We start from the raw sequence: 57,671 nt of genomic DNA, 5'->3' as shown, positions 1-57,671 counted from the left end.
TCCTGCTGATGTGTGTCTCCGCGCTGGGCCGGCACGATCTGATCGGTCCCGTCCGCAGGGCGATGGAGTGCCTGCGCCGGATGCAGCAGCCCGGTCCGCAGGCCGGCTGGGGACTGCAGCATCTGTCCCGGTCCAAGCACGACAGGCCCGCGGGAGCACCCGCGGGCGCCCGCTCCTACGAACCCCGCGCGCTTACGACGCACACCACCCAGACCAACGTTCAGCAGTTGTTCCACTACTTCCGGCTGACCGGAGACCACAGATACCTCGGCCGGGTCCCGGAAGCGCTCGACTGGCTGGAGAGCTGCCGGCTGACGCAGCGCCAGATCGACGAGAACCCGCTGCTGACCGGGCGCACCCACCCGACCTTCGTCGAACTGGGCACCAACCGCGCACGCTTCGTGCATCGCTTCGGATCCAACATCCGCAACGGCGCCTACTACCACGACCACGACCACCACGACACCCTGAGCCACTACTCCGCGGGCCGCTCCATCGACCTCGCCGGACTGCGTGCCGGATACGAGCAGCTGGCGTCCATGTCACCGGCCGAGGTGGCCGCGATGCGCGCCCGGTCCCCGCTCTCCGGCGGTGCGCCGATCCCCCTGCCCCGGTACTTCTCCCTGCGGGACATCCAGCTCTCCGACCTGCTGCGTGACGCACCTCTTCCGATGCCGGTGGTGTCCGACGCCGAGGCGGCCGCCCTGGTCGCCGGACTCGGCGACCGCGACCACTGGCTGACTCCGCTGGACGCGGTGACCAACCCCTACGAAGGGCCGGGCACCCGCAGGCCGTACGACGGAAAGGCGTACATGAGCAAGAACGTCGGCGATCTCCGCGACACCTCGCCGTACAACCCGCAGGATCCGCCCGCGGAGCCCCCGTACCGGCCGCGCGAGGCCCCGCTGGGCATCAGCTCGGCGGCCTACGTCGCCAACATGGCCAAGCTGATCGGCTATGTGACGCGGCCCGCGGGCTGAGGCGGTCGCGCCACCGCGAGACGGAGAAGGAAGAACACCCGCAAAACGTCCACCCCGCCGACGAGCGGGGTGGACGTTTCTGTGCGGAGAAGGCGCCGGGGCGCACCCGTCCGTCGCGACCGGCCCGGTGCCCGCACTCACCTCGGGCCGGGCCCGGACCGGGCGGTGGCCTCGCGCCCCGGGACGGCCCTTACCGCTCGGAGCCGCGCCGGGCACAGCCGTGAACCGCCTCCGGTCGTGGTCTCGCCGTCCCTCTGACAGCGGTACCCCAGCCGTGTCTCACGCCCGCCTGATCTCGAAGCGGTCAAGATCTGGACAGTGGCTGAACGGTCATTGTTCGAAGGCCGTACCTCCGTCCAGAGGTACGAAACATCCGTGGAAGGGAACGTCAGCATGACCAGCGAAGCGCTTCAGCCCGGCTCGGCACCCGCCCGCCGGACCGTCATGGCGGCGGTCGGTGTGACGGGGCTCGCCGCGGCGCTGACCGCGTGCGGTGACTCAGGCAACAGCTCGGCCCCGAGCACGTCGCAGAGTGACAGCACCGCGAGCAGCGGCACCTCGGGCGGGGGCGAGAACGCCGCGGCCGGCACCGACGGCACCGTCCTCGCGAAGACCGCCGACATCCCCGAGGGCGGCGGCAAGGTGTTCGCCGACCAGGGAGTGGTGGTGACACAGCCGGCGGCAGGCACGTTCAAGGCGTTCTCCTCCAAGTGCACCCACCAGGGCTGCGCGGTGAGCGGCATCTCGAACGGCGTGATCGTCTGCCCGTGTCACGGCAGCCACTTCTCGGCGACCGACGGAAGTGTGCAGAAGGGGCCCGCGACCCAGCCGCTGGCCGCCGCGAACATCTCCGTGTCCGGGGACGAGATCAAGCTCACGTGACACCGCCGTCCTCTCCGGCCCGCGACGCACGCCGCCGCGGCCCGAGACAGGCCAGGACCTCGTCGGTGGTCGCGACCGTGGCGACCAGCGCGAGGGTGTTGCGGACCATCGCGGGGGTGTAGTCGTAGGGCACCCCCGCGATGGCGTCCGCGGGCACGACGGCGGTGTAGCCGCGGTTGACGGCGTCGAAGACGGCGTTCGGGATCGCCACATTGGCCGACACCCCGGTGACGACCAGGGTGCGGCAGCCCAGGTTGCGCAGCAGCGAGTCGACCTCGGTGCCCTCGATGGGCGACAGGCCGTGCAGCCGGCGGACGACGAAGTCCTCCTCCCGCACCTCGATGGGCGCCGCCACCCGCACGGCCGTGCTGCCGGAGAGCTGCTGGACCGGAAGCCGTTCTGCCGCGTGGAAGAGGCGTGCGTTGTGATTCGCTCCCCGGCCGTCCGGCCGCCGCTCGGCGACCGCGTGGATCACCTGCACCCCGCCTTCGTGGGCGGCGGCGACCAGCCGGGCCACGTTGACCAGCGCGCCGGAGGAGCGCGCCTGCCGGGCGAGTTCGGGCAGTGCGCTGTCCGGGCCCACGACACCCTGCTGGCACTCCACGGTGAGCAGCACGGTGGTCGGGGGGTCGAGGACCTGGCTGAGCTGTCGGGACACCATGGCTCCCCTTGTCGTCGGCGCTCGGAAGCGGCGAGAGTAGCGATCGCCGCGTGCGGACGGAAGAAGCACCATTGCGGGTGGGCGGAGTACGCCCCATTCTTTTCTGACGTGATGTCAGATGACGTCTCTGGCACGACGTGGGAGAAGAAGAGGGGGACTGCATGACCGACACTCAGCGCCGGGGCCGGAAGATCATGATGACGCCCGGTGAGCTGGACGACTTCCTCACCGCCCAGCGCACCTGCCGGGTGGCGACCGTGTCGGCCGACGGCGCCCCGCACGTGAGCGCCCTGTGGTTCGCCTGGGACGGCACCTCGCTGTGGCTGTACTCCGTGGTGCGCAGCAAGCGCTGGGCCGAACTGCGCCGCGACCCCCGGATCGCCGTCGTGATCGACACCGGTGAGGAGTACGAGCAGCTCAGGGGCGCGGAGCTGTCCGGCGTCGCGGAGTTCGTGGGCGAGATCCCGCGTACCGGGGAGCTGTGTGCCGAGCTCGATGTGCCGGAGACCCTGTTCGCGCGCAAGAACTTCGGCATCGAGGACATGCCGTACGACGGCCGCCATGCGTGGATCCGGCTGACGCCGCAGAAGATCGTCTCCTGGGACTTCCGCAAGCTCGGCCCCGCGTAGCCGGACCGCTGCGGTCCCCGCGGCCGGGCCCCCGGGGCCTTCCCGCGCAGCTCAGCCCGCCGACACGGCCTGCGCCGCGGTCCGCAGCGCCTGCACCGCCGCCCGGATCGAGGGGCGGCGGTCGGCATCGGCCCGCCACACCACGTAGACGTGCCGCCGCACCCGCTGCCGCACCGGCACGGTGACGACCCCGGCCGGCATGGGATCGCGCCCGAGCAGCGGCGCGATGCACACACCGAGCCCGGCGGCGACCAGCCCGAGCTGTGTGTGCGTCTCGGCGGCACGGTGTCCGATGCACGGCTCGACACCCTTGGAGCGCAGGGTGAACATCAGCCACTCGTGGCAGAACTCCCCCTCGCCCCAGGTGATCCACTCGTCGTCGGCGAAATCCTCGAGGTCCACCTCGGTCCGGTCCGCGAGCCGATGGCCCACGGGCATCGCCACGTCGGCCGGATCGTCGAGGATCGCCGCCTTCACCAGTCCGTCGGGGACCGGCATCGGCTTGTTGTACCAGTCGAGGACGACCGCGAGGTCGAGATCACCCCGGACGACGCCTGCCACCCCGGCCTCCGGCTCGAGCTCGCACGAGCGCAGTCGCAGTGCCGGATGGCCGGCCCGCAGCGCGGCCAGCGCCGCCGGGAACAGCCCGCGCGCGGCGGTGGGAAAGGCCGACACGCGCAGTTCGCCGGCCACCTGACCGCGCTGTGCCTCCAGGTCGGCCTGGGCGAGTTCGACCTGGGAGAGGATGCGCGCCGCATGATCGGCGAGCAGTCGGCCCGCGTCCGTGAGCCGCACCCCACGCCCGTTCTTCGCCAGGAGCTGCTGTCCCACCTCCCGCTCGAGCTTGGCGAGCTGCTGAGAGACGGCCGAGGTCGTCACGTGCAGTCCTTCGGCCGCGCCACTGACCGAGCCGTGCCGCGCGAGGGCGTCGAGGGTACGCAGGCGCTCGAGGTTCAACATGTAAGTGATGCTACGAGATGCCTCCAGCAAATTCTCGATTGTGCTACGAGGTACCGTGCGTCAAGGTGACGTCATGAGCATCGCCGCGACCCGACCCGCCGACACCGCGACCACCGTCCCCCCGGGTCGCCGGGCGGCCCTCGACTGGCGCATCCGTTTCGCCGTCCTCTCCTTGATCTGGGGCTTCAGCTTCCTGTTCATCAAGGTCGGCACGCAGGGGTATGCCCCCTTCCAAGTGACGTTCGGCCGACTGCTGTTCGGCACGGCGGTGCTCGCGGCGGCGATGGCCGTCAAACGCGAGCGACTGCCGCGCGGCGCCCGGACCTGGGGCCACCTCACCGTGGCGGCGTTCCTCCTGAACGCGCTGCCGTTCTCGCTCTTCGCCTACGCGGAGCTGACGATCCCGTCGACGCTCGCGGGCATCTGCAACGCGACCTCGCCCCTGTGGGGCATGGTCCTTTCACTGGTCGCGCTCTCCGAGGACCGGCCCACGCGGCGCCGGGTCGCCGGCCTCGGCCTCGGCTTCCTCGGCGTGCTGACGGTGCTCGGCGCCTGGCAGGGCTTCCAGGGGCTGGACGTGACCGGCACGGTGATGGCTCTGCTGGCCTCGCTCAGCTATCCGGTCGGCTGGATCTACGTCCGCCGGACCCTGGCGGGCACCGGCCGCTCCCACCTGTCCTTGACCGGGGCGCAGTTGTTGCTGGCTACCGTCCAACTCGCCGTGGTCACCCCGCTGTTCACTTCGCTTCCGCACCACCTCCCGCTCGTGCCGCTGCTTGCGGTCGCGGCGCTCGGCGCGCTCGGCACCGGGCTCGCGGTGCTCATCCAGTACGGCCTGGTCGCCGAGGTCGGCCCGACGACGGCGCAGATGGTCACGTACTTCATCCCCGTCATCGCGGCCGCGGCAGGGGTCGCGATCCTCGACGAGTCGCTGACCTGGTCGACCCCGGTCGGGGCGATCGTCGTGCTGGCAGGCGCGGCACTGACCCAGGCCCGGCCGAAGTCCGCCGCGCGGGACCGGGCCCGGCCGCGGGCTGCGACGAAGCGGACGACTCCGTAAGGCGCCCGGCCGCGGAAAGACTGCGGCACCGCCCCCGACTACACGTAGCTCCGGACGGGGGCGGGCCCGAGGGCGGCGGCGACGGCGTCCGCGAGGCGCCCGGTCTCCTCCGCGGTGAGCGTCGAGACGGTGATCCTGACACCGGGCGCCGCGCTCATCCGGAAGCGCGCACCCGGGGCGACGGCCCAGCCCGAGTGCAGCAGCCGAGCGACCGCACCCGTCTCGTCAGGGACGGGAACCCACACGTTCATCCCGCTGCGCCCGTGGGCCGCGACACCGCGCCGCGCCAGTGCCTCGATCAGTGCGTCCCGCCGTCCGCCGTACGCCGCCGCCACGGCCCGCGGGTCCACCGAACCGTCGGCCCACAGCCGCGCGACCGCCCGTTGCAGCAGGAGGCTGACCCAGCCGGGCCCCAGCCGCTGCCTTCCCCGGACCCGGTCGACGGTGACGCCGTCCCCGGTGAGCACGGCCAGTCGGAGATCGGGCCCGTACGCCTTGGCGACCGAGCGCACGAACGCCCAGTGCCGGGTGGCTCCGGCGAGGGGGTGAAGGGGGACGTCGACGATCCCATGACCGTGGTCGTCCTCGATGAGCAGGGTCCGCGGATGCTCCCGCAGCACGGACCTCAGGGCACGGGCCCGCCTCGCGCTCACCGCGGCGCCCGTCGGGTTCTGCGCCCGGTCCGTGACGATGACGGCACGCGCGCCGTCCTCCAGGACACCGCGCACATCGTCGGGGAGCGGCCCCTCGTCGTCGACGCCGACCGGAACCGTGCGCAGCCCCAGTGCCGGGACGAGATCGAGGGTCCTGCCCCAACCGGGGTCCTCGACGGCGACGGTGTCCCCGGGCTTGAGATGGGCCGTGAGCACGCGCTCGACGGCGTCGAGCGATCCCGAGACGACGACCGGCGGGCCGTCCGGCACCCCGTCCGCGTCCAGGTCCGCCCGGGCGATGCGCGCGAGCTCCGGATCCACGGCGACGTCACCGTAGAGGACCGGCTCCCGGTCCCCCCGAGCCGCGGCCGCCGCGAACGCCGGCGCCAGCGGCGGCAGCAGCACCGGATCCGGATTGCCGCTGGACACGTCGCGCACGCCCGCGGGCACATCCACACGAATGTGGTCCCGTCCCGTCGTGGCGGGGGCGGACCGCACCCGGCTGCCCCGGCGCCCGGCGGTCTCGATGACCCCCCGCTCGCGCAGGACACGGTACGCGGCCGCGACGGTGTTCGGGTTCACGCCGAGCTCGACGGCCAGCTCTCGCAGTGGTGGCAGGAGCCTGCCGGGCTCCAACTCCCCCGTGCCCACCGCATGCTCGACGCTGGCCGCGATCTCGGCTGCACGCCGACCCTGGATCCGATATCCTCCTAGCACAAAGTAGATTTTGCACTAGTGCAAGAGGGAGCGCAAATGCACGGGACCAACGATCCGGCGTCGTCACGCGCCACCGCCTATGCACCCACGGATCGCACCGTCCCCACGCGCTCCGCGGACCGGGCGTCGTACGACACGGAGCTGGTGCACGCGATACTCGACGAGGGCTATGTGTGCCACCTCGGCTTCGTGCGCGGGGATGCACCGGTGGTCCTGCCCACGCTGTACGGCCGGCTCGGCGAACGCCTCTACGTCCACGGCTCGACCGGCTCGCGGCCCCTGCGGATGACGGGCGAGGCCGACCCGGGGCTCGCCGTGTGCCTGACGGTGACGCATGTCGACGGGCTGGTCCTGGCCCGCTCGGCGTTCCACCACTCGATCAACTACCGGTCCGTGGTGGTGCACGGCATCGCCCACCAGGTCGACGACCCCGAGGAGAAGCGGGTCGCCCTGGACGCGATCGTGGACCACGTCGTGCCCGGCCGCTCGCACGACTCACGGCCCGCCAACAAGAAGGAGCTGGCCGCCACCGCGGTGATCCGCCTGGACCTGGACGAGGTCTCCGCCAAGGTGCGCACCGGCGGCATCAGCGACGAGCCCGAGGACCTCGCACTCCCCCACTGGGCCGGCGTCGTCCCGATCCGCACCGAGTACGGCGCACCGGTTCCCGACCCGGGTCTGGCCCCCGGCACCGGACTTCCGGAGTATCTGGCGGTGCTGTGATGCTGATCCATCCCTGGGACGCGCCGCAGGACGACAGCGAGTGGCAGCGCTGGCTCGTCGGCCGCGACTTCGGGCAGCTCGCCGTGAACGGCCCGCCCGGCGAACCTCCGTACGTCCAGCCGCTGCATTTCGCCTACGACAAGGACCGCGGAGAGGTGGTGGGCCATCTGGCCCGCCCCAACCCGTTGTGGGCCGCCATCGAGGCGAACCCCGAGGTGCTGCTGAGCGTGGTCGACGACTATGTGTTCGTGCCCGGCCCCTGGCAGGCCCCGCCGGACGGCCCGTCCGAGAACGGTGTGCCCACGAGCTTCTACGCCGCGGTCCAACTGCGGTGCACCGCCCGTGTCGTGGACGATCCCGCCGAGAAGGCCGAACTGCTGAACCGCCAGACGCACCACTTCCAGCCGGAAGGCGGGTCCGCCCGGGCGACGGTGGGTGAGGCGCCCTACGGCCGCATGCTGCCCGGCATCCGCGGCCTGCGGCTCGAAGTGACGGGTGTCCGGGCCAAGTTCAAGTACGCCGGGCGGAAGCCCGAAGAGATCCAGGACCGCATCGCGGACGGGCTGGCGACGCGCAACGGTCCACGCGACCGGGTCGCGCGCGAGCATCTGCTGCGCAGGCGCGAGGTGTGAGCGGGGTGCGGGGTCCGCGCCGGACCCCGCACCCTCCCGTCATACGAGGACGGGTTCCTCCCCCGGCGCCCGTGCCCGACGCGCCTCCGCCGTCGCGAGCCCGGCCACCGAGCCGAGCATCAGGGCGGTGCCGACGAGGGTGGCCGCCGTGAGCCGCTCACCCAGCAGGGCGACGGCGAGGACCGCCCCGCTGACCGGCTCGAGGAGCATGATCACGGACACGGTCGCGGACCGTACGACGGACGCGCCCGCGAAGTACAGGGCGTAGGCGAGTGCCGTGGGCACCGCCGCGATGTACCCCACCAGACAGACGAGGGCGCCCGGTTGCGCGGTGTGCGGCACCAGACCCTCGATCAGGGCGAACGGCAGCAGGCACAGGCTGGTCACCGCGAACGCCGAGACGGTCGTGCCAAAGACGTCGACTCCGCCGTCCCGGCCCCACCAGCGGGTCAGCAGCGTCATGGCGGAGTAGCCGGCCGCAGACACGAGCGCGAGCAGCACGCCCCACGGACGTACGGTCGTACCCCCGCCGCCCAGCACCAGCACCCCGAGACCGGCGAGCGCCCCGGCGACGGCGGTCGTCCCGCCGCGGCCGAGCCGCTCCCCCATGGTGAGCCGGGCGCCGAGGGCGATGAGCACGGGACCGGCGCCGAGGGTGACGACGGTCGCGACGGCGAGACCGGTCGCCGAGACGGCCCCGAAGTAGGCGGTCTGGAAGACGGCGAGACCGGCCCCGGTGGCAACGGCCCGCAGTGCCTTGCGGCGCAGCGGTTCGGACCCGGCCGCACGGGTGCGCGGGCGTACCAGGCGGACGGCGGCCAGCAGGACGAGCCCGGTGGCGCAGCGCCAGAAGGAGAGGGCGACCGGCCCCATGTCACTGGTCCGGTAGACCAGCGAGGCGGCAGCGCCCGCGGTGCCCCAGGCGGCACCGGCGACGATCAGATACACAAGGCCTCGCCCGACGGGCAGGCCGGAGGCAGGATGCGACACGAGTTCTCTCCGCAGAGGTGCAGAAGTTCGGGAAGGGACCCCGGAGCGTCGGGGTCCGTGGACTTCTTCTGCGGGCAGCACCGTTCCGCCCGGACGATCCGCCGGGCACGATTCCGGAGAGCCCGCCTCAGGCGGCCGGAGGCGGAAGAACGAGTGCGTCGGAATGCATGACCGGCACCCTATGCGGCCGTTCCGCGCACCGACAACTCCCTTTCGGCGCCGCCTGCGCCCGTCACGTGCTCGGCCGATGCCTTCACGGGCGCGGACGACTGGGCCGTGAACGCGCCGACCAGGACGACCACGCCGCCGATGATCTGCGGTGCCGAGAGGTGCTCGCCGAGCAGCACCCAGGCCAGCACGGTCGCGATGACCGCTTCGAGGCAGGCGACCACACCGGCCACCTGGGGCGAGAGCCGGCGCACGGACACCACCCCGGTGACATACGCGAGGACCGTTGCGATCACGACGATCCACGCCAGCAGCAGCACGGCCGGCACCGAAGTGCCGTTCATGTCCGCCGTGCCCGTCAGGACGGACCAGCGCATGCTCCAGGGACGGGCGACGACGGTGAGCAGGGCGGCCCCGACGATCAGGCCGTATGCGATCACGCCGAGCGGGTCGGGAGCCTCCTCACCGCCCTCGGCGCCCGGGTCGGACAGGACGAAGTAGCCGACCTGGCAGCAGGCGGCGCCCACGGCGAGGAGCAGCCCGAGAAGGTCGAAGCCGAGACCCGACCACACCTCCACGACGCAGGCGAGTCCGCCGACGGCGAGCACCACCCCGACGGCCGCGGCACGCGTCACCGGCCGCCGCTGCACGAAGCGCACCCAGCCGAGGACGAGGGCGGGCGCGAGGTACTCGATGAGCAGGGCGACACCGACGGGTATGCGGGAGAGCGCGGCGAAGTAGCAGGCCTGGACACCGGCCACGGCGAGCAGACCGAACCCGGCGAGCAGCGCGGGACGCGTTCGCACCAGTGCGCGATGGCGCAGGGCGAGGGGCAGCATCACGAGCGCGGCGCCCGTGACCCGCAGCCACACCACGTGGAGCGGGTCGAGCCCCGCCTCGATCAGCGGTTTGGCCGCGACACCCGATCCACCGAAGGCGATCGCCGACACGACGGCGAGTCCGAGCCCGACTCCCCTGCCGCGGCTGCCCTGAGTCCCCTGAGACATATGCACCGGCACATGATGACAGGCGGCGACATGAGCGTCACCCCTGAACGCACCTGTCTCAGCAACTGGACCCGGCCCGCGCGCACGCTCATCCGGGGCCGTCGAACCCGGTTGCGGCGCGGTGACCGGCGTCGCCCTCCTGCGCCCATCGGGCCGCACGCTCGCACACCGCGGCCTCCTCCAGCCGCACCGCCACCGCCCCCGCGTCGACGCCCGCGCGGCCGAGGACTTCCACGGCCCTGGACGTGGGGTCGGCGACGACGGCCGCGAGCAGGTCGACGCCCCGCGCGAGCGGCCGGCCGAGCCGGATCGCTCGACCGTGCGCGGCGTCCAGGGCACCCGCCGCCGCGGGTGACCAGCCGTCCGATTCGGTCAGGAGCGGTACGGCTCCCGAGTCCTCGACGGAGGCCTGCCAGCGCAGGCCGTAGCCGATGGCACGCTGGACGAGATAGCCGAGCAGTCGCGCCACGTGCGGACCGTCGAAGACGGCGCGCACCTCGGGATCGGACTCCAGCAGCGTGTGCAGCAGATGGGCGGTGTCCACCTGCCGGTCCCCGTCCCGCTGCGCCCTTCTGCGCGCGCCCGTCACCACCGCGGCCAGTTCGTCATCGAGCCGTGGATCGTGATCCAGGTGGTGTGCGCCGCGCTCCGCGGCCGGGTGCTGGGACTGAGGCAGTGACACGCCTACCACCTCATCAGCAGCGTCGACTCCGGACATCCCCGGTGGGCAGCATTTGCGCGTCCGACACAGGGTGGGCACCAGTGGGCGGGTTCTCCTCCTTGCGGATGACGTCAGGCCGTTCGCCTCTCAGGGTCGCCGCCGCCGCACGGCTCTCGTCGGCCACGCCTCTCCGGCATTTCTGACGGTTCATCAGTATTGAATGTTCCGGGCCCTGCCGCTACGTTCCGCGACACCGTAGCTGCGCCCGGCGCAGCACCCGACACGAAGGGGTGGCCGCATGGCCGAAGTCAGCGCGGAGGCACGCATCGACGCACCGGCCGACAAGGTGTGGGCCCGGCTCACCGACTGGCCCGCGTACGGAGAGTGGAACGCGACCCACACGAGCTTCCCGAAGGGCGGCCCCGAGGTCCTGGAGGTGGGCGGAACCTTCGAGGAGAACATGAGACTCATGGGCTTCCCCGCCGAGGTCACCTGGACCATCGACGAGTTGCAGCCCGGGCGCGTCCTGGCCATTCGCGGCAAGGGCCCGATGGCCGTGAACGTCGCCACCCGCTACACCCTGACACCGGACGGGGCGACGACCTCCCTCCGCATCGACGGCGAGTTCACCGGCGCGGCCGTCTCCCTCATGGCGGGCAAGCTGAAGGACTCGGCGACCGCCGCACTCGACGAATCGCTCCGCAGACTGGGGTCACTGATGTCCTGACCGTGGTGCGTCCGGACGAGCGGGCGCCCCGCGGCCATGCTGCCGCGGGGCGCCGTATCGGATGAGGAGCCGTTGTCAGTCCTCGTCAGCGAGGATCAGGTACAGCTTCTTGCGGGCGTCGTTGATGACCGACAGGGCCTTGTCGCGCTGGTCCTTGTTGCCGGTCTTCCAGACCTGGCTGAACGCCTCCATCAGACCGAAGCCGGCCTGGCGGATCTCCTGCAGCGCATCCCAGTCGATGCCGCGCGAAGCCTCTTCCCAGGGAGCCTCGGGCCCCTCGTCGGCCGCGGTGCGGCCGGACTCGGTAAGCGAGAACAGCTTCTTGCCGCCCTCCGTCTCACTGGTTATCAACCCCTCGTCCTCCAGGAGCTGCAGGGTCGGATAGACCGAGCCCGGGCTGGGCTTCCATGCCCCTCCACTGCGCTCGCCGATCTCCTGGATCATCTCGTAGCCGTGCATGGGCCGGTCCTTCAGCAGGGCCAGGATCGACGCGCGTACGTCGCCGCGCCGTGCCCTCCCCCTCGGTCCGCCCCTGCCACGCCCACCCCAGGGTCCACCCGGACCGAAGAATCCAGGGCCACCGAAACCCGGGCCGCCGGGCCCACCCGGTCCGAAGGGACCGAAAGCCCCACGCCGGCCGTCGAAGCCGCCCTGAGCGCGATGACCGGGGCCGCCGTGGTGCCCGTGCCGCTCGAATCCGAAGTCCTGTCCACGGGATCGCATAGCAATCACTCCACTCTTTCGTTGATCTGTCGCGATGCGTCAACGATATATCGGCGAAGGGTCACTGACAACCCCCTCCACGCCGCATGAAGGGGCGCGGACGGGCATCCCCGTGCCGCCCCCCACCCCCACCAGCGCCGCAGCACCGCACACGGGGGCTCCGCACGGGGACGGAAAACTTGTCCACCGCCGGGAAACGGCGATACGATCGTGACGTATCACTGATTTTACCGATGTTCAAGGACAAGAGTGAACAAAAGGGCATTCAGTGATGCCGACCGGGGGCTTGTGGAGCCGGACCACCGTTCAGCCCCGAGGACGACAACCGGCCCCGTCGCCATCGCGGCGCGAGCCCCCGGAATGTCGACACATCACCGACGCGTACGGCGCCGACCCGGGCGCCGCGCGTCATCACGGCTCGCCGCGTCACCACGCGGCTCCGCATCCAGGATGCTCGCCCGGCCGTCGTCGCCCCTCGACCCGACTCCGCACCGCCGCGTCGGGCGTCCGGGTCCGCGCGGGGCACGACGTCCTCACGGCAGGAGAATGACCGTGACCCTGAGCAGCGAAAACACTGTGCAGCGACTGCTGATCGACGGCACCTGGCAACAGGCAGCCGACGTACACACCTACGCGGCACACGACCCGTTCACGGGCGAGGTCGCCTCCCGCGCCGCCGCAGCCGTCCCCGCGGAGGTCGTCCGCGCCGTCGAAGCGGCCGAGCGCGCCTTCCCCACCTGGGCTGCGCTGGCGGCCAACGAGCGCAGGCGTGTCCTGTGGACGGTGGGCGAGAGACTCGAGGCACGAGCCGACGAGATGGCCGCGGCGATCACCGCCGAGACGGGCGGCCCCGCAGGCTGGGGCCGACACAACGCCTCGGTTCTCGCCGAGAGGTTCCGCCATGCGGCGAGCGCGGTTCACGAGGCCCTCACCGGGGAGGTCATCCCCTCCGAAATCCCGGGCCGCACCTCCATAGCGATCCGAAAGCCGGTCGGCGTGGTCGCCTGCGTCATCCCGTGGAACGCCCCCGCGCTGCTCGTCGGCAACTCCGTGCCCAACGCACTGGCCGTCGGCAACACCGTGGTGATGAAGGCCTCGGAGCAGACTCCCCGGACCCACGGCCTGATGGCCGAATGCCTCACCGAGGCCGGACTGCCCGCCGGGGTCTACAACCTCGTCACCAACGCACCCGAGAACGCCCCCGAAGTGGTGGACGCGCTGATCGCCCATCCCGCCGTGCGGCGGGTGCACTTCACCGGTTCCACCCTGGTGGGCCGGATCATCGCCGAGAGAACCGCCGCGCTCATGAAGAAGGCGATCCTCGAACTCGGCGGCAAGGCACCCGTGCTGGTTCTCGCCGACGCCGACCTGGACCAGGCCGTCAGCGCATCGGCCTTCGGCGCGTTCACCCACTCCGGCCAGGGCTTCCTTTCGACCGAACGCATCATCGTCGACCGGGCCGTCGCCGACGAGTTCAACCGGCGCCTGGCCCTCCTCGCCACCACTGTCCCTTTCGGCGACCCCCTCGACCCGCACGCCGTGCTCGGTCCCGTCGTCGGATCGGACACCATCTCGCGGCTGTCGGATCTCGTGCGGGAGGCCGTCGCGGCAGGCGCACGGCTCCTGGCCGGCGGAACGCCCGACGGGCCGTGCTTCGCGCCCACCGTGTTGACCGGCATCACCCCGGACATGCGCATCTACCGCGAGGAATCCTTCGGCCCGCTGGTCACCGTCATCACCGTCGACGGACCCGAGGAAGCCCTGCGCGTGGCCAACGACAACGACTACGGGCTCGCCTCGGCCGTCTTCACCCGGAACATCCCTCTCGCCATCGATCTCGCCCAGCGCATCAACGCCGGCAGGTGCCACATCTACGGCACCACCCTCGACGCCGAGCCCCCGACGCCCTTCGGCGGCGCCAGGAACAGCGGCTACGGCAAACCCGGCGGACGCGTCGGCCTTCAGGAGTTCACCCAGCTCCAGTGGATCACCATCGAAGGCCCTCAGCCGCCGCGCCACCCCGACGCCGAGTGACCTCACCCCCACCGGGGCGCGGCACACGACGTCCGGTGGGCGTCCGCGAACATTCCGGGCGGCCGGCCCGCGGCAACCGGCATCCGCACCCGGACACACGGTCGACGACGCGAAGACGGGCCAGACACCCCGGATTGGCCTTGGCACGCGCCGCCGCAGGGCACCTAGCGTCGGATCATGCGGATTCGAATCGTCGACGCCTTCACCGACCGCCCGTTCGCCGGAAACCCGGCGGGGGTCCTGCTCCTCGACTCCTTCCCCGACGACGCATGGCTCCAGAACGTGGCCCGCGAGGTCAACCACGCGGAGACCGCGTTCGCCCACCACCTGCCGGAAGGCGGCGAGGCCGACTGGGCCCTGCGCTGGTTCACGCCCGTCACCGAGGTCGCCCTGTGCGGCCACGCCACCCTGGCCACCGCCCATGTGCTGCGCACCACGGGCACCCACGAGGGCCGCGTACGCTTCGCCACCCGCAGCGGCGTGCTGATCGCCACGCCGCACGAGGACGGCTCCGTCACCCTGGACTTCCCCACCGCGCCGCTGACCCGAGCCGACATCCCGCAGGGCATCGCCGAGGCCCTCGGCGCGCGGCCCCTCACCGCCTTCGACACCGGTCCGAACGTCGGCGACCTGCTCGTCGAACTCGCCGACGAGCAGACGGTCCTGGACCTCGCCCCCGACCACAGGGCGCTGCGCGGACGCTCGGCGCGCGGAATCATCGCCACCGCCGCCGCGGATCCCGGCCGTGGGTACGACTTCGTCTCGCGCTGCTTCTTCCCCGACGTCGGCATCGACGAGGACCCGGTGACGGGCAGCGCACACACCGCCCTGGCGCCCTTCTGGTCCGAACGCCTCGGCCGGCCGGACCTCACCGGACTGCAGGCGTCACCGCGTTCCGGCAGCGTCCGCACCGGACTGCGCGGCGACCGGACCCTGCTCACCGGCCACGCGGTCACCGTCATCGAGGGCGAACTGCTCGTGTGACGGCGGGTCAGGGGTGCGGGGCGCTCACGGCGGCCGTGCACCCCTGCCCGCGCCCTTGCGGGCACTAGGCCGTCGGCAACCACCCCACCTTGCCGGCCAGCAGCGCGTATCCCACGAACGCCCCGATGTCGAGCAGCGAGTGGGCCACGACCAGAGGGCCGACCCTGCCCCAGCGGCGGTACAGGAAGACGAAGACCACACCCATCACCAGGTTGCCGAAGAATCCGCCGATCCCCTGGTAGAGGTGGTAGGAGCCGCGCAGCACCGAGCTGGCCACGAGCGCCGTGCCGGGCGTCCAGCCCAACTGCGCGAGCCGGCGCAGCAGGTAGCCGACGACGATGACCTCCTCGAGGACCGCGTTCTGCACCGCCGACAGCACCAGCACGGGGTACGTCCACCAGACGTCCGGCAGCGCCTCCGGCACCACCGTGAGGTTGGCGCCGAAACCGCGGGCCGCCAGATAGAAGGCGATGCCCGCGGAGCCGATCACGGCCGCGATCGCCGCCCCTCTCCCCAGGTCGGGCCAGGGACGGGCCCGGTCGAAGCCGAGTGTGCGCAGCGAGGTGCCCTCACGCATCAGGAAGTGGGCGACGAGCACCACCGGCACCAGCGCGGTCGCGATCCCGAACAGCTGCCAGGCCAGGTCGAGCCATGGGCGTCCCGGCGCCGCCGAGGCGTTGAGAGTGGCCGCCTGCTCCTTGAGCCCTCCCGGTTTGGTGACCGATCCCACAAAGCTGATCAGCGCGGAGACCCCGCTCGCGCCCAGCGAGAGCGCGAGAACCAGCAGCGTCTCGTCGCGGAGAATCCGTCGCGTCGGCCGCTCCACCATTGAAGTATCGGCCACTGCCCCTGCCTCCACCTGCACTCCCGCCTCCCGTCGAGCGATCCCGCCTCGCCCCATCTTCACCCGGCAAGGGTCTCGCGGGTAGCTGTGAAGATCATGCGCGAGGGGCGTCGAGCGCGAACGGACGCCGAACGCGGGGTCCGGCCTCCTTCGCTCTGTCATACGGGCGCGGCGGGGTCCGGTCTCAGCGGGGGCCCGCGTCGCGGGACACCGCCTGTCCGTGGGTCGCTCCGCGCCGTCCGAGCACGCGCACGCGGCGCCCCGGGCACCGCGGTGCCCGGGGCGGCCGGCGGGGTTCGCGCCGCGGAGGGTCCCTTGATCGGCGGCTCGGGAACACCGCGGCCGTGTCCCACCACGGATCCGCACGGCCGCCGTCGGAACGCCGGCCGAGGCGGGCCCGCCGCGTCGGCCGACGGTTCGCTCACCCCAGCGGCACCGGTTCCGGCAACCCTACGGGCCAGGTGTGCACCGGCTCGCCGACATGCATCAGCGCGCGGTACCGCCTCGTCGTCGCGGCCAGTGCGGCCTGCCGGTCGAGCCCCTGTTCGAGGGCCCGGTGGAAAGTCGCGGCCTGCCAGCTCGCGCCGTTGGCCCGCAGCCGGCACCGTTGCTCGATGACCCCGAGGTAGAGGTCCCGGTCGGCGGGCTCGACGCCCCAGGCCTCCAGACCCGCATGGGCGAGCGGCAGCAACTCGTCGCGTACGAGGTCCACGGCGTCCACCTCGGTGATCCCGCCGTGGCGCCCCCGCCGGGGCCACTGGAGGCGCGCCTCGATGCCGTACCGGCACGCCGTGTCGAAGTTGGCGGCGGCGGCCTCGAACGGCAGCCGTGTCCACACCGGTCGCGGCTCCTCGGCCAGGGCGCGGACGACACCGTAGTAGAAGGCCGTGTTGGCGATGACGTCGATGACGGTGGGTCCGGCGGGCAGCACCCGGTTCTCGACCCGCAGATGCGGAACTCCGTCGGCGATCCCGTACACGGGCCGGTTCCAGCGGTACACGGTGCCGTTGTGCAGGACGAGTTCGGCGAGCGTGGGCGTACCGCCGTCGTCGAGGACGCGCAGTGGGTCCTCGTCGTCGCAGATCGGCAGGAGCGCCGGGAAATAGCGCAGGTTCTCCTCGAACAGCTCGTACGCCGAGGTGATCCAGCGCTCCCCGAACCACGTACGCGGTCGCACTCCCTGCGCCTGCAGTTCGGGCGGCCGGGTGTCGGTGGACTGCTGGAACAACGGCGGCCGGGACTCGCGCCACAGCTCACGCCCGAACAGGAACGGCGAGTTGGCGCCCAGCGCCACCTGGACCGCCGCGACGGCCTGGGCGGCGTTCCAGACGTCCGCGAACCGCCCCGGGGTGACCTGCAGATGCAGCTGGACCGATGTGCAGGCGGCTTCGGGCGCGATCGAGCCCGAGGTGCACTCCAGCCGCTCGACCCCTTCGATGTCGAGCCTGAAGTCCTCGCCGCGCGCGGCCACGATCTGGTCGTTGAGCAGGGTGTAGCGGTCGACCGCGGAAAGGTTGGACGAGACCAGGTCGTCGCGGTCGAGCGTGGGCAGAATACCGATCATCACGATTCCCGCATCGACCTCGTGCGCCTTGCGGTCGGCATATGCGAGAGAAGTGCGCAGCTCCTCGGCGAGCTGATCGAATACACTGCCGCCCAGTCGGTGTGGAGCTATGTTGACTTCCAGGTTGAACATGGCGAGTTCTGTTTGGAAATCGCGGCTCGCAATCCTTTCGAGGACCTGGGCATTCAACATTCTCGGCATGCCGTCGGATCCGATGAGATTCAGTTCGATCTCCAGGCCCATCAGGTTCTTTGGTCGATCGAACCGCTTCTCCTCCAGCAGTCGCGCCAGCCCCGCGAGACACTGCTTGAGCTTGCCGCGGTGGCGCTGCCGATCGGACAGGTCGAACGGCCCCGCCACGACCTTCTCTCCCATCGAAGCGTCCCTCCTGAGATGGGTAGGCCGACGATTCGGCCGCTGCTGTCCATCGGGTCTCGGTGGATGATGCCCCGGCAACGCGATCGATAACGTCCCCGAGCGGCACTGTCGCACGCTAGGCTGGGAGCCGGCGGCTTGCGGCACATTCACGAGGCATGGGGCACAACGCAGTTTCACTGCGAAGGCATGTGGTGAAAAACGCCGACGAGAACCGGCCGTCCGCCACGGACGAGTATTCCGAGGTCGGAGCCTCGACACCCGTCGGACGTCGGGACGATTCCCGCCTTTCATTGACCGGATATCTCCTTGCCGGTCGTTTGCGGAACGACTAGACGAAACACTGCATGAACACGAGTCGTATAAACTTTCCGCACGGGGTAGAGAGTTGGCACTGGCGGCCCCTGAACCCTGGCGTAAAAGTGCCGCCATTCGTCCGGGCACAATTCCCCCGCCCCTGCGACCCCGAGAGCTGACAGCGCTGTCCGCCCGCCCCACCCACGCCTTCGCGTCACCGTGCCTGCCGAATGAGAGGCGACCCACGATGCTGCTGCATGTCCCCCTGGCTCCCGCGCCCGCCCTCCGCTCCGTCCTCACGGCACTCGGTTCCCCCACCGCGGTCCGCGAGGCCCCCACCCCGTCCCTGCGCAGCGCCCAGGGCCCCGCGACACCTGAACTCCCGCTGCCGGTCCATGTTCTGGACCGCATCACCCCGGCGGGTGCCCCCGTCACCCGTCTGGCCGGATGGCGCTTCCTCATCCGCAGCGGCGATCGCGCCGTGGCCGCAGCCGAGACCATGCTGACTCCGGACGGCTGGGCCTTCTCGCACTTCTTCGAGGGCCCGTACGTCACCTCCACCGAGCGAGCCCTGCGCCAGGCGGAGGCCCTGGCACAGCCCTACCAGGCACGACTGCTGTCCGTGCCGGAGCTGTACATGCTCACGCTCTGGCTGCACGGGGACTGCACCGCCGACGGGGCGACCGGTTCTCCCGCAGCGACCGACCTCCTCGTGCCGCTCGCGCCCGCGCCGCCCGGGATCGCTTCCCATCTCCCGCACACCGTCGCCGACCTGCTGCCGGTACTCACGCACCGCATCACCCGCGCTCCGCTGCTCGGCTCACCGACTCCCGCGTAGCCATCGCTCCCTACCGTGCCCCGCCGCCGGAAACGGCCGCGGGGCACGGTGCGTCCCGGGTCGCCGAGGACGGGCGGTGTCGCTCGTTCGTGCCACCTCACGCTCGTACGAGGGACAAAGCGCTGGTCGGACCAGACGGACTAGCCCCTTGCGGCCATCGCGAACCACCCGAAGTGACCGCCGAATCGGGATGAACCGTCCGCCAGGGTGATGCGTCATGAACCTGTGAGGAGCGGTGCTGCGAAATCCCTGCGGATCGACGCCCGTGGGGCAACACTGGGTTCAGACCGAAGCATCAGCGACGGGGGGCGGCCATGAACGACCGGAAGAGCCGCAGGACAGATACGACAGCCATCCCGGACATCACGACAGAGCGAAAGATCCCATCCACCATGTGCCAGCACCAGCCACCGTGCCCGACAGCCGAATCCGCCGACCGGGAATCCGCCCGTCTCGTGGCGCACCACCCGGAGCAGGGATGGAGCCTGCTCTGCAACGGCGTTCTGCTCTTCGAGGACACCGGTGAGCTTCTGCCCGACGGTCAGATCATCGCCCCGCACCGCCCGATGGGCACCGAGGTGATGACCGCCGCCTGAGCGGCGCACAAGGGGCAGTCGCTGCCCTGACATACAAGGGGCCGGCCCGGAGACATACGCTCCGAACCGGCCCCGACGCATGCCGAAGGCCGATTACTCCTCGTAGGCGTCCAGCGGCGGGCAGGAGCAGACCAGGTTCCGGTCACCGAAGGCCTGGTCGATGCGACGCACCGGCGGCCAGTACTTGTCCGCGGCCGAGACCCCGGCCGGGAACACGGCCTCCTCGAGTGTGTACGCGTGCTCCCACGTGCCGCCCAGTGCGGCGGCGGTGTGCGGGGCGTTCCGCAGCGGGTTGTCCTCGGCGGGCCACTCGCCCGAGCCCACCTTCTCGATCTCGGCACGAATGGCGATCATCGCGTCGCAGAACCGGTCGATCTCCGTGAGGTCCTCGGACTCGGTCGGCTCGATCATCAGCGTGCCGGCCACCGGGAACGACATCGTCGGCGCGTGGAAGCCGTAGTCGATCAGCCGCTTGGCGACGTCGTCGACGCTTACGCCGGTCGCCTTGGTCAGCGGGCGCAGGTCGATGATGCACTCGTGCGCGACCAGGCCGCCCGGACCGGTGTAGAGCACCGGGTAGTGCGGCTCGAGGCGCTTGGCGATGTAGTTGGCCGACAGCACGGCCACCTGCGTGGCGCTCTTGAGACCCTCGCCGCCCATGAGGCGGACGTACGCCCACGAGATCGGCAGGATGCCCGCGGATCCCCACGGAGCGGCCGAGATCGGGCCGACGCCCGTCTCCGGACCGGCCGCCGGCTGCAGCGGGTGGTTCGGCAGGTGCGGCGCCAGGTGCGCGCGCACACCGACCGGGCCGACACCCGGACCGCCGCCGCCGTGCGGGATGCAGAACGTCTTGTGCAGGTTCAGGTGCGAGACGTCGCCGCCGAAGTGGCCCGGCTTGGCCAGGCCCACCAGGGCGTTGAGGTTGGCGCCGTCGACGTACACCTGGCCGCCGGCCTCGTGCACGGCCGCGCAGATGTCGGCGACGTGCTCCTCGAACACACCGTGGGTGGACGGGTACGTGATCATCAGTACGGACAGTTCGTCGCGGTACTGCTCGATCTTGGCCCGCAGGTCCGCGATGTCGACCTCGCCGTCCTCGGCCGTCTTCACCACGACCACCTTCATGCCGGCCATCACCGCGCTGGCGGCGTTGGTGCCGTGCGCGGAGGACGGGATGAGGCAGACGGTGCGCTGGTGGTCGCCGTTGGCGCGGTGGTAGCCGCGTACGGCGAGCAGACCGGCCAGCTCGCCCTGCGAACCGGCGTTGGGCTGCAGGGAGACCTTGTCGTAGCCCGTGACCTCGGCGAGCTGCTCCTCCAGCTCACGGATGAGCGTGAGGTAGCCCTGCGCCTGCTCGGCGGGCGCGAACGGGTGGAGCTGACCGAACTCGGGCCAGGTGACCGGCTCCATCTCCGTGGTCGCGTTGAGCTTCATGGTGCAGGACCCCAGCGGGATCATGCCCCGGTCGAGCGCGTAGTCCCGGTCCGCCAGCCGGCGCAGATAGCGCAGCATCGCGGTCTCGGAGCGGTGCTGGTGGAAGACCGGGTGGGTGAGGTAGTCGTCGCTGCGCAGCAGGCCCTCGGAAAGCGCGTCCTCGGTGTCCGCGTCCAGCGCCTCGATGTCGCCCTCGACCCCGCACGCGGTCCACACCGCGGCCAGCTGGGCCCGTCCGGTCGTCTCGTCGCAGGCGATCGACACATGGTCGGCGTCGACGAGGCGCAGGTTCACCCCGCGCTCGCGTGCGGTGGCGACGACCGCGTCGGCGCGGCCGGGCACCCGCACGGTCAAGGTGTCGAAGTAGGCGCCGTGGACGACCTCCACCCCGCCGGCGGTGAGACCCGCGGCGAGTATCGCCGCATACCGGTGGGTGCGCCGCGCGATGGTCCGCAGGCCCTCGGGCCCGTGGTAGACGGCGTACATACCGGCCATCACGGCGAGCAGCACCTGTGCGGTGCAGATGTTGCTCGTCGCCTTCTCGCGACGGATGTGCTGCTCACGGGTCTGCAGGGCGAGGCGGTAGGCCTTGTGGCCGTCGGCGTCCACGGAGACGCCCACGAGCCGGCCGGGCAGGCTGCGGGCGAACTTCTCGCGCACCGCCATGTATCCGGCGTGCGGTCCGCCGAAGCCCATCGGCACGCCGAAGCGCTGGGTGGTGCCCACGGCGATGTCCGCGCCCAGCTCACCGGGCGAGGTGAGCAGGGTCAGCGCCAGCAGATCCGCCGCGACGGTGACGACGGCGCCCAGCTCGTGTGCCTGCTCGACGACCGGCCTGATGTCGCGCACGGCACCGGAGGCGCCCGGGTACTGGATCAGTACGCCGTTGATCTCGCGCTCCGCGATCTCGGCCGGGATGCCCTCGCCGAGGTCGGCGACGACGACCTCCACGCCGGTCGGCTCGGCACGGGTCTGGATCACTGCGATCGTCTGCGGAAGGGCGTCCGCGTCGATCAGGAAGAGGCCCTTCTTGTTCCGGCCCATGCGGCGGGACAGCGCCATCGCCTCGGCGGCGGCCGTGCCCTCGTCGAGGAGGGAGGCGCCGGAGGTCGGCAGACCGGTGAGGTCGGCCACCATGGTCTGGAAGTTCAGCAGGGCCTCGAGGCGGCCCTGGGAGATCTCCGGCTGGTAGGGCGTGTACGCGGTGTACCAGGCCGGGTTCTCCATCACGTTCCGCAGGATCACCGGCGGCGTGAAGGTCCCGTAGTAGCCGAGGCCGATCATGGAGTCGAGGATCTGGTTGCGATCGGCGAGCGAGCGCAGCTCGGCCAGCACCTCGCGCTCGGTGCGCGCACCCGGCAGGTCCAGGGCGTCCGTGTTCTTGATCACATCCGGGACCGCTGCGGACGTGAGCTCGTCGAGCGAGCCGTAGCCGACCTGCGCGAGCATCTTCGCGCGGGCCTCGAGGTCGGGACCGATGTGGCGCTGCTCGAAGGGCGTCCCTCGTTCGAGCTCGGCGAGGGGAATGCGGTGGGCGGTCATTGCGGAGGCCTCCTGGTCTGACACGACCTTCGAGGGGCACCACGGCACGGGTACCCCGACGGCCTCCCCCTCTGTCATCTCAACCTGAGAGCTTCACCGGTCCGCCCGAAGGAGCACCGGCTTTCACCGTCGGTGAGAGCGGAAGCCGTCGACACCCGCCCTGCTTTCCAGAGTGACCTCGTCCGTGCGGTACGTGTGCCTGAGAGATTCCGGGGAGGGTTTGCTCCTTCGGCGCCTCCGGTTCACTCCGGAGGACTCTCCCGCACGGGGTCAGCAGCCGCTAGCCAGACTACCAGCGGGGACAACACAGGCACCTTCGAGTGGCCGCCTTCCCCAATGTGCTCTTTCGTAGTGCTTACGGATGCGTTGCGACCTGCTGGAGGGACCGTGAAGACCGAAATCGATCCGCGGAGTCTGATCGGCCGCAAGGCGTTCGATCGCAACGGAAACAAGATCGGCACGATCGACGAGGTCTATCTCGACGACGCGACCGGAGCGCCCGAGTGGGCGGCCATACGAACGGGCCTGTTCAGCAGGGACGCCTTCGTCCCCCTGGAACCCAGCGAGCTCGTGGAGGGCGCGCTGTGGATCCCCTTCGAACGGGCCCTGATCAAGGACGCTCCCGACTTCGGCGTCGGACGCCATCTCTCCCCCGAGCAGGAACTGCAGCTCTACCACCACTACGGGCTAGACGTAACCTCTCCCCCACCGCCGGACCGCGATTTCGGGCATCTGGCGGGGTCGGACGAGACCTGAAGGCCATGCGCACCCGGCGCCCCTGACAACCGGCCCGCCCCGAATCGTGGCCGCTCCGATCGCGGTTGTGCCGGCTTCGGCCCGTCCCGTGGTCGTCAGTCCCCGGTCCTCGATGCCACCGTCCGCGGCTCCGTGGGCTCGGGTCTTCGGGGTACCAGCGGCAGCGGATCCGCCGACTCGAGACGGGGGTCGTCGGTGCGGAACGTACGCACGCGGCCCGGCTCCGACTGCGGTGTCTCGAACCGCACAGTGACCCGGCCGAGACCACTGCCCTGCACCCACCCGTGACCGTACTCGGCGTGCCGGACGTCCTGACCCGCGCGCCAGATGTGCTCCGGGACCTCAGCCGGCACCTCCTCGGCCGTCTCGGCCGCCTCCCCCTCCTCCGGGTGCTCCTCGGTGCGTACGTCCCCAGCGGCAAGGTGGGCCTGGGCGAACAGGTCCTCCTGGGTGTAGTCGGCGAGGCCGCTGACCCCGACGCCGAGCAGCCGCACCCCGCCGGTCGTGTCCACGGACTCCAGCAGCCGCCCGGCGGCCTCCCGCACCACCGCGGGATCGTCCGTGGGCCCGCGCAGGGTCTCGGACCGGGTCAGCGTCGAGAAGTCGTACCTTCGGACCTTGAGCACGATGGTGCGACCCGACAGACCGGCCTCCCGCAGCCTGCGGACGCACCGGTCCGCGAGCCGCTGCACCTCCAGCCCGACGCGCACCCGGTCGTGGATGTCCACGTCGTAGGTGTCCTCGACCGACACCGATTTGGTCTCCCGCTCGGCCACCACCGGCCGCTCGTCCTGAGCGAGAGCCATGGCGTACAGGGCGTGCCCATGGGCCTTGCCCAGCAGTCTTACGAGTTCGTCCTCGCCCGCCTCGGCGATCTCGTCGACCGTGGTGATCCCGGCGCGGCGCAGATGGTCGCCGGTGGCGGGACCGACACCCGGCAACGTACGCACCGGCATCGGGCCGAGCATCGCGCGCTCGGTACCCGGACGGATCAGCACCAGGCCGTCCGGCTTGGCCTCCTCGGAGCCGATCTTCGCGAGCATCTTGGAGGCGGCGAGCCCCACCGAGCCCGTCAGGCCCGTGCTGTCCCGGATGTCCGCGCGCAGCTTCATCCCCGTGCGGCGAGCCGACTCCTCGTCCCAGGCGGCTCCCCCGGCCTCCAGATCCACGAACGCCTCGTCCAGGCTCAACGGCTCCACCAGCGGCGACAGCGCCCTCAGCAGCGCCATCACCTGCTCGCTGATCTCCCGGTAGAAGCCGAATCGCGGCACCAGATACGCGGCGTGCGGCGCGAGGCGGCGTGCCTGGGCCATCGGCATCGCCGAGTGCACTCCGAAGACCCGCGCCTCGTACGAGGCCGTGGCCACCACTCCGCGCGGACCGAGCCCGCCCACGATCACGGCCTTGCCGCGCAGACTCGGCTTGGATGCCTGCTCCGCCGAGGCGTAGAAGGCATCCATGTCGAGATGCAGGATCGTGGGCGCGGTTCTCACATCTCCGATGCTGCCCTACGCCACTGACAATTCGCCTGGGTCCCGGCGCCCTTCAGACGGCCCGGTTGCGCCGCCGTGCCAGTTCGTCCCCGGGGTGGTGGCCGACGATGGTCTCGCCGGTGTCGATGCGCTCGCCGTGCAACTGGGAGAGCGCGCTCTCCACGTCCCGCCACACCACGCCGACGGCGATTCCGAAGATGCCCTGGCCGCCCTGGAGCAGGGCGTGGACCTCGTCCGGCGACGTGCACTCGTACACCGTCGCGCCGTCGCTCATCAGCGTCATCCGCTCGAGGTCGCGGAAGCCGCGCTCCCTGAGGTGCTGCACGGTGGTGCGGATGTTCTGCAGGGAGACCCCGGTGTCCAGAAAGCGCTTGACGATCTTCAGGACGACCACGTCCCGGAAGCTGTAGAGCCGCTGCGTCCCCGATCCGTAAGCGGGTCGCACGCTCGGTTCGACGAGCCCCGTCCTGGCCCAGTAGTCCAGTTGACGATAGGTGATGCCCGCGGCGGCGCACGCCGTCGGACCTCGATAGCCCATCTGCTGGGAAGCCGCCCCCTCGTCGCCCGGCACGGGCGTCGGCCGCTGAGGGGCGGAGCCGGTCGCGCTGCCGTGAAGCGGGTGCGGGCCACTCTCCCCCAGACTCCGTCCGGGGGCACCCCCAGCCGTACCGCCGCCGCTGATTCTCACGCCGACCTCCGTCCTTGACCTGCCTTCTCGACGGTAGGCAGTCACCAAGGGCACGTCAACGATCGCCACACTCGGCACGCCGAGTGATAATCACCCTAGGAGTGGTTTCCCGCGCCCTTCCGCGGGGAAAGGCTAGCCGAATGCTTCGGCGGCGGCCTCCGAGATGTGGCACGAGCCCCCGGCATGTGCTTCAGTGCGCGCCCACGTGCGCCTCCCGCCACACCCGTTCAACGATCTTGAGGCGACCGATCCTCGTCGGCCGTCCCGACCGGCGACTGTCCGCGGCACTCCGGCGACATGACGGCACCTGCACGGCCCCGCCGGCTCCGGGCAGCCGGTTCCCAATCAGGACTCCAGACCGAGCACGACCGTCAACGGCATATCTCCGGCACCACATGGGACGCACGAATCCCCGGAGTCACACCAGGCACTCGCATCACACGATCCCCGACCGGCACACATCCTCCGGCCCGTTTGCGAGGGGAGACCGTCACTGGCTGCTGGTGCCGAAGTCCTCGGGGGAGATCTGGTCGAGGAACTCGCGGAACTTCTCGACCTCGTCCTCCTGCTCGTCCGGGATCGCGATGCCCGCGTCGTCGAGCACTCCGTCACTGCCGTAGATCGGCGTGCCGGTGCGCAGCGCCAGCGCTATGGCGTCGGACGGGCGCGCGCTCACCTCGACACCGCTGGCGAACACCAGCTCCGCATAGAAGACGCCCTCACGCAGATCCGTGATGCGCACTTCCGTGAGCTCCTGGCCGACGGCCTCCAGCACGTCCTTGAACAGGTCGTGGGTCAGCGGCCGCGCCGGGGCCATGCCCTGCTGGGCGAAAGCGATCGCCGTCGCCTCCCCCGGGCCGATCCAGATGGGGAGGTAGCGGTCGCCTCCCACTTCGCGCAGGAGCACGATCGGCTGGTTGGAGGGCATCTCGACCCGGACACCTACGACATCGAGCTCGTTCACACAGCAACCCTAGGCCGTGCCCGGGATGTTTGGGTAGTCGGGCACAGATCGGCCCATTGATCCGCCCACGGCGAACAGCCCGGCTCAGGGCAGCCGCACACCCAGCGCGGACTGGATCAGAGCGGCGTGCAGCTTCACCGCCAGCCCGGCCAGCTCCTTGGCGCGCGCCTCGGCATGCGCCCTGGTCTGGGGGTTGCGGTGGAGTCGCAGCGGGGCCACCACCTGGTCCACGAGCCCCGCCTCACGGTCCGCCGCCGCCTTCATCACCCGCAGGTGACGGGGCTCGATCCCATGGCGGCCCAGTTCCGCCACGAGAGTGGCCACCGTGATGCTCTCCGCGTCGTACACACCTTCCGGAAGCGGTACGACCAGGCCGTACGACTCCCACTCCTCGAGTTGCTCCACGCTGATCCCGGTGGCGGTCAGCAGCTCGTCACGGGCGATCCGGGCGACCGAGGCGGAGTCGGTCTCGCCCAGAAGGTCCCCCAGCGGTTCGCCCTCGCCCGGGTCACGCGGACGGCCCAGGGACGGGAGACGGACCTCCTCGCCCCGTTCCAGGGCGTCAAGATGCTCGCGAATGACCTTGAGCGGCAGATAGTGGTCCCGTTGCATCCTCAGCACATGACCGAGCCGCTCGACGTCGCGCCTGCTGAACTTGCGGTACCCCGAAGGCGTGCGCTGCGGCTCGATGAGCCCCTCGGACTCCAGGAAGCGGATCTTGGAGATGGTGACTTCCGGGAATTCCTCGCGCAGCACGTTCAGCACGACGCCGATGCTCATCGGCCCGTTGCCCGTGGCGGCGGTGCCGTTGTCGGCACCGCCGCTCGGTGTGTGAAGCATGGACCCTTCCCTGGCGGGTCAGATGCCCCGCGGACTCGCGTAGAAGACCAGCCTGTACTTGCCGATCTGCACCTCGTCGCCGTTGGTGAGCGCGACCTGGTCGATGCGCTCACGGTTGACGTACGTACCGTTCAGGCTGCCGACGTCGGCCACCGTGAACGACCCGTCCGGGCTGCGCCGGAACTCCACGTGCCGGCGCGAGACAGTCACATCATCCAGGAAGATGTCGCTCTGGGGGTGACGCCCCGCCGTGGTCAGATCACTGTCCAGCAGGAAGCGGCTGCCCGAGTTGGGACCGCGGCGCACCACCAGCAGCGCCGAACCGGCCGGCAGCGCGTCGACGGCCGCCTGCGCCTCGGGGGACAGCGTCGGCACCGACGTCTGACCGGTGGCCTCCGCGTCGTAGGCCTCCAGACCCGAGATCGAGATCGTGGAGGTCGTCTCCGACGCACGCTCCGGGACCGCACCCGGTCGCAGCGGCGCACCGCAGTTGGAGCAGAAGCGGCTGTTGTCCGCGTTGCGGTGACCGCACCTTGTACACACGAGGGCCGACATGTCCCCGAAACCTATGGGTCCGGACGCACCGGGGTCAACAGACGCCGCGCCCTGACCTCCCGAAATGCCACCACCCGGACCAGCGACCTGGTCCCGGAACAGGGGGCGGTGCCCCTCTGCTTCTCCCGGCTGGGCACGATGGCGGGCAGTCGCGTTCTCGCCACCCTCTCGCGTGCTCTTGCCGAACAACTTCGCAAACAACTTCACGGGCGATTCCCCTTGACCGAAACAGACCCGCCCGTGGGGCAGGACGAACCCTGATTACATACACCGACCGACCCGGACATCCTCACAACGTCCGTATCCACCAGACAGTTTCCACCACGCACCCCCCATTCGGTGCGCCGACCCCCCGCAACCTCATGCCCTTGCCCGACGGCCTCCATGCACCCCCGGTTCACTGGGAGGACGATCGAGCGTAGTCAGGCTGCTCGGCCGCCCGCAAGGCATCCACGACGATCTTCGTGGAACGCTCCACGGCGACTGTGGCCTGCTCCTTCTCCAGTGTCTGCACCACGCCTCCGGGGATGTTGAGCGCGGGCTCGAGGTCCTGGGGCTTGCCGATGACTTGGAAACGATAGGGCTGGGTGATCTTGTTCCCGTCGACGCTCACACTCTTCCCGGAGTCCGAGAGGTAGGTGCTTGCGACGACCCTCACCCCGTTCACCTGGATCGCCTCCGCGCCGGCCGCGCGCAGTTCCTGGATCGCGTCGAGCAGCATGTCCGCCTGGACCGTTCCCTTCGTGTCCTGGATGGTCATCGTGATGCCGGGGCCCTGCGCCGCCACCGTGCCCGCGAGAATGCCGAGTTGTTTCTCCTTCTCGGCGGTCTGCTTGCGAGCCTCCTCGGCCCGGTCCGAGCTGTTCTCCAGCTCGGACCGCTGGTCCTCGAGTCCCTGCTTCTCGTCCTGAAGACGCTGAGTACGGTCGTCGAGTTCATCCAGGATGCGTACGAGATCCTCCTGGCGTGCGCCACGCAGCGCGCTGCCGCTGTCGCTGTTGGAGGCGACCTGGACGGCCAGACCGAAGCCCAGGCCGAACAGCAGGAGCGCGACGATGAGTTGGGCCCGCGACACGCGCGGCGGCCACAGTCCCTGGGCAAGGCGCTGACGGCCGGTGAGCGCCGCCTCGGGCTCCTCCGGCCCCGCCGGCTCCTCCACCGCCCCGGGCGCGTCGGCGTCCGCCGGCCTCTCCTGGGGCAGTTCCTTGCGCAACCGGTGCTCGGGGCCCCGCGGCGTCTCGGGAGTCTCTTCCTCGTTGTTCATCGTCCTCACGCCCGGAACACATGGCGGCGGATCGCCGCGGCGTTGGAGAAGATACGGATGCCCAGGACGACCACGACACCCGTGGACAGCTGGGCCCCTACACCCAATTTGTCGCCCAGGAACACGATCAGCGCCGCCACCACCACGTTCGACAGGAACGACACCACGAAGACCTTGTCGTCGAAGATCCCGTCGAGCATGGCCCGCAGACCACCGAACACGGCGTCGAGTGCCGCCACGACGGCGATCGGCAGGTACGGCTCGACGACCGCCGGAATCTCCGGCCGGACCAACAACCCGGCCACGACTCCGACGACGAGGCCCAGTACGGCGATCACGATGTGCCCTTCTCTGTGGTCGGCTGTGCTGTACGTACGATCACGCTCGGAGCGGCAGGCAGCCGGACGTCACCCTCGACTGAAATGCCGGTCCTGATGCCGTAGTTCTCCTGCAGCGCGTGCAGGTACAACCCGTCGGCGCTGTTCTGGAACCCGGTGCTGAGCCGGTCGCCATCCCCCACCGCGAGCACCGTGTACGGCGGCACCAGCGGCCTGTTGTCGACCAGTATCGCGTCGCCCGCGGCCCGGACCGCCGACAGCGCCGTCAGCCGCTGCCCGTTGATGGAGATCGCTTCGGCGCCCGACTCCCACAGGCCGTTGACGACCCGCTGCATGTCGCGGTCCCGGACCCGGCCGGTGTCGGAGAAGTCGGAGGTCTCCCGGGGATCGCCGTTGCCACCCGAGGTGGCCTCCTTGGCGTCGTTCACCACGAGCTTCACGCCGGGACCGTGCACGGCGACCGCGCCCGACAGGACCCCGACGAGATCGGCCGCGTCCGAACCGCCGTCCCTCTCCAGGGCGGACCTCTGCCGCGCGCTGACGTCGTCGCGCAACGTGTCCACCGTGCCCTCGAGCTTGTCTGCGGCGGCGGTCTCGCTCTGAATGCGGTCGATGAGCTCCTGGCGCTCCTTGGCGACCGTCGGGGCGGCCACCCGCGCCTGTGCGGCGCCCACGGTCACCACGAGTCCGGCGAGCACCAGACCGGCCGCGAGGCCGAGCTTGGCCCGCACCGTCCTCGGCAGGCCGCCCTCGCCCTCGGTGTGCTTCCGGGCGGCAGCCTCGGCGTATCCGATTCGTCGAGGCTGTGATCCATGACGTTGGTGAGCAACGACATGGAAGCATCCGGACGCGGGGAGCGCCCTTGTGTGCTCCGAACGGGGGGCGGCTGCGGCATGGGGCACATAGTCGCATGTCGTGAGCGCATACTCCGAATGGCCCCGCCCGCGTGCCGGACATACCCCCTCGGGGGTACATGTCCGGCACGCGGGCGTGTCGCGTGTTCCTTTATCGGCCGGCGCTGTCCACGACCGCCGCCCACTCGTCGAGCAGGGCCTGCGCGGAGGCGTCGTCGGGGCCCTCGGCCCACAGATGGGTGACGGCCTCGGCCGGGTCGGGCAGCACCAGCACCCACCGCCCGTCGGTCTCCACGACCCGCACACCGTCGGTCGTGTCCACGAACCGCTCCCCGGCCTCCTCCACGACACGACGCATGACCAGGCCCTTGACGGCCCAGGGCGTCGCGAGATCACGCTTGAGGACGTGTGCCCGCGGAATCCGCGCGTCGATCTGGCTGAGAGTGAGCTGTGTCCTCGCCACCAGCCCGATCAGCCGCACGAACGCCGCCGTGCCGTCGAAGACGCTGCTGAACTCCGGCACGATGAAGCCACCGCGCCCGTCGCCGCCGAAGATGGTCGACTCCTCGCCACCGACGCGCGTGAGATCGTCGGGCGACGTGGTGGTCCATTCGACCTGCGTCCCGTGATACGCCGCCACCTGCTCGGCGATCCGGGTCGTCGTCACCGGCAGCGCCACCTTCCCGCTGCGCCGCTCCGCGGCCACCAGGTCGAGCATCACCAGCAGCGCACGGTCGTCCTCGACGATCCGCCCCTTCTCGTCGACGAGCGACAACCGTTCGCCGACCGGGTCGAACCGCACACCGAAAGCGGCCCGCGACGAAGCGACGATCTCGCCGAGCCGTACGAGGCCCGCACGACGCGTGTCGGCGCTCTCCGTGGGACGGGACTCGTCGAGACCCGGGTTGATCGTCAGCGAGTCCACACCCAGCTTGCCGAGCAGGCTCGGCAGAACGAGTCCCGCGCTGCCGTTCGAGGCGTCCACGACGACCTTGAGCCCCGACTCGGCTATCCCAGACGTGTCCACGCTGCGCAGCAGCGATCCGGTGTACGAGTCGAAGACACTCGACGGGAAGTACAGGTCGCCGATCTCCCCGGGGAAGGCACGCCGGTACTCCTGCCGCGCGAACACACGGTCCAGCTTCCGCTGACCGCCCTGCGACAGATCCGCGCCCTGTCCGTCGAAGAACATGATGTCGACGGAGTCCGGCACACCGGGGGAAGTCCGGATCATGATGCCGCCGGCGCTGCCTCGCGCGGTCTGCTGCCGCGCCACGGGCAGCGGGACGTTCTCCAGGTCCCGTACGTCGATGGCGCTCGCCTGGAGCGCCGAGATCACCGCGCGCTTCAGGGCCCGCGCACCCCGGGAGTGGTCCCGGGCGGTGGTGACGGTGGACCCCTTCTTGAGCGTGGTGGCGTACGCGCCGGCGAGTCGCACGGCCAGTTCCGGCGTGATCTCGACGTTCAGGATTCCGGACACACCGCGGGCGCCGAAGAGATGCGCCTGCCCGCGGGACTCCCAGATGACCGAGGTGTTGACGAAGGCGCCCGCCTCGATGGTCTTGAACGGGTAGACCCGCACATTGCCCTGGACGATCGATTCCTCGCCGATGAGGCATTCGTCGCCGATGACGGCGCCGTCCTCGATCCGGGCCGCACGCATGATGTCGGTGTTCTTCCCGACCACACAGCCCCGGAGATTGCTGTGCTGGCCGACGTACACGTTGTCGTGGACAACGGCCTTGTGGAGAAAGGCTCCGCTCTTCACGACGACGTTGGAGCCGACGACGGTGTGCTCGCGGATCTCCGAGCCGGCCTCGACCTTGGCGTAGTCACCGATGTACAGCGGTCCGCGCAGGACGGCCTCCGGATGCACCTCCGCACCTTCGGCGACCCATACGCCGGGGGAGAGTTCGAACCCGTCGATCTCGACGTCGACCTTGCCCTCCAGGACATCGGCCTGCGCCTTCACATAGCTCTCATGGGTGCCGACGTCCTCCCAGTACCCCTCGGCGACATAGCCGTAGATCGGCTTGCCCTCCTTCATCAACTGGGGGAAGACATCGCCGGACCAGTCGACCGGAACATCGGGTTCGACGTAGTCGAAGACCTCGGGCTCCATCACATAGATCCCGGTGTTCACGGTGTCCGAGAAGACCTGACCCCAGGTCGGCTTCTCCAGGAAGCGCTCGACCTTTCCCTCGTCGTCGACGATGGTGATGCCGAATTCCAACGGATTGGGGACCCGGGTCAGACAGACCGTGACCAGCGCGCCCTTTTCCTTGTGGAAACTGATCAGATCCGTGAGGTCGAAGTCGGTCAGGGCATCACCGGAGATGACGAGGAACGCGTCGTCCTTCAGTGCTTCCTCTGCGTTCTTGACGCTCCCGGCGGTACCGAGTGGCTTCTCCTCGTTGGCATAGGTGAGCTCCATGCCGAGCTCTTCGCCGTCTCCGAAGTAGTTCTTGACCAGAGAGGCCAAGAACTGCACGGTGACAACGGTCTCGTTGAGCCCATGCCTTTTGAGCAGCCTCAGCACATGCTCCATAATCGGCCGGTTCACCACCGGCAGGAGCGGCTTGGGCATGCTCGAGGTCATCGGACGAAGGCGCGTGCCTTCGCCTCCGGCCATCACGACGGCCTTCATGTCGGAAGCGTCCTCCTCTAAGAGACGACGGTCCAGCCGACTTCACCCGTCTAGATTGTCCCGCAGTTTCCGCGCGCGGGCCATCGAGCCGCTACGGCTGCCAAACGGCGGGCTCAATCGACCATGGCGTCCGCCCTGACAAGGCGGCGGACCTGGACCACGTAGAGGACTCCTGCCCACCAGTACAGGGTTGTACCCCACCCTGCGAACGCCCATCCGAAAATGGCAGCGAGTGACGCGATCCATCCGCTTCCGTCACTGAGAAGCAGAAGCGGGAACGCATACATGAGGTTGAACGTGGCTGCCTTCCCGAGGAAGTTCACCTGCGGCGGCGGATAGCCGTGGCGTCTGAGGACGCCGACCATCACGAGCAGGACCAGCTCACGGGCGACAAGGACGGCGGTCAACCACAGGGGCAGAATCTCTCGCCAGGTGAGGCCTACAAGAGTGGACGCGATGTAGAGCCGGTCGGCCGCGGGATCGAGCAGCCGGCCGAGACTGCTGATCTGGTTCCAGCGGCGGGCGAGTTTGCCGTCGAGATAGTCGCTGACACCGCTCAGCACGAGAACGAGCAGCGCCCAGCCGTCGCTCTTCGGCCCGCCGAACTCCGGCCTCAGGATCAGCCACAGGAAGATGGGCACGCCGACGAGACGCGCCATGCTGAGGATGTTCGGGATGGTGAGGACCCGGTCCGTCTGAACACGGGTCTCCTGGACCTCCACCCGGGGCCTCCTGCGGGAAACGAGCCAACGATGCCCCCTGACCTTACCCGCAGGGTTCGCGGGGCGGTGCGGAGGGGGTGCGAAACCGAGGAAACCGCGGTGAACCCAGAACCCGGCACCAAAGGGCCCGGAAACGCGGAAAACCCCGTACCAACGGTACGGGGTTTCCCTCACAATTTGTTCGGCGGTGTCCTACTCTCCCACAGGGTCCCCCCTGCAGTACCATCGGCGCTGAAAGGCTTAGCTTCCGGGTTCGGAATGTAACCGGGCGTTTCCCTCACGCTATGACCACCGAAACACTACGAAACAGAACGCCACACCACCCACAACACGGGCGGGGCTGTTCGTGGTTTCAGAACCAACACAGTGGACGCGAGCCTCTATGGACAAGCCCTCGGCCTATTAGTACCGGTCACCTCCACACGTTACCGTGCTTCCAGATCCGGCCTATCAACCCAGTCGTCTACTGGGAGCCTTACCCCATCAAGTGGGTGGGAGTCCTCATCTCGAAGCAGGCTTCCCGCTTAGATGCTTTCAGCGGTTATCCCTCCCGAACGTAGCCAACCAGCCATGCCCTTGGCAGAACAACTGGCACACCAGAGGTTCGTCCGTCCCGGTCCTCTCGTACTAGGGACAGCCCTTCTCAAGACTCCTACGCGCACAGCGGATAGGGACCGAACTGTCTCACGACGTTCTAAACCCAGCTCGCGTACCGCTTTAATGGGCGAACAGCCCAACCCTTGGGACCGACTCCAGCCCCAGGATGCGACGAGCCGACATCGAGGTGCCAAACCATCCCGTCGATATGGACTCTTGGGGAAGATCAGCCTGTTATCCCCGGGGTACCTTTTATCCGTTGAGCGACGGCGCTTCCACAAGCCACCGCCGGATCACTAGTCCCGACTTTCGTCCCTGCTCGACCCGTCGGTCTCACAGTCAAGCTCCCTTGTGCACTTACACTCAACACCTGATTGCCAACCAGGCTGAGGGAACCTTTGGGCGCCTCCGTTACCCTTTAGGAGGCAACCGCCCCAGTTAAACTACCCATCAGACACTGTCCCCGATCCGGATCACGGACCCGGGTTAGACATCCAGCACGACCAGACTGGTATTTCAACGACGACTCCACCTGAACTGGCGTCCAAGCTTCACAGTCTCCCAGCTATCCTACACAAGCCGAACCGAACACCAATATCAAACTGTAGTAAAGGTCCCGGGGTCTTTCCGTCCTGCTGCGCGAAACGAGCATCTTTACTCGTAGTGCAATTTCACCGGGCCTATGGTTGAGACAGTCGAGAAGTCGTTACGCCATTCGTGCAGGTCGGAACTTACCCGACAAGGAATTTCGCTACCTTAGGATGGTTATAGTTACCACCGCCGTTTACTGGCGCTTAAGTTCTCAGCTTCGCCCACCCGAAAGTGAGCTAACCGGTCCCCTTAACGTTCCAGCACCGGGCAGGCGTCAGTCCGTATACATCGCCTTACGGCTTCGCACGGACCTGTGTTTTTAGTAAACAGTCGCTTCTCGCTGGTCTCTGCGGCCACCCCCAGCTCGAGCAGCACGTGCTCTCACCAGGTGTGACCCCCCTTCTCCCGAAGTTACGGGGGCATTTTGCCGAGTTCCTTAACCATAGTTCACCCGAACGCCTCGGTATTCTCTACCAGACCACCTGAGTCGGTTTAGGGTACGGGCCGCCATGAAACTCGCTAGAGGCTTTTCTCGACAGCATAGGATCATCCACTTCACCACAATCGGCTCGGCATCAGGTCTCAGCCACAAGTGCAACGGATTTACCTATCACACGGCCTACACCCTTACCCCGGGACAACCACCGCCCGGGATGGACTACCTTCCTGCGTCACCCCATCACTCACCTACTACCACCTTGGACCGGCGGCTCCACCACTCCCCTTCACCCGAAGGATCCAGGACGGCTTCACGGCCTTAGCATCAGAAGGTTCGATGTTTGACGCTTCACAGCGGGTACCGGAATATCAACCGGTTATCCATCGACTACGCCTGTCGGCCTCGCCTTAGGTCCCGACTTACCCTGGGCAGATCAGCTTGACCCAGGAACCCTTAGTCAATCGGCGCACACGTTTCCCACGTGTGAATCGCTACTCATGCCTGCATTCTCACTCGTCAACCGTCCACAACTACCTTCCGGTGCTGCTTCACCCGGCAGACGACGCTCCCCTACCCATCACAACACCCGTTAGGGCTATATGCTGCAATGACACGACTTCGGCGGTACGCTTGAGCCCCGCTACATTGTCGGCGCGGAATCACTAGACCAGTGAGCTATTACGCACTCTTTCAAGGGTGGCTGCTTCTAAGCCAACCTCCTGGTTGTCTGTGCGACTCCACATCCTTTCCCACTTAGCGTACGCTTAGGGGCCTTAGTCGATGCTCTGGGCTGTTTCCCTCTCGACCATGGAGCTTATCCCCCACAGTCTCACTGCCGCGCTCTCACTTACCGGCATTCGGAGTTTGGCTAAGGTCAGTAACCCGGTAGGGCCCATCGCCTATCCAGTGCTCTACCTCCGGCAAGAAACACACGACGCTGCACCTAAATGCATTTCGGGGAGAACCAGCTATCACGGAGTTTGATTGGCCTTTCACCCCTAACCACAGGTCATCCCCCAGGTTTTCAACCCTGGTGGGTTCGGTCCTCCACGAAGTCTTACCTCCGCTTCAACCTGCCCATGGCTAGATCACTCCGCTTCGGGTCTTGAGCGTGCTACTCCAACGCCCTATTCGGACTCGCTTTCGCTACGGCTACCCCACACGGGTTAACCTCGCAACACACCGCAAACTCGCAGGCTCATTCTTCAAAAGGCACGCAGTCACACCAAAGTGCTCCCACGGCTTGTAGGCACACGGTTTCAGGTACTATTTCACTCCCCTCCCGGGGTACTTTTCACCATTCCCTCACGGTACTATCCGCTATCGGTCACCAGGGAATATTTAGGCTTAGCGGGTGGTCCCGCCAGATTCACACGGGATTTCTCGGGCCCCGTGCTACTTGGGTATCTTCCAAACGAGCCGCTGACGTTTCGACTACGGGGGTCTTACCCTCTACGCCGGACCTTTCGCATGTCCTTCGTCTACATCAACGGTTTCTGACTCGTCCCACGGCCGGCAGACCGCAGAAGAAAGAACCCACAACCCCGCACACGCAACCCCTGCCGGGTCTCACACGTATACGGTTTGGCCTCATCCGGTTTCGCTCGCCACTACTCCCGGAATCACGGTTGTTTTCTCTTCCTGAGGGTACTGAGATGTTTCACTTCCCCTCGTTCCCTCCACACTGCCTATGAGTTCAGCAGCGGGTGACAGCCCATGACGACTGCCGGGTTTCCCCATTCGGAAACCCCCGGATCAAAGCCTGGTTGACGACTCCCCGGGGACTATCGCGGCCTCCCACGTCCTTCATCGGTTCCTGGTGCCAAGGCATCCACCGTGCGCCCTTAAAAACTTGGCCACAGATGCTCGCGTCCACTGTGCAGTTCTCAAACAACGACCAACCACCCATCACCCCACTGGAAAAACCAGCGAGTTCACTGGGGTCGGCGCCGAAGGACGACCAAACGGCCGCACCCTCAGACACCCAACAGCGCGCCCGACACCCTCGCCTCTCCTACAACCGTTCCACGCCGAAGCAGTACTAAGAAGAGAAGCAGACCAAGAGTGCCGAATAGTCAACGTTCCACCCATGAGCAACCAGCACCGGACGTTCGCCGATGTACTGGCCTCTGACCAACCGAAGTTGGTAAGAAGTGCTCCTTAGAAAGGAGGTGATCCAGCCGCACCTTCCGGTACGGCTACCTTGTTACGACTTCGTCCCAATCGCCAGTCCCACCTTCGACAGCTCCCTCCCCGAGGGGTTGGGCCACCGGCTTCGGGTGTTACCGACTTTCGTGACGTGACGGGCGGTGTGTACAAGGCCCGGGAACGTATTCACCGCAGCAATGCTGATCTGCGATTACTAGCGACTCCGACTTCATGGGGTCGAGTTGCAGACCCCAATCCGAACTGAGACCGGCTTTTTGAGATTCGCTCCACCTCACGGTATCGCAGCTCATTGTACCGGCCATTGTAGCACGTGTGCAGCCCAAGACATAAGGGGCATGATGACTTGACGTCGTCCCCACCTTCCTCCGAGTTGACCCCGGCGGTCTCCCGTGAGTCCCCAGCACCACAAGGGCCTGCTGGCAACACGGGACAAGGGTTGCGCTCGTTGCGGGACTTAACCCAACATCTCACGACACGAGCTGACGACAGCCATGCACCACCTGTACACCGACCACAAGGGGGCACCCATCTCTGGATGTTTCCGGTGTATGTCAAGCCTTGGTAAGGTTCTTCGCGTTGCGTCGAATTAAGCCACATGCTCCGCCGCTTGTGCGGGCCCCCGTCAATTCCTTTGAGTTTTAGCCTTGCGGCCGTACTCCCCAGGCGGGGCACTTAATGCGTTAGCTGCGGCACCGACGACGTGGAATGTCGCCAACACCTAGTGCCCACCGTTTACGGCGTGGACTACCAGGGTATCTAATCCTGTTCGCTCCCCACGCTTTCGCTCCTCAGCGTCAGTAATGGCCCAGAGATCCGCCTTCGCCACCGGTGTTCCTCCTGATATCTGCGCATTTCACCGCTACACCAGGAATTCCGATCTCCCCTACCACACTCTAGCCTGCCCGTATCGACTGCAGACCCGGAGTTAAGCCCCGGGCTTTCACAATCGACGCGACAAGCCGCCTACGAGCTCTTTACGCCCAATAATTCCGGACAACGCTTGCGCCCTACGTATTACCGCGGCTGCTGGCACGTAGTTAGCCGGCGCTTCTTCTGCAGGTACCGTCACTTTCGCTTCTTCCCTGCTGAAAGAGGTTTACAACCCGAAGGCCGTCATCCCTCACGCGGCGTCGCTGCATCAGGCTTTCGCCCATTGTGCAATATTCCCCACTGCTGCCTCCCGTAGGAGTCTGGGCCGTGTCTCAGTCCCAGTGTGGCCGGTCGCCCTCTCAGGCCGGCTACCCGTCGTCGCCTTGGTGAGCCGTTACCTCACCAACAAGCTGATAGGCCGCGGGCTCATCCTGCACCGCCGGAGCTTTCCAACCTCCCAGATGCCCGGGAGGCTCGTATCCGGTATTAGACCCCGTTTCCAGGGCTTGTCCCAGAGTGCAGGGCAGATTGCCCACGTGTTACTCACCCGTTCGCCACTAATCCACCCCGAAGGGCTTCATCGTTCGACTTGCATGTGTTAAGCACGCCGCCAGCGTTCGTCCTGAGCCAGGATCAAACTCTCCGTGAATGTTTACCGGATATCCGGTCGAACACCACGAGAGCGGAACCAGGAGGAGGAATAATCCCCCCGGTCCACAGCGTCCTCGCTGTGTTATTTCAAAGGAACCTCGCCCCGATCAAACCGACCGGAGACGGGGTATCAACATATCTGGCGTTGACTTTTGGCACGCTGTTGAGTTCTCAAGGAACGGACGCTTCCTTCGTACTCACCCTCTCGGGCTTTCCTCCGGACGTTTTCCCTTCGGTGTTTCAAACTCTATCAGTGTTTTTCCGTCTCTCTGACCACCGCCCCGCAGACATGCAGAACGGGACCCCGAGATAGGATCCGACAAGTTTGGGTGCTGCCGGGCAACGACGCTTGGCTGCGTCGTCCGCCCCTAGGCAGGGATACGACTCTACACACGGCCCCGGAGCGGGCGCAAATCGTTTGGGCTGCGTGCCTAGGGCGCTCAACCCCTACGTCTCATGCGGAACCGGCACTTCATATGACATACGCTGCTGCCCAGTACGCCGTCCGGGACAGGTAGCGACGGCCCATTTTGGATCTCCACCCCTGGGAGGCTTCCCATGACCACCGTGACGTCCCCGCTGGCAGGACGCGCCATCGGACTGGCCGCAGTACCCGACCCCGTCTTCTCCGGAGCGATGGTCGGTCCCGGCACGGCGATCGATCCCGTGCGCGAGCCCATGGATGCCGTCTCCCCCGTCGACGGGGTCATCGTCTCCCTTCACCCGCACGCGTTCGTCGTGGTCGACGGAGAGGGTCACGGTGTACTGACCCACCTGGGCATCGACACGGTCCAGCTCAACGGCGAGGGCTTCGAACTGCTCGTCAACAAGGGCGACACCGTCACGCGTGGTCAGTCGGTGGTCCGCTGGAACCCCGCCGCCGTCGAGGAGGCCGGCAAGTCGCCGGTGTGCCCGGTGGTGGCCCTGGAGGCGACCGCCGACTCCCTCTCCGCTCTGCGCGAGGACGGCGATCTGAAGCCGGGCGACCAGCTCTTCACCTGGCAGTGACGCCTGCGCCGTACTGAACGGCGCCGCCGTACCGGACGGCAGTACAGACAACCTTCGCGGTGGCCGTACCCGCCGCATGACTCGGAGACGGGTGAGATGGAGACAACGCTGCGAGGCGTCGGTGTGAGCCACGGCGTGGCGATCGGCGAGGTCCGGCACATGGGGACCGCGGTGCTCGAACCCCCGGCCAAGCAGATTCCTGCGGAGGACGCGGAGCGCGAACAGGGGCGCGCACGCCAGGCCGTGGACGCCGTGGCAGCCGACCTGATCGCGCGCGGCAACCTGGCCGGTGGCGAGGCCCAGGCGGTGCTGGAGGCCCAGGCCCTGATGGCTCAGGACCCGGAGCTGATGGCGGACGTGGAGCGTCGTGTCGCCGTCGGCAGCACGGCCGAGCGCGCCGTCTACGACGCGTTCGCCGCGTACCGGGAACTGCTGGCGAACGCCGGGGAGTACCTGGCCGGGCGCGTGGCCGACCTCGATGACGTGCGGAACCGTATCGTCGCGCGGCTCCTCGGCGTCCCGATGCCGGGCGTACCCGACAGCGACGAGCCGTACGTCCTGGTGGCCCGTGACCTCGCACCCGCCGACACGGCCCTGCTGGACCCGGCCCTGGTGCTCGGCTTCGTCACCGAAGAGGGCGGCCCGACCAGCCACAGCGCGATCCTGGCGCGGGCGCTCGGTGTCCCCGCCGTCGTCGCGCTGCCTGGTGCGGGTGAGCTTTCCGAGGGCACCGTGATCGCCGTCGACGGCAGCACCGGCGAGATCTTCGTGAACCCGAGCGACGAGAAGAAGGGGCAGCTCGAGGCCTCTGCCGCCGAGCGCAGGGCCGCCCTCGCCGCCTCGACCGGACCGGGTGCCACGGCGGACGGTCACAAGGTGCCGCTGCTGGCGAACGTCGGTGGGCCCGCCGATGTGCCGGCCGCTGTCGAGGCGGGGGCCGAAGGCGTCGGTCTGTTCCGCACGGAGTTCCTCTTCCTGGACGACAGCAAGAGCGCCCCGTCCGTGGAGAAGCAGGTCGGGGCCTACCGACAGGTGCTCGAGGCGTTCCCCGAGGGGCGTGTCGTCGTGCGGGTGCTGGACGCCGGCGCGGACAAGCCGCTCGACTTCCTGACCCCGTCCGACGAGCCGAACCCGGCGCTGGGTGTGCGGGGCCTGCGCACCCTGCTCGACCACCCGGAGGTGCTCCGCACCCAGCTCACCGCGCTCGCGAAGGCCGCGGAGGGTCTGCCCGTCCATCTCGAGGTCATGGCGCCGATGGTCGCCGACCGCTCCGACGCCAAGGCGTTCGCGGACGCGTGCCGCGATGCCGGGCTGCACGCGAAGTTCGGTGCCATGGTGGAGATCCCCTCGGCGGCGCTGCGGGCTCGGTCGATCCTGCAGGAGGTCGAGTTCCTCTCGCTGGGCACGAACGACCTCGCGCAGTACACCTTCGCCGCGGACCGTCAGGTGGGTGCGGTGTCGCGTCTGCAGGATCCGTGGCAGCCCGCGCTGCTCGACCTGGTCGCGCTGTCCGCCGACGCGGCGAAGGCGGAAGGCAAGAGCTGCGGTGTCTGTGGCGAGGCCGCGTCGGACCCGCTCCTCGCCTGTGTGCTGACGGGGCTGGGTGTCACCTCCCTCTCCATGGGTGCGGCCTCGATCCCGTACGTCCGGGCGACGCTGGCCAAGCACACGCTGGCGCAGTGCGAGCGCGCCGCTGCTGCCGCTCGTGCCACCGACACGGCCGACGAGGCGCGCACGGCGGCCCTGGCGGTGCTGTCCGGCGAGTGATCCGGACGGCTGCACTACGACGTCGTACGACGGAGGCGTCCCACCTGCGGGTGGGACGCCTTCGCTCGTTCACGCCCGTCCGCGCCGATCGGCTCCTCGTGCCGGCGCTCCCCACGTGTTTGTACCCGGCGGTCAGGCCGGTCCGTGGGTGTGACCGCTCGGCGGTCCGTCCTCCCCGAGGTCGGGCGGAAAGCAGTAGTCGACACCGGACTCGGGTGGGACCAGGTCGCCGGACTCGACGTCGGTGCAGTAGGCGTCGAAGACCTCTCCTGCGGTGAGCGGCTCCAGGCGTCCGCCGCGCAGGCGCCAGCCGTGGACGCGGTCCGCCGTGTCTGGTGCGGACGTGCGCATGACGAGTCCGCCGGCGCTGTGCGTGGCGATGCCCAGGGCCAGGACGGAGGTGAATTCGAGGGCCTCCGTCTCGTCGACACGGGACGTGCCGTCGGGGCTTTCGCCGGCGTTGAGCACGGCGATGAGTGTTTCGGCCGGTGCCGAGACGCTGAGGACGAGATGGCGGTGGCCGGGGCTCGCGGTGTCGAGGATGCGGGTGAGGATCCGGGCGGCCCGGGCGAACGAGGCGTGTCCGATGTCCTCTCCGCAGGAGGCGCAGGTGCCGAGGTCGGCGAGGACGGTGGTCGCGTACTGCCACGTGGCCTGGCGTACGGCCTCGTCGACCAGGTCCGGGAGCAGTTCGGCCAGCGGCTGCCCCTCGTACGGAACGGTCGGCCCCGTCGCGGCCAGTTCCGCCGTGAAACGGGTGCGGCTGGCCGCGGCGTCCGGTTCCAGGCCGATGTCGGCGCAGAAATCCGCGTACTCCTCCGGGTCGAAGAGCGCGACCCTGGTGTGGCCGCCTTGGGCGGCGAGCGTCCTGAGCAGGGCTTCCACCTGCTCGAGGTAGGACGTGTGGTCCTCGAAGGTGAAGGTGCGGTAGCGCCGCATCGCGGTGAAGTCGTGGTCGTCGGTCAACAGGCCGATGGTGCCGGCGATTTCGCGACGCAGGACGCTGCGCATGCTCTGGTCGGTGTGCGGCATTCTTCCCCCTCTGTACGGTCGATCGATCCTCACTCACAGTAATCGTGACCACTGACAGCGACGCCCCGCGGTGGCCGTGCGGCCTTCGCGGGGCGTGCGGTCCGGGTACGCGGGGAGAGGGTCAGGCGCGCTTGCGGGCCAGATCCTCGTAGAAGTGCAGAAGATCCAGGTCGTCGATGGAGCCCGGGTTGACGGCCTTCTCCAGGCGGGTGCCCTGGAGGAGGCGCTTGACGGGGACCTCGATGCGTTTGCCGGTGAGCGTGTGCGGGATGCCCGGGACCTCGATGATCTCGTCGGGGAGGTGGCGCGGGGAGAGCTGTTCCCGGATGGTCTGCTTGATGCGGTGCACAAGGTCTTCGTCCAGGGCGGCTCCGGGCGCCAGGTGGACGAAGAGGGGCATCCAGTAGCCGCCGTCGGGCTGTTCGATGCCGATGACGAGGGACTCCTTGACCTCCGGAAGGCGCTCCACGGCTTCGTAGATGTCGGCCGAGCCCATGCGGACGCCCTGCCGGTTCAGTGTGGAGTCCGAACGGCCGTGGATGACCACCGAGCCGCGGGAGGTGACGGTGATCCAGTCGCCGTGCCGCCACACTCCGGGATACATGTCGAAGTAGCTGTCGTGGTAACGGCTGCCGTCGGGGTCGTTCCAGAAACGGATCGGCATGGACGGCATCGGGTTGGTGACGACCAGTTCACCGACCTCGCCGACGACCGGCCTGCCGCCGGGGTCCCAGGACTGCAGGTCGGTGCCGAGGCAGGGTGCCTGGAGTTCGCCGATGTACACGGGAAGGGTCGGGACGGCCCCGGCGAAACAGGAGCACACGTCCGTACCACCGCTGACCGAGGCGATCCACAGGTCGTCGCGCACCTCGTCGTGCAGCCAGCTGAAGCCGTCCGGCGGCAGGGGCGATCCGGTGGTGGCCACGCACTGGACGCGGCTGAGGTCGTGGTCGCGCCCGGGGTGCACGCCGGCCTTGCGGCAGGCCATGACGTACGCGGCGGACGTGCCGAAGAGGGTGGCCCCGGTGCGTTCGGCGATGCGCCATTGGGCACCGGTGTCGGGATGGCCGGGGCTGCCGTCGTAGAGCACGATCGTGGTACCCGTCAGAAGGCCGGAGACGAGGAAGTTCCACATCATCCAGCCGGTGGACGTGTACCAGAAGAAGCGGTCCTCGGGGCCGAGGTCGCAGTGCAGGCCGATCTGCTTGAGGTGCTCGACCAGGATGCCGCCCTGGGACTGGACGATGGCCTTGGGCAGACCGGTCGTGCCCGAGGAGTACAGCACCCACAGCGGGTGGTCGAAGGGGACCTGCTCGAAGACGGGCTCGGTGTCGGCGGAGGTCAGATCCGACCACTCCAGGGCGCCTTCGGGGGTGTCCGTCCCGAGAAGCGGGATGTGCACGACGGCACGCAGGGTCGGCAGTTCTCGGCGCAGCTCGGCCACGATCTCCCGGCGGTCGTGCTCCTTGCCGCCGTAGCGATAGCCGTCGACCGTGAACAGCACGACGGGCTCGACCTGTTGAAAGCGGTCCAGGACGCTGCGGGCCCCGAAGTCGGGGGCGCAGGAGGTCCACACGCCGCCGACCGCGGCCGTGGCGAGGAGGGCGACGACGGCCTGTGGGATGTTGGGTACGTAGGCGCTGACGCGGTCGCCGGGGCGTACGCCGAGCGCGCGCAGTTCGGCGGCCAGGGAACCGACCTGCCGGCGCAGTTCGGCCCAGGTGACGGGGCGGGGTTCGTGCGTCTCGTCGACGGCCAGCAGTGCGGGCTCGTCGGGGCGCGCGGCCGAGGCGCGCAGCGCGTGTTCGGCGTAGTTGAGGGTCGCCCCGGGGAACCATTCGGCACCCGGCATGGACCGGTCGCCCAGCACACGTGTGCACGGCGTGGAGAACCGGACCTCGAACCATTCCGTGACGGCTTTCCAGAAGGTGTCCAGCTCGTCCACCGACCAGCGGTGCAGGGCCGCGTAGCCGCCCTCGGCGGGTGCTCCGTGCCGCTCGGCCGCCCAGGCCTGGAACCTGGTGATCTGCGCCCGGGCGATACGATCGGCGTCGGGCTGCCAGAGCGGGGTGGGGTTCGCTGGGGTCATGGGGCGGCTCCCGGACTGTGCGCGTCGTGTGCGTGGTCCGCGCACGGGCTGGGGTGTGCGCGATACGCGGCTGACACGGACGATGCCATGTGATCGACTTCTGCACCAGGGTGCGCCACACATAGTTGGCATCGTGAAGCTGTGCTCCCGGCACGGGTGAACGACAGTTGAACGGCACCCGTGTACGGGGACGTCAATGGCAGGGTGAGCAGCATGGACGGTCGTGACCTGGTGCGTTCGGTGAAGGCGGTCGGTTCGGGGGGCGCGGCGCAGGGCCTGCGCACGGTGCGGGCCGCGTGGCGCAGGAGGCGTACCGACGCCATCGGGTTGGCGCGGCGGGGGGCGGAGCGGGCACGGGTGCCCGGGCCGGTGCAGGAGGCGGTGCCGGGGCCGGGCGGCGGTGTCGTGCGGTTCGCCCGTGCCGAACTGCGGATCACGGTCGCGGTGACCGGTGCGGTCTTCTGGGGATGGGACGGGGCCGGCCCGGAGCCGTCGTACGCCCTCGCCGGCCGCTGCCCCCGACCCGATCCCCGGGCCGCGTTGGAACCGGACAAGGACGGCGGCTGGCGGGTCGTGGCGGAGCGCGTCACGGTCATGGTGTCGCGGCACGGGGCGGTCGAGGTGCGGACCCCCGGCGGGGTGATCCTGCGCCGTGATCTGCCTCCGCGCTGGTGGGAGCCGGTGGACGGGGGCACCGCCCGCTGGATGCAGCGGTCCGAAGTGCCGTCGGACGCCCGGTTCTTCGGACTCGGTGGCCGGGCCGCGGGACCCCGGTTGCGTGACGGGACGTACCGGCTGTGGAACACGGATCCCGGGCAGCCGTTCGCGCCCGGCGACGATCCCCTGTACATCACGATGCCGGTGCAGATGGTGGTGGCCGACGCGGCCACGCATCTGGTGTTCCACGACACGTCCTGGGACGGCACGGTGACGTTGCGCGAGGGCCGGGAGGGCGCGGGCTCCGGGCACGACCGGGCGGGCGTCTGCGAGGTGCGGATGGACGGTGGGCCGCTGCGCTGCTGGGTGATCGTGGGCACTCCCGCGCGTGTGCTGCGCGTGTGGGCGTCGCTGACCGGGGCGCCGGCCCTGCCGCCCGCGTGGGCGCTGGGGCACCATCACGCACGGTGGGGGTTCGGCAGCGAGCAGGAGGTGCGGCGGATCGTCGCGGGCTACCAGGAACGCGACCTTGCCCTCGACGCCGTGCATCTCGACATCGACCACTACGACGGCCACCGGGTGTTCACGGCGGACCGGGACCGCTTCCCCAAGCTGCCGTCTCTCGCCGAGGAGTTGCGCCGGGACGGCATCCGCCTGGTGTCGATCGTCGACCCCGCGGTCAAGGCGGAGCCGGGAAACGCCGTGTACGACAGCGGGAGCGCCGAGGACGCCTTCGTGCGGGACGCCTCGGGCCGGATCGTCGAAGGCGTCGTATGGCCGGGGGACTCCGTCTATCCCGATTTCACCGACCCGCGCGTGCGCCGGTGGTGGGGCGGCCTGTACGAGGAGCGTCTCGGACAGGGTTTCTCGGGGTTCTGGCACGACATGAACGAACCGGTGTCCTTCACCGCCTTCGGGGAGAACACCCTGCCCCGCTCGGCCCGGCACTCGCTCGAGGGGCGCGGCGGTGACCACCGGGAGGGCCACAACGTGTACGCGTTGGGCATGGCCCGCGCCGCGTTCGAGGGGTTGCGCGCCCTCGTCCCCGAGGAGAGGCCGTTCCTCTTCTCGCGCTCGGGGTGGGCCGGAATGCAGCGCTACGGAGGGTCGTGGTCGGGGGACGTGGCCACGGGCTGGCCCGGACTGCGCGCCTCGCTGTCCCTGGTGATGGGCCTCGGGCTGTGCGGGGTCCCGTATTCCGGGCCGGATGTGGGCGGTTTCGACGGGAGCCCGTCGCCGGAGCTGTACCTGCGCTGGTTCCAGCTCGCCTCGTACCTGCCGCTGTTCCGGACGCACGCGAGCCTGCGGGCCGGGCGCCGTGAACCCTGGGAGTTCGGCGACGAAGTCCTGGAGCACGCGCGCGTGGCGCTCGCCGAGCGGCGCCGTCTGCTGCCCTACTTCGTCACGCTGGCGCATCTGGCGCGCCGTACGGGCGCGCCCTATGTGCGTCCGCTGTGGTGGAGCAACCCGGAGAACCGGGAACTGAGGGACTGCGAGGACGCGTTCCTGCTCGGCGACAGCCTCCTGGTGGCGCCGGTGCTGGAGGCGGGGGTGCGCCGCCGGACCGTGTTGCTGCCGCGGGGACGCTGGTACGACACGTCGACCGAGGTGGCGTATCGGGGGCCGGCGCACGTGGAGGTGGACGCCCCGCTGGGGCGCGTTCCGGTGTTCGCGCGCGCGGGCGCCGTGCTGCCCGTGCAGGGCGAGGACGGTGGTCTCGCGCTGGAGGTGTGGGCGCCGGCACGCGGCCGGTCCGGGGGCGGACTGGTGGTGCCGGACGCGGGCGACGGTTGGGCGGAACCCGAGATCGAGCGGTATGTCACGCGGTGGAAGGGCCGCAAGCTGGTGATACGGCGGGACGGGGAGGGCGACGGCGGGGAACCGGCGCGTCCGGTGCGGCTGCGGGGGCTGGGCCACGCATGACGCCGGTCGGGGCGCGCATGTCTGGCCCGCGCACCCTCACTTCCGCCGGGACCGGGGCGGGACGCTCAGGTGTCGTCCCGCCCATGGCTCATATGTAGCGGCCTTCGAACCATCCCTGCACCACCAGTGTGTGCAGCGGGAAGGCGAGTTCGGCCGGGCGGCGCAGCAGCTGCCAGCCCTCCGTCTCGTCCGTGGAGCCGGTGGGCGGCAGGTCGGCGGCGGGCCGCTCGGGGAGCAGACCGAACAGCAGGAGATGGCCGTCGGGCGAGCTCATGGCGTCGACGAGCCGCACGTCGCGGGCCGCCGCGTCGATGCCGGTCTCCTCCTTGAGTTCCCGGACGAGGGCATGTCGCCAGTCCTCGCGGTGTTCGATGAACCCTCCGGGGAGAGCGGTGCCCCCACGAGCGGGTGGGATGGTTCGGGTGATGACGACGAGGGCGGTGCCCTTGGTGTCGTACACGGGCTGGAGGGCCACCGCTACCGGAAGCGGATTGCGGTAGGCCACCGTGCCGCAGGTGGCGCAGGTGCGGGGCCAGTCGGAGACACCCTGGCCGAAGGGCGCTCCACAGCTCGAACAGTGCGAGCCCGGCACGGAGTCGGCGGATGCGAACGAGGATTCGGACACGGGGCGGACTGTATCCGATCACCGGGAGGACGTGCTCCGCGGGCGGCTCAGTGGGACTTCGTGAGCGACTTCAGGGACACCGGGAAGTCGAAGTACGTGTCCGGATAGGGCTCCGGCTTGTAGGTGTAATGCCACCACTCCTCGGCCAGGTTGACGAATCCGAGGGCCTCGAGGGTGCCCTTCAGCAACTGCCGGTTGGCACGCTGTTCGCCGGCGATCCGGGGGTCGTCGGTGTGGGCGAGGGTGTCGAAGCAGTCGAAGCCCGTCCCCATGTCGACGGAGTTGTCGGGGAAGCGCTCGGCCTTGGGTGCATGGCACGACACCAGTGGCTCGCCGGGGACGAAGGGCCGGGTCGGCCACGCCGGAAGGCGCACGATGGTCAGGTCCATGGTGGAGCCGCGGCTGTGTCCGGACTTCTCGGCGATGTAACCGTCCGTGAACAGACGGGTCTTGTCCACCTGCGGATAGAACTCGGCCTTCATCCTCTGGTCGTCGAGGTCCTTCGCCCAGCGGACGAAGTGGTCGACGGCACGCTGCGGCCGGTAGCAGTCGTAGACCTTGAGCGTGTACCCCTTGCGCAGCAGCTTCGTCTGGGCCTTGTGCAGTGCTTCGGCGGCGGGGCGGGTCAGGATGCACAGCGGCTGCCGGTAGCCGTCGACGGGTTCGCCGACGAAGTTGTGCGCAGTGAAGTAGCGGATCTCCTGGAGGATCGTCGGGTCCACCGTCCGCAGCGCCACGAAGTTCCCGGGCGCCTTGGGCTCCGGGGTTGCCCGGGCGGTGGCGGAGGCGGACGCGACGGCCAGGACTGCGGCGATTGCGGTGACGAGAGCGCGTACCGCGACGGGGAATCGTGTCATGTCCCTTCCAATATCAGCCCCGGGTGCCGAGGGGGAAGCCTTCGGCACCCGCACGGCCCGGGCGGTCCTCCACGACACCTGTCGGCCCACGCGAGCCCGTGGCAGACTTCTGATGATCCGTCAGAATCGCTTCGGTCGTCGTGGATTCCTTCCCGGGAGGCCCCATGCCGCATGCACGTACCCCCGTGGTCGCCGGATGGTTCACCGGCGAGGGGGACGACTTCCGCCTCGTCGGCACACGCTGTTCCGCCTGCGGCTCGGTGTTCTTCCCACGCGAGGACACCTTCTGCCGCAATCCCGAGTGCGAGGGGGGCGAGCTCACCGCGACACCCCTGTCCGGACGAGGGCGTGTCTGGTCGTACACCGACACTCGATACCGGCCTCCGTCACCCTATGTGACGAATCCGGAACTTCCCTGGGAGCCCTACGCGTTGGTCGCGGTGGAGTTGGAGGCGGAGCGGATCGTCGTGCTCGGGCAGGCCGCCGCGGGGGTGACCGTCGCGATCTGAGGGTCGGCATGGAGGTCGAGGTCGTGCCCGGTGTGCTGTACGAGGACGCGGAGACGGCCTGGACGACGTGGAACTGGCGGCCGACGGGGGTGACGGCGTGACGGACGATGTGGCGGTGCTCGGCGTGGGCATGCACCCCTGGGGCAAATGGGGGCGCGGCTTCGCCGCCTACGGAACGGCGGCGGCGCGGGCGGCACTCTCCGACGCGGGGATCGCCTGGCGCGACGTCCGTTCGATCGTGGGCGCGGGTACGGTTCGGGGCGGGTACCCCGGATACGTCGCGGGAGCCACGTTCGCCAAGGCGCTCGGCTGGCAGGGCGCGCGGGTCACCAGCGTGTACGCGGCATGCGCGTCGGGGGCCCAGGCCGTCTGCGCGGCGAGGGCGCACATCCTGTCCGGACTGGCGGACGCCGTGCTGGTGGTCGGGGCGGACTCGGCACCCAAGGGCTTCTTCCGGCCGGCGGGCGGCGACCGGCCCGACGATCCTGACTGGCTGCGGTTCCGGGTCCTCGGTGCGACGAATCCCGCGTACTTCGGGCTGTTCGCGCGCCGGCGGATGGCCGTCCACGGCGACACCGTCGACGACTTCGCCCAGGTCAAGGTGAAGAACGCGGCGCTGGGAGCGCTGAACCCGAACGCCCGCTACTGCAAGCGTGTCACCGCGGAGGAGGTCTCCGGCTCCCCGGTGGTCGCCGATCCCCTGCGGCTGCTGGACATCTGCGCGACGTCGGACGGCGGAGCCGCGCTCGTGCTGTCGAGCATGGAGTTCGCGCGTCGGCACGGGATGCCGGAACCGGTGCGTATACGGGCGGTGTCCACGGTGACGCCGCGCTACCCCGACACGGTGCTCGACCTGCCCGGTATCGCCACCGACTCGGCGGTGGCCGTGGCGCCCGCGGGCGAGACGTTCCGCGCGTCGATCGCACGCCACGCCTACGAGGAGGCGGGAATCGGTCCCGGGGACCTGTCCCTCGCCGAGGTCTACGACCTGTCGACCGCCCTGGAGTTGCAGTGGTACGAGGATCTGGCCCTGTGCGGCGAGGGCGAGGCGGTGAAACTGCTGCGGGAGGGGGCCACGGTGCTCGGCGGGCGCGTCCCCGTCAATGCCAGCGGTGGTCTCGCCTCCTTCGGCGAGGCCGTGCCCGCACAGGCGATCGCTCAACTGTGCGAGATCACCTGGCAGCTGCGTGGTGACGCGGGCGCACGGCAGGTCGCGGGCGCGCGGGTCGGGATCACCGCGAACCAGGGGCTGTTCGGGCACGGATCCGCGGTCGTTCTGGTGCGGTGAACGGACATGTGCAGATCCCTCGTACAGGCGGTCGAGCCGTGCCCGGGGAGGCGGGGACCGTACGACAGATGTTCGCCCGGGCCGACACAGGTCGTTCACACGCTCCGTGATCACCTGGGAATCCTGTGTGAACAGGTCATGAATTGGGCCTGGGAGTGCCCGGCAGGCGTCATCATGCTCCCGTGCCCTCCTGGACGGATGCTCTCCGGTTCGCCTTCCAGCCGGTGGTCAATCTGACGACCGGAGGCGTCGCGGCGCTCGAGATCCTCGCACGCCCGGAGTCCGGCGACGTCCTCGCACAGGCCCGGCGCGACCCCGAACTCGACGGCAGCCTCGCCGCTTTGGCGATCGGCGCGGCCGCGCGACGGGAGACCCTCCTCCCGCTGCACGTCAACGTGTTCGCAGCGACCCTCGCCGACCTCGGAGACCTCGCCGCGCTGCGGGACGCGGTGCACAAGGCGGGCCGGCTGCCCTGGGAGGTGACGGTCGACATCGTGCCGCCGTACACGCATGTGCCGCACCGGGCGCTGCTGGAGGCCGTCGCGGTGCTGCGCGCAGAGGGCTTCGGGGTCAGCGCCGACGGCGTCGGTGACGGCGACATACCCCTGCGCCTGCTGTCCGACATGGAACCGGACCTGGTGAAGCTCGATGTGTCCCTGCTGACAAGGTCCGCCGCGGTACGTGCCATGCGGACGCTGTGCGAGCAAATCGGGGCCCTGCTGTCGGTCGAGGGCGTGGAGACCGAGCTGCAGTGTGCGGCGGTACGGGCGGCGGGGGCGCATCTGGCGCAGGGCGACCTCTTCGCGCCGCCGTCCCGGCTGCCCGCCGCGGACGTATACGTTCCGACTCTTCCTGCCGCCGCGACCGCGACGCCCCGTACCGGGCCGTCGGTGCGGCAGTTCGTACGGCCCGCCGCGCTGCTGCCCGCCACTGCGTCGGCCGGACAGGTACGGGCCCTGCTCAACGGATCCCCGGACGTGTCCGGGGTGGTCCTCGTGGACCGGGCCGGAATCCCCGTCCGCTCGGTCCACCGTTCGCGCTTCCTGCTGTCGATGTCGGGGCGCTACGGCCACGCGCTGTACGCCGACCGGCCGGCCGCGAAGCTCGGCGATCCGCCGCGCACGGTCGGTATCGACGCCACGGCGTGGGAGGTGCTCGACGTGGTGGCGGACGGCGGGCGCGACCGCACCTCGGACGACGTGACGGTGGTCGACCGGGCCGGGCGGTGCGTGGGCGTCGTGCGGCTCGCCGATCTTGTACGGACCCTCTCCGAGAGCCGGGTCGAGGAAGCGGCCGGACTCAATCCGCTGACACGGCTGCCCGGTTCGGACGCGATCACGGGAGAGGTGGACCGGCGGATCGCGGACGGCCGGATGTTCGCGTTGAGTTGGCTGGACGTCGACCACTTCAAGCAGGTCAACGACGGGGCGGGCTTCGCCGCGGGCGACGAGTTGATCCGCGCGGTGGGCCGGGCCCTGCAGGGGGCCGCCTCCGGAAGCACCCGTGTGGGGCACATCGGCGGGGACGACTTCCTGGTCCTGGCCGACCCGGACGGACTCGATCCGCTCGCCGTGTCGATGCTGGACACGCCCTGGTCGGCCGGTGGCCGCGTCGTCACCCTGTCGCTGGCTACGGTCCTGTGTGCGCCGGGCAGCGTGGCCGACCACCGTCAGGCGGCCGCGTGGCTGGCCCCGCTGAAGCAGGCCGCCAAGGCCCTCAGCGGAGCGAGCTGGGTCCTCGGCCGGGCCGGGCTCCCCGGCCACGAGGTACGCCGCGGCTCGGCGGCCGCCCCGGCCCAGGCGGGCGGTCCTGTGTGGGCCTGAGGCCCGCCACGGCGTCCCGGTGACGCGTCCCTCGCCGTCGCAGGCTCCGGCGGCGCCCACCCCGCCGGCCGCCCCGCCGTGGAGACACCGGCCGCCGCGGCCACCATGACGCCGGTGGTACCGCCGAGGCCGCGGCCGAGGCGCCGGTGGCCGCCGCCCCGGCCGCGGCCTGCCTCAACCGTTGCCGTCCCCGACCTTGACGCTCTCCGGGCGCCGGTGAAAACTTCCGGATGTCAGTCGGCATCGTCGCATCAGGGCGCATTCGGCCGGCGCGCCCCCGGGACCCACGCCCGTACGAAGGGTCTTCTCCCGACGGACGGTTCCACTGCACAGGCACGCTCGTCGCGGACGCCGGGCGGGGCGCGGCACCTTCCCCGCCCTCGACTGAAGTCGCCGCGGGAAACGCACTCTGCACGGAGGACGGCCTCGGGGCGCAACCGCCCCGGGCGAGGGCCCAGGAGCCGCCATGACGCACGGAAGCATCTTCGTCGGCGAGTTGATCGGAACGGCCATCCTCATCCTGTTCGGCGCCGGTGTCTGCGCCGCCGTCACGCTCAACCACTCCAAGGCCAGGGGCGCGGGCTGGATCGTCATCGCCTTCGGCTGGGGTTTCGGCGTCCTCGCGGGCGCCTACACGGCCGCGCCGAAATCCGGCGCACACCTCAACCCGGCGGTGACCCTGGGCCTCGCCCTGACCGACATCATCGAGTGGGGGGACGTGCCGTACTACCTGCTGGGCCAGATGGCGGGGGCGATCCTCGGCGCGGTGCTGACCTGGCTGGTCTACTTCGCGCAGTTCCAGGCCAATGCCGACGAAGACAAGGCGTTGCCCACGCTCGGGATCTTCTCCACGGCCCCGGAGATCCGCAATCCGGTCGCCAACCTGATCACCGAGGTGATCGCCACCGTCGGACTCGTCCTGCCCATCCTGTTCTTCGGCAAGAACCCCGGCACCGGCATCGGCCGGATCCCCGGCACGACGGCGTACGGCTCGGGCATCGGGATCCTGATCGTCGCCCTGCTCGTCGTCGGCATCGGCCTCTCCCTCGGCGGGCCCACCGGGTACGCGATCAACCCGGCCCGCGATCTCGGCCCGCGCATCACCCACGCCCTGCTGCCGATTCCCAACAAGGGCACCTCGGACTGGGGTTACGCCTGGATACCGGTGGTGGGACCGCTGATCGGCGGGGCGCTCTCGGCCCTCGTGTACAAAGCAGCCTTCTGACCCTTTGACGAAGGGGACGTCATGACGGACAACGCCCAGAAGTACGTCGCCGCGATCGACCAGGGCACCACGTCCAGCCGCTGCATCATCTTCGACCACGACGGGGCGATCGTCGCGGTCGACCAGCGTGAACACCGGCAGATCTTCCCCAAGCCCGGCTGGGTGGAGCACGACGCCGCGGAGATCTGGGCCAAGGTTCAGGCGGTGGTGGCCGGCGCGCTCGCCAAGGCGGGCCTGCGTGCCGACCAGCTCAGCGCGCTGGGCATCACCAACCAGCGCGAGACGACCGTCCTGTGGGACCGGGCCACGGGCAAGCCCGTGCACAACGCGATCGTCTGGCAGGACACCCGGACGGCGGCCCTGTGCAACGAACTCGGGGGCTCCGATGGGCAGGATCGTTTCCGCGAGCAGACCGGACTCCCGCTGGCGAGCTACTTCTCCGGCCCCAAGGCGGCCTGGCTGCTCGACAACGTGCCCGGCCTCAGGACCCGCGCCGAGCACGGCGAGATCGCCTTCGGCACCATCGACTCCTGGCTGATCTGGAACCTCACGGGAGGCACCGAGGGGGGCCGGCACATCACCGACGTCACCAACGCCGGACGCACCATGCTGATGGACCTGGAGACACTCCAGTGGGACGCCTCCATCCTGGCCGCCATGAACATCCCCGAGGCGGTGCTCCCCGAGATCAAGTCGTCCGCCGAGGTGTACGGGACCGCCGTGGGCCTGCTCGCGGGGGTGCCCGTGGCGTCGGCGCTGGGCGATCAGCAGGCGGCCGTCTTCGGGCAGGCCTGCTACGAGGTGGGCACGGCGAAGAACACCTACGGCACGGGCAGTTTCCTGCTGCTCAACACCGGCAACCGCCCGGTACCGTCCAAGAACGGCCTGCTGACGACGATGGGCTACAAGATCGGCGGTGAGGCTCCGGTCTACTGCCTGGAGGGCTCGATCGCGATCACCGGCGCGCTCGTGCAGTGGTTCCGCGACCAGCTCGGCATCATCCGCAGTGCCGACGAGATCGAGACCCTGGCGGCGAGCGTCGACGACAACGGCGGCGCGTACATCGTGCCCGCGTTCTCCGGCCTGTTCGCCCCGTACTGGCGCTCCGACGCGCGCGGCGTCGTCACCGGTCTGACACGCTACGTCACGAAGGCGCACCTCGCACGTGCGGTGCTGGAGGCGACGAGCTGGCAGACGCGGGAGGTCGTGGACGCCATGTACCAGGACTCGGGGGTGCGGATCACCACCCTGAAGGTCGACGGCGGCATGACGAAGAACCAGCTGCTGATGCAGCATCAGGCTGACGTGCTCGGGGTGCCGGTGATCCGCCCGCAGGTCTCCGAGACGACCTGCCTGGGCGCCGCCTATGCGGCCGGCCTCGCCACCGGGGTCTGGAACGACCTCGACGAACTCACCTCGCACTGGCGGAAGGACGCCGAATGGACTCCCGCCATGGAGGCCTCGGCACGTGACCGCGAGTACCACAACTGGCGCAGGGCCGTGGAGAAGAGCCTCGGCTGGCTCCAGGACGGGGTGGACTGACATTCCCTCCCCGCGCGCCTCGCGTGCGCGGCTGCGGCTCGTACCCCGGTCGGCGGGGGTACGGGCCGCACGCGCGCCCCTGGGATCAGGTCGTGACGCGCGGGCGGCGGTCGGCCGTGTGCGCCATCGCATGCCGGACGACCTCGATCAGGACCTCCTTGACGGACTCCCGCTCACGGGCGTCGCAGAGGACGAGCGGGACGGCCTCGTCGAGGTCGAGGGCCTGCCGTACGTCGTCGGCGGGATGACGGGCCGCGCCGTCGAAGCAGTTGACCCCGACCACGAACGGGATGGAGCGGCGCTCGAAGTAGTCGACGGCGGCGAAGCTGTCCTCCAGCCGGCGGGTGTCGGCGAGCACGACGGCGCCCAGGGCTCCGGTGGCCAGCTCGTCCCACAGGAACCAGAAGCGGTCCTGGCCAGGGGTTCCGAACAGATAGAGCACCAGGTCCTGGCGCAGGGTGATGCGACCGAAATCCATCGCGACGGTGGTGGTGTTCTTGCCCTCGACGCCGTGGGTGTCGTCGACCGGGCGGCCCGCCTCGGTGAGCACCTCCTCCGTGCGCAGCGGTCTGATCTCGCTGACCGCGCCGACCAGGGTCGTCTTGCCCACGCCGAAACCGCCGGCCACGAGGATCTTGAGCGTGACGGGCTCGACCGGAGGCTTGCCGCGCTCACTGCGCCCGAGGACCATCGTTGTCTTCTCCTGCTCGCTGGGGGTCGCACGGCGGCGGTCCGTAGCCTCCGCCGCCCGGGGTCTCGACGACCAGTACGTCGCCGGGGCCCACGTCTGCCGAATCGCTGCCCTCGAGGCGCAGCACGGTCCCGTCCGCGCGCTCCACACGGTTGGCGCCGAGCGCCCCCGCCGTCCCGCCCGCCATGCCGTAGGGCGGGACCCTGCGGTGCTGGGAGAGCGTGGAGACGGTCATGGGCTCCTGGAAGCGGATCCGGCGTACGGCACCGTCCCCGCCGCGCCAGCGGCCCCGACCGCCGCTGCCGTACCGTACCGCGAACTCGTCCAGCAGGACCGGAAGTCGCCACTCGAGGACCTCGGGATCGGTCAGCCGGGAGTTGGTCATATGGGTCTGGACGACGCTCGCGCCGGGGAAGCCGTCGCCCGCTCCCGAGCCGGAGGCCACGGTCTCGTAGTACTGGTGCCGCTCGTTGCCGAACGTGACGTTGTTCATGGTGCCCGAACCCTCCGCCTGTACGCCGAGCGCCGCGTACAGGGCGCCGGTGACGGCCTGTGAGGTCTCGACGTTGCCCGCGACGACGGCGGCAGGGTGCTCGGGCGCGAGCATGGACCCGGCCGGCACGACGATGTCCAGGGGGCGCAGGCAGCCGTCGTTGAGCGGGATGTCGTCGGCGACGAGGGTGCGGAAGACGTACAGGACAGCGGCGTCGACGACCGAGAAGGGGGCGTTGAAGTTGGTGGCGAGCTGGGGTGAGGTGCCGGTGAAGTCGACGGTCGCGGAGCGCTTGTCGCGGTCGACGCGCACACGGACGTGGATGACGGCACCTGAGTCGGTCTCGTAGGCGTACTCGCCCTCGTCCAAGGCGTCGATGACGCGGCGCACGGCTTCCTCGGCGTTGTCCTGGACGTGCTTCATGTACGCCTGGACCACGTCCGTCCCGAAGTTCTCGATCATGCGGCCGACCTCGTCGACGCCCTTGCGGTTGGCGGCGATCTGGGCACGCAGGTCGGCGAGGTTGGTCTGCGGATTGCGCGACGGGTGCGGAGCCTCGGTGAGCAGGCGGAAGGTCTCCTCCTCGCGGAATCGGCCCTCCTCGGCGAGCAGCCAGTTGTCGAAGAGGACGCCCTCCTCCTCGATGGTGTGGCTGTGCGCGGGCATCGAGCCCGGTGCGATTCCCCCGATCTCGGCGTGGTGCCCGCGGGACGCGACGTGGAAGAGGATCCGCTCACCCTCCGTGTCGAAGACGGGGGTGATGACGGTGACGTCGGGCAGATGGGTGCCGCCGTGATAGGGGTCGTTGACCGCGTAGGTGTCCCCGGGGCGCATACGGCCGGCGCGCCGTCGGACGACCTCCTTCACGCTGGTCCCCATCGAGCCCAGATGCACCGGGATGTGCGGGGCGTTGGCGACCAGGTTGCCCTCGGGGTCGAAGAGCGCGCAGGAGAAGTCCAGGCGTTCCTTGATGTTGACGGACTGGGCCGTCGACTCCAGCCGGGCGCCCATCTGTTCGGC

Annotated in this window: 44 protein-coding genes, 3 rRNA genes, 2 pseudogenes and 1 riboswitch (2 of these 50 running past the window's edge); of the genes and pseudogenes, 20 read left to right on the top strand and 29 right to left on the bottom strand. The window is 69.4% G+C overall.

Features of this window, described 5'->3' with window-relative positions; genetic code table 11:
- Both RCR19_RS31275 and RCR19_RS31270 read left to right on the top strand, forming a co-directional pair.
- Positions 1-980 carry the 3' portion of a pectate lyase gene (locus tag RCR19_RS31275; RefSeq protein ID WP_331268149.1) on the top strand. Its footprint begins 832 nt before the window's first position, so only the last 980 of its 1,812 coding nucleotides appear in the window; its start codon lies beyond the left edge, outside the window; the stop codon is at positions 978-980.
- A 393-nt stretch (positions 981-1,373) separates the two neighbouring features.
- Positions 1,374-1,862, top strand: coding sequence for a Rieske (2Fe-2S) protein (locus RCR19_RS31270; RefSeq protein ID WP_059126616.1), 489 nt, complete (start codon positions 1,374-1,376; stop codon positions 1,860-1,862).
- Here the strand turns inward: RCR19_RS31270 and RCR19_RS31265 are convergent.
- Complete coding sequence (locus RCR19_RS31265) at positions 1,855-2,523, bottom strand: cysteine hydrolase (RefSeq protein WP_331268148.1); 669 nt, start codon at positions 2,521-2,523, stop codon at positions 1,855-1,857. The genes RCR19_RS31270 and RCR19_RS31265 overlap by 8 nt on opposite strands.
- Positions 2,524-2,684: 161 nt before the next feature.
- Between RCR19_RS31265 and RCR19_RS31260 the strand changes: the two genes are divergently transcribed.
- Entirely contained in the window at positions 2,685-3,152 is a 468-nt protein-coding gene (locus RCR19_RS31260; protein WP_331268147.1) for a pyridoxamine 5'-phosphate oxidase family protein, read from the top strand.
- A gap of 51 nt (positions 3,153-3,203) precedes the next feature.
- On the opposite strand, the gene RCR19_RS31255 is transcribed toward RCR19_RS31260, so the two are convergent.
- Positions 3,204-4,112, bottom strand: coding sequence for a LysR family transcriptional regulator (locus RCR19_RS31255; RefSeq protein WP_059126614.1), 909 nt, complete (start codon positions 4,110-4,112; stop codon positions 3,204-3,206).
- Positions 4,113-4,185: 73 nt separating this feature from the next.
- On the opposite strand from RCR19_RS31255, the gene RCR19_RS31250 reads away from it, so the two are divergent.
- Positions 4,186-5,172: a DMT family transporter gene (locus RCR19_RS31250; protein WP_331268146.1), complete on the top strand. Its 987-nt coding sequence runs from the start codon at positions 4,186-4,188 to the stop codon at positions 5,170-5,172.
- 38 nt (positions 5,173-5,210) lie between these two features.
- On the opposite strand, the gene RCR19_RS31245 is transcribed toward RCR19_RS31250, so the two are convergent.
- The gene (locus RCR19_RS31245; protein WP_331268145.1) at positions 5,211-6,542 is read right to left on the bottom strand and encodes an aminotransferase class I/II-fold pyridoxal phosphate-dependent enzyme; all 1,332 of its coding nucleotides are present in this window, start codon (positions 6,540-6,542) and stop codon (positions 5,211-5,213) included.
- A gap of 36 nt (positions 6,543-6,578) precedes the next feature.
- Here RCR19_RS31245 and RCR19_RS31240 point away from each other — a divergent pair, with 36 nt between their 5' ends.
- Both RCR19_RS31240 and RCR19_RS31235 read left to right on the top strand, forming a co-directional pair.
- A complete protein-coding gene (locus RCR19_RS31240) occupies positions 6,579-7,265 on the top strand; it encodes a pyridoxamine 5'-phosphate oxidase family protein (RefSeq protein WP_331268144.1) in 687 nt (228 codons plus the stop codon).
- Positions 7,265-7,897, top strand: a complete 633-nt coding sequence (locus tag RCR19_RS31235; protein ID WP_331268143.1) for an FMN-binding negative transcriptional regulator — start codon at positions 7,265-7,267, stop codon at positions 7,895-7,897. Before RCR19_RS31240 ends, RCR19_RS31235 begins: the two co-directional genes overlap by 1 nt.
- A 39-nt stretch (positions 7,898-7,936) precedes the next feature.
- Here RCR19_RS31235 and RCR19_RS31230 read toward each other — a convergent pair whose 3' ends face one another.
- From RCR19_RS31230 to RCR19_RS31220, 3 genes are all read right to left on the bottom strand, one after another.
- The gene (locus tag RCR19_RS31230; RefSeq protein WP_331268142.1) at positions 7,937-8,887 is read right to left on the bottom strand and encodes an EamA family transporter; all 951 of its coding nucleotides are present in this window, start codon (positions 8,885-8,887) and stop codon (positions 7,937-7,939) included.
- A 179-nt stretch (positions 8,888-9,066) separates the two neighbouring features.
- Positions 9,067-10,074, bottom strand: coding sequence for an EamA family transporter (locus tag RCR19_RS31225; RefSeq protein WP_331268141.1), 1,008 nt, complete (start codon positions 10,072-10,074; stop codon positions 9,067-9,069).
- 76 nt (positions 10,075-10,150) lie between these two features.
- Positions 10,151-10,744: a Clp protease N-terminal domain-containing protein gene (locus RCR19_RS31220; protein ID WP_331268140.1), complete on the bottom strand. Its 594-nt coding sequence runs from the start codon at positions 10,742-10,744 to the stop codon at positions 10,151-10,153.
- A gap of 277 nt (positions 10,745-11,021) precedes the next feature.
- On the opposite strand from RCR19_RS31220, the gene RCR19_RS31215 reads away from it, so the two are divergent.
- Positions 11,022-11,450 carry an SRPBCC family protein gene (locus RCR19_RS31215; RefSeq protein ID WP_331268139.1) on the top strand — a complete coding sequence of 143 codons (429 nt, stop codon included), beginning with the start codon at positions 11,022-11,024 and terminating at the stop codon, positions 11,448-11,450.
- 75 nt (positions 11,451-11,525) lie between these two features.
- Here the strand turns inward: RCR19_RS31215 and RCR19_RS31210 are convergent, their stop codons facing one another.
- Complete coding sequence (locus RCR19_RS31210) at positions 11,526-12,173, bottom strand: PadR family transcriptional regulator (protein WP_331268138.1); 648 nt, start codon at positions 12,171-12,173, stop codon at positions 11,526-11,528.
- A gap of 552 nt (positions 12,174-12,725) precedes the next feature.
- On the opposite strand from RCR19_RS31210, the gene RCR19_RS31205 reads away from it, so the two are divergent.
- Together RCR19_RS31205 and RCR19_RS31200 are read left to right on the top strand one after the other, a co-directional pair.
- A complete protein-coding gene (locus RCR19_RS31205) occupies positions 12,726-14,207 on the top strand; it encodes an aldehyde dehydrogenase family protein (RefSeq protein WP_331268137.1) in 1,482 nt (493 codons plus the stop codon).
- A 177-nt stretch (positions 14,208-14,384) separates the two neighbouring features.
- A complete protein-coding gene (locus RCR19_RS31200; RefSeq protein WP_331268136.1) occupies positions 14,385-15,191 on the top strand; it encodes a PhzF family phenazine biosynthesis protein in 807 nt (268 codons plus the stop codon).
- A 64-nt stretch (positions 15,192-15,255) separates the two neighbouring features.
- Here RCR19_RS31200 and RCR19_RS31195 read toward each other — a convergent pair whose 3' ends face one another.
- Together RCR19_RS31195 and RCR19_RS31190 are read right to left on the bottom strand one after the other, a co-directional pair.
- Positions 15,256-16,020: a CPBP family intramembrane glutamic endopeptidase gene (locus RCR19_RS31195; protein WP_331269601.1), complete on the bottom strand. Its 765-nt coding sequence runs from the start codon at positions 16,018-16,020 to the stop codon at positions 15,256-15,258.
- A 436-nt stretch (positions 16,021-16,456) separates the two neighbouring features.
- Positions 16,457-17,974, bottom strand: a complete 1,518-nt coding sequence (locus RCR19_RS31190) for a glutamate-cysteine ligase family protein (RefSeq protein ID WP_331268135.1) — start codon at positions 17,972-17,974, stop codon at positions 16,457-16,459.
- Between the two features lie 544 nt (positions 17,975-18,518).
- On the opposite strand from RCR19_RS31190, the gene RCR19_RS31185 reads away from it, so the two are divergent.
- Both RCR19_RS31185 and RCR19_RS31180 read left to right on the top strand, forming a co-directional pair.
- The gene (locus RCR19_RS31185; RefSeq protein ID WP_059126600.1) at positions 18,519-19,109 is read left to right on the top strand and encodes a hypothetical protein; all 591 of its coding nucleotides are present in this window, start codon (positions 18,519-18,521) and stop codon (positions 19,107-19,109) included.
- Positions 19,110-19,501: 392 nt separating this feature from the next.
- Positions 19,502-19,705 carry a DUF5999 family protein gene (locus RCR19_RS31180; protein WP_059126858.1) on the top strand — a complete coding sequence of 68 codons (204 nt, stop codon included), beginning with the start codon at positions 19,502-19,504 and terminating at the stop codon, positions 19,703-19,705.
- Between the two features lie 93 nt (positions 19,706-19,798).
- Here the strand turns inward: RCR19_RS31180 and gcvP are convergent, their stop codons facing one another.
- Positions 19,799-22,684 (bottom strand): aminomethyl-transferring glycine dehydrogenase, encoded by a 2,886-nt coding sequence (gcvP, locus tag RCR19_RS31175; RefSeq protein WP_331268134.1) that lies wholly within the window; start codon positions 22,682-22,684, stop codon positions 19,799-19,801.
- A 177-nt stretch (positions 22,685-22,861) separates the two neighbouring features.
- Positions 22,862-22,957, bottom strand: a riboswitch (glycine riboswitch).
- A gap of 114 nt (positions 22,958-23,071) precedes the next feature.
- Between gcvP and RCR19_RS31170 the strand changes: the two genes are divergently transcribed.
- Positions 23,072-23,440, top strand: coding sequence for a PRC-barrel domain-containing protein (locus tag RCR19_RS31170; protein WP_059126598.1), 369 nt, complete (start codon positions 23,072-23,074; stop codon positions 23,438-23,440).
- 95 nt (positions 23,441-23,535) lie between these two features.
- On the opposite strand, the gene RCR19_RS31165 is transcribed toward RCR19_RS31170, so the two are convergent.
- From RCR19_RS31165 to RCR19_RS31105, 13 genes and pseudogenes are all read right to left on the bottom strand, one after another.
- On the bottom strand, positions 23,536-24,933 hold the full coding sequence (locus tag RCR19_RS31165) for a DNA polymerase IV (RefSeq protein ID WP_331268133.1): 1,398 nt from the start codon (positions 24,931-24,933) through the stop codon (positions 23,536-23,538).
- A 52-nt stretch (positions 24,934-24,985) separates the two neighbouring features.
- Positions 24,986-25,621: a MerR family transcriptional regulator gene (locus RCR19_RS31160; RefSeq protein ID WP_331268132.1), complete on the bottom strand. Its 636-nt coding sequence runs from the start codon at positions 25,619-25,621 to the stop codon at positions 24,986-24,988.
- A gap of 490 nt (positions 25,622-26,111) precedes the next feature.
- Positions 26,112-26,585 carry a bifunctional nuclease family protein gene (locus tag RCR19_RS31155; protein ID WP_004002801.1) on the bottom strand — a complete coding sequence of 158 codons (474 nt, stop codon included), beginning with the start codon at positions 26,583-26,585 and terminating at the stop codon, positions 26,112-26,114.
- 84 nt (positions 26,586-26,669) lie between these two features.
- Complete coding sequence (locus RCR19_RS31150; RefSeq protein ID WP_331268131.1) at positions 26,670-27,425, bottom strand: MerR family transcriptional regulator; 756 nt, start codon at positions 27,423-27,425, stop codon at positions 26,670-26,672.
- 18 nt (positions 27,426-27,443) lie between these two features.
- Complete coding sequence (locus tag RCR19_RS31145; RefSeq protein ID WP_079050207.1) at positions 27,444-28,229, bottom strand: FHA domain-containing protein; 786 nt, start codon at positions 28,227-28,229, stop codon at positions 27,444-27,446.
- 148 nt (positions 28,230-28,377) lie between these two features.
- Positions 28,378-29,244: a DUF881 domain-containing protein gene (locus RCR19_RS31140; RefSeq protein ID WP_331268130.1), complete on the bottom strand. Its 867-nt coding sequence runs from the start codon at positions 29,242-29,244 to the stop codon at positions 28,378-28,380.
- Between the two features lie 5 nt (positions 29,245-29,249).
- Complete coding sequence (locus RCR19_RS31135) at positions 29,250-29,582, bottom strand: small basic family protein (RefSeq protein WP_116152339.1); 333 nt, start codon at positions 29,580-29,582, stop codon at positions 29,250-29,252.
- Positions 29,579-30,417, bottom strand: a pseudogene (locus RCR19_RS31130) (DUF881 domain-containing protein). The gene RCR19_RS31135 and the pseudogene RCR19_RS31130 overlap by 4 nt, the downstream one beginning before the upstream one ends.
- Before the next feature lie 170 nt (positions 30,418-30,587).
- The gene (locus tag RCR19_RS31125; RefSeq protein WP_331268129.1) at positions 30,588-33,083 is read right to left on the bottom strand and encodes a mannose-1-phosphate guanyltransferase; all 2,496 of its coding nucleotides are present in this window, start codon (positions 33,081-33,083) and stop codon (positions 30,588-30,590) included.
- 113 nt (positions 33,084-33,196) lie between these two features.
- Complete coding sequence (locus RCR19_RS31120) at positions 33,197-33,805, bottom strand: CDP-alcohol phosphatidyltransferase family protein (RefSeq protein ID WP_059126589.1); 609 nt, start codon at positions 33,803-33,805, stop codon at positions 33,197-33,199.
- A 179-nt stretch (positions 33,806-33,984) separates the two neighbouring features.
- Positions 33,985-34,101: ribosomal RNA gene (rrf, locus tag RCR19_RS31115) — 5S ribosomal RNA — on the bottom strand.
- Positions 34,102-34,187: 86 nt separating this feature from the next.
- Positions 34,188-37,290: ribosomal RNA gene (locus tag RCR19_RS31110) — 23S ribosomal RNA — on the bottom strand.
- A gap of 306 nt (positions 37,291-37,596) precedes the next feature.
- Positions 37,597-39,120: ribosomal RNA gene (locus tag RCR19_RS31105) — 16S ribosomal RNA — on the bottom strand.
- Together the 16S, 23S and 5S rRNA genes form the textbook arrangement of a ribosomal RNA operon.
- 560 nt (positions 39,121-39,680) lie before the next feature.
- On the opposite strand from RCR19_RS31105, the gene RCR19_RS31100 reads away from it, so the two are divergent.
- Positions 39,681-40,130: a PTS glucose transporter subunit IIA gene (locus RCR19_RS31100; protein WP_059125456.1), complete on the top strand. Its 450-nt coding sequence runs from the start codon at positions 39,681-39,683 to the stop codon at positions 40,128-40,130.
- A 96-nt stretch (positions 40,131-40,226) separates the two neighbouring features.
- Positions 40,227-41,897 carry a phosphoenolpyruvate--protein phosphotransferase gene (ptsP, locus tag RCR19_RS31095; RefSeq protein WP_331268128.1) on the top strand — a complete coding sequence of 557 codons (1,671 nt, stop codon included), beginning with the start codon at positions 40,227-40,229 and terminating at the stop codon, positions 41,895-41,897.
- Positions 41,898-42,029: 132 nt separating this feature from the next.
- On the opposite strand, the gene RCR19_RS31090 is transcribed toward ptsP, so the two are convergent.
- Positions 42,030-42,929 (bottom strand): hypothetical protein, encoded by a 900-nt coding sequence (locus tag RCR19_RS31090; RefSeq protein WP_331268127.1) that lies wholly within the window; start codon positions 42,927-42,929, stop codon positions 42,030-42,032.
- A gap of 121 nt (positions 42,930-43,050) precedes the next feature.
- Complete coding sequence (locus RCR19_RS31085; protein WP_331268126.1) at positions 43,051-45,018, bottom strand: acetoacetate--CoA ligase; 1,968 nt, start codon at positions 45,016-45,018, stop codon at positions 43,051-43,053.
- 213 nt (positions 45,019-45,231) lie between these two features.
- On the opposite strand from RCR19_RS31085, the gene RCR19_RS31080 reads away from it, so the two are divergent.
- Positions 45,232-47,598: a TIM-barrel domain-containing protein gene (locus RCR19_RS31080; RefSeq protein ID WP_331268125.1), complete on the top strand. Its 2,367-nt coding sequence runs from the start codon at positions 45,232-45,234 to the stop codon at positions 47,596-47,598.
- Between the two features lie 88 nt (positions 47,599-47,686).
- Here RCR19_RS31080 and RCR19_RS31075 read toward each other — a convergent pair whose 3' ends face one another.
- Positions 47,687-48,223: an NUDIX domain-containing protein gene (locus RCR19_RS31075; protein WP_331268124.1), complete on the bottom strand. Its 537-nt coding sequence runs from the start codon at positions 48,221-48,223 to the stop codon at positions 47,687-47,689.
- 47 nt (positions 48,224-48,270) lie between these two features.
- Positions 48,271-49,080 (bottom strand): M15 family metallopeptidase, encoded by an 810-nt coding sequence (locus RCR19_RS31070; protein ID WP_331268123.1) that lies wholly within the window; start codon positions 49,078-49,080, stop codon positions 48,271-48,273.
- Positions 49,081-49,265: 185 nt separating this feature from the next.
- Here RCR19_RS31070 and RCR19_RS31065 point away from each other — a divergent pair.
- The 5 genes and pseudogenes from RCR19_RS31065 to glpK all read left to right on the top strand — a co-directional run bounded on the left by RCR19_RS31065 (position 49,266) and on the right by glpK (position 55,467).
- Positions 49,266-49,690, top strand: a pseudogene (locus tag RCR19_RS31065) (zinc ribbon domain-containing protein).
- Positions 49,687-50,877: a lipid-transfer protein gene (locus RCR19_RS31060; protein WP_331268122.1), complete on the top strand. Its 1,191-nt coding sequence runs from the start codon at positions 49,687-49,689 to the stop codon at positions 50,875-50,877. Before RCR19_RS31065 ends, RCR19_RS31060 begins: the two are co-directional and overlap by 4 nt.
- A gap of 182 nt (positions 50,878-51,059) precedes the next feature.
- Positions 51,060-52,700 carry a GGDEF domain-containing protein gene (locus tag RCR19_RS31055; RefSeq protein ID WP_331268121.1) on the top strand — a complete coding sequence of 547 codons (1,641 nt, stop codon included), beginning with the start codon at positions 51,060-51,062 and terminating at the stop codon, positions 52,698-52,700.
- A gap of 466 nt (positions 52,701-53,166) precedes the next feature.
- Complete coding sequence (locus tag RCR19_RS31050) at positions 53,167-53,925, top strand: MIP/aquaporin family protein (protein ID WP_331268120.1); 759 nt, start codon at positions 53,167-53,169, stop codon at positions 53,923-53,925.
- Between the two features lie 21 nt (positions 53,926-53,946).
- Positions 53,947-55,467, top strand: a complete 1,521-nt coding sequence (gene glpK, locus RCR19_RS31045; protein ID WP_331268119.1) for a glycerol kinase GlpK — start codon at positions 53,947-53,949, stop codon at positions 55,465-55,467.
- An 85-nt stretch (positions 55,468-55,552) separates the two neighbouring features.
- On the opposite strand, the gene RCR19_RS31040 is transcribed toward glpK, so the two are convergent.
- The gene (locus RCR19_RS31040; protein WP_331268118.1) at positions 55,553-56,158 is read right to left on the bottom strand and encodes an ATP/GTP-binding protein; all 606 of its coding nucleotides are present in this window, start codon (positions 56,156-56,158) and stop codon (positions 55,553-55,555) included.
- Positions 56,139-57,671, bottom strand: partial view of a hydantoinase B/oxoprolinase family protein gene (locus RCR19_RS31035; RefSeq protein WP_331268117.1) — the 3' portion only. The gene runs 2,085 nt beyond the window's last position; only the last 1,533 of its 3,618 coding nucleotides appear in the window; the start codon falls outside the window, past its right edge; its stop codon occupies positions 56,139-56,141. Before RCR19_RS31035 ends, RCR19_RS31040 begins: the two co-directional genes overlap by 20 nt.

Source organism: Streptomyces sp. WAC07094, from assembly GCF_036320405.1.
In the GTDB taxonomy this organism is placed as follows: domain Bacteria; phylum Actinomycetota; class Actinomycetes; order Streptomycetales; family Streptomycetaceae; genus Streptomyces; species Streptomyces lannensis.
The sequence above is the reverse complement of the archived record's forward strand: the minus strand, read 5'-3'. Positions and strand labels throughout refer to the sequence as shown.

Coding starts and splice junctions, on each gene's coding strand:
- RCR19_RS31190 (WP_331268135.1), bottom strand. CDS start 17,974: ATGGGAGAGAAGGTCGTGGCGGGGCCGTTCGACCTGTCCGATCGGCAG.
- RCR19_RS31100 (WP_059125456.1), top strand. CDS start 39,681: ATGACCACCGTGACGTCCCCGCTGGCAGGACGCGCCATCGGACTGGCC.
- RCR19_RS31140 (WP_331268130.1), bottom strand. CDS start 29,244: ATGAACAACGAGGAAGAGACTCCCGAGACGCCGCGGGGCCCCGAGCAC.
- RCR19_RS31040 (WP_331268118.1), bottom strand. CDS start 56,158: ATGGTCCTCGGGCGCAGTGAGCGCGGCAAGCCTCCGGTCGAGCCCGTC.
- RCR19_RS31090 (WP_331268127.1), bottom strand. CDS start 42,929: ATGCCGCACACCGACCAGAGCATGCGCAGCGTCCTGCGTCGCGAAATC.
- ptsP (WP_331268128.1), top strand. CDS start 40,227: ATGGAGACAACGCTGCGAGGCGTCGGTGTGAGCCACGGCGTGGCGATC.
- RCR19_RS31250 (WP_331268146.1), top strand. CDS start 4,186: ATGAGCATCGCCGCGACCCGACCCGCCGACACCGCGACCACCGTCCCC.
- glpK (WP_331268119.1), top strand. CDS start 53,947: ATGACGGACAACGCCCAGAAGTACGTCGCCGCGATCGACCAGGGCACC.
- RCR19_RS31050 (WP_331268120.1), top strand. CDS start 53,167: ATGACGCACGGAAGCATCTTCGTCGGCGAGTTGATCGGAACGGCCATC.
- RCR19_RS31270 (WP_059126616.1), top strand. CDS start 1,374: ATGACCAGCGAAGCGCTTCAGCCCGGCTCGGCACCCGCCCGCCGGACC.
- RCR19_RS31085 (WP_331268126.1), bottom strand. CDS start 45,018: ATGACCCCAGCGAACCCCACCCCGCTCTGGCAGCCCGACGCCGATCGT.
- RCR19_RS31125 (WP_331268129.1), bottom strand. CDS start 33,083: ATGAAGGCCGTCGTGATGGCCGGAGGCGAAGGCACGCGCCTTCGTCCG.
- RCR19_RS31215 (WP_331268139.1), top strand. CDS start 11,022: ATGGCCGAAGTCAGCGCGGAGGCACGCATCGACGCACCGGCCGACAAG.
- RCR19_RS31260 (WP_331268147.1), top strand. CDS start 2,685: ATGACCGACACTCAGCGCCGGGGCCGGAAGATCATGATGACGCCCGGT.
- RCR19_RS31150 (WP_331268131.1), bottom strand. CDS start 27,425: ATGCTTCACACACCGAGCGGCGGTGCCGACAACGGCACCGCCGCCACG.
- RCR19_RS31195 (WP_331269601.1), bottom strand. CDS start 16,020: ATGGTGGAGCGGCCGACGCGACGGATTCTCCGCGACGAGACGCTGCTG.
- RCR19_RS31200 (WP_331268136.1), top strand. CDS start 14,385: ATGCGGATTCGAATCGTCGACGCCTTCACCGACCGCCCGTTCGCCGGA.
- RCR19_RS31185 (WP_059126600.1), top strand. CDS start 18,519: ATGCTGCTGCATGTCCCCCTGGCTCCCGCGCCCGCCCTCCGCTCCGTC.
- RCR19_RS31240 (WP_331268144.1), top strand. CDS start 6,579: ATGCACGGGACCAACGATCCGGCGTCGTCACGCGCCACCGCCTATGCA.
- RCR19_RS31080 (WP_331268125.1), top strand. CDS start 45,232: ATGGACGGTCGTGACCTGGTGCGTTCGGTGAAGGCGGTCGGTTCGGGG.
- gcvP (WP_331268134.1), bottom strand. CDS start 22,684: ATGACCGCCCACCGCATTCCCCTCGCCGAGCTCGAACGAGGGACGCCC.
- RCR19_RS31255 (WP_059126614.1), bottom strand. CDS start 4,112: ATGTTGAACCTCGAGCGCCTGCGTACCCTCGACGCCCTCGCGCGGCAC.
- RCR19_RS31180 (WP_059126858.1), top strand. CDS start 19,502: ATGTGCCAGCACCAGCCACCGTGCCCGACAGCCGAATCCGCCGACCGG.
- RCR19_RS31235 (WP_331268143.1), top strand. CDS start 7,265: ATGCTGATCCATCCCTGGGACGCGCCGCAGGACGACAGCGAGTGGCAG.
- RCR19_RS31210 (WP_331268138.1), bottom strand. CDS start 12,173: ATGCGATCCCGTGGACAGGACTTCGGATTCGAGCGGCACGGGCACCAC.
- RCR19_RS31265 (WP_331268148.1), bottom strand. CDS start 2,523: ATGGTGTCCCGACAGCTCAGCCAGGTCCTCGACCCCCCGACCACCGTG.
- RCR19_RS31070 (WP_331268123.1), bottom strand. CDS start 49,080: ATGACACGATTCCCCGTCGCGGTACGCGCTCTCGTCACCGCAATCGCC.